Annotated in this window: 50 protein-coding genes, 1 pseudogene and 1 riboswitch (1 of these 52 running past the window's edge); of the genes and pseudogenes, 27 read left to right on the plus strand and 24 right to left on the minus strand. The window is 71.7% G+C overall.

Going from position 1 to position 56,895, the window contains the following annotated elements; translation table 11 throughout:
- Positions 1–170 precede the first annotated feature (170 nt).
- Positions 171–584: a VOC family protein gene (locus tag ACWD1U_RS30090; protein WP_451112233.1), complete on the plus strand. Its 414-nt coding sequence runs from the start codon at positions 171–173 to the stop codon at positions 582–584.
- Between the two features lie 50 nt (positions 585–634).
- On the opposite strand, the gene ACWD1U_RS30095 is transcribed toward ACWD1U_RS30090, so the two are convergent.
- The 3 genes from ACWD1U_RS30095 to ACWD1U_RS30105 form a co-directional block, all read right to left on the minus strand.
- On the minus strand, positions 635–1,885 hold the full coding sequence (locus ACWD1U_RS30095; RefSeq protein WP_451112235.1) for a hypothetical protein: 1,251 nt from the start codon (positions 1,883–1,885) through the stop codon (positions 635–637).
- 455 nt (positions 1,886–2,340) lie between these two features.
- Entirely contained in the window at positions 2,341–3,468 is a 1,128-nt protein-coding gene (locus ACWD1U_RS30100) for an alpha/beta hydrolase (protein ID WP_451112237.1), read from the minus strand.
- Between the two features lie 74 nt (positions 3,469–3,542).
- Positions 3,543–4,274 carry a class II aldolase/adducin family protein gene (locus tag ACWD1U_RS30105; RefSeq protein WP_451112238.1) on the minus strand — a complete coding sequence of 244 codons (732 nt, stop codon included), beginning with the start codon at positions 4,272–4,274 and terminating at the stop codon, positions 3,543–3,545.
- A gap of 195 nt (positions 4,275–4,469) precedes the next feature.
- Between ACWD1U_RS30105 and ACWD1U_RS30110 the strand changes: the two genes are divergently transcribed.
- The 10 genes and pseudogenes from ACWD1U_RS30110 (at position 4,470) to cobC (ending at position 15,628) form a co-directional block, all read left to right on the plus strand.
- Entirely contained in the window at positions 4,470–5,222 is a 753-nt protein-coding gene (locus ACWD1U_RS30110) for a lysozyme (protein ID WP_451112239.1), read from the plus strand.
- Positions 5,223–5,367: 145 nt separating this feature from the next.
- Positions 5,368–6,615: an anion permease gene (locus tag ACWD1U_RS30115; RefSeq protein ID WP_451112240.1), complete on the plus strand. Its 1,248-nt coding sequence runs from the start codon at positions 5,368–5,370 to the stop codon at positions 6,613–6,615.
- Between the two features lie 34 nt (positions 6,616–6,649).
- Positions 6,650–6,871, plus strand: coding sequence for a hypothetical protein (locus ACWD1U_RS30120; protein ID WP_451112241.1), 222 nt, complete (start codon positions 6,650–6,652; stop codon positions 6,869–6,871).
- 178 nt (positions 6,872–7,049) lie between these two features.
- Positions 7,050–7,122, plus strand: a riboswitch (cobalamin riboswitch).
- 120 nt (positions 7,123–7,242) lie between these two features.
- Positions 7,243–8,187, plus strand: a complete 945-nt coding sequence (locus ACWD1U_RS30125; RefSeq protein WP_451112243.1) for a cobalamin biosynthesis protein — start codon at positions 7,243–7,245, stop codon at positions 8,185–8,187.
- On the plus strand, positions 8,184–9,692 hold the full coding sequence (locus tag ACWD1U_RS30130; RefSeq protein WP_451112245.1) for a cobyric acid synthase: 1,509 nt from the start codon (positions 8,184–8,186) through the stop codon (positions 9,690–9,692). The genes ACWD1U_RS30125 and ACWD1U_RS30130 overlap by 4 nt, the downstream gene beginning before the upstream one ends.
- A gap of 370 nt (positions 9,693–10,062) precedes the next feature.
- Entirely contained in the window at positions 10,063–12,072 is a 2,010-nt protein-coding gene (locus ACWD1U_RS30135) for a putative cobaltochelatase (protein WP_451112246.1), read from the plus strand.
- Positions 12,072–12,671: a cob(I)yrinic acid a,c-diamide adenosyltransferase gene (cobO, locus tag ACWD1U_RS30140; protein WP_451112247.1), complete on the plus strand. Its 600-nt coding sequence runs from the start codon at positions 12,072–12,074 to the stop codon at positions 12,669–12,671. Before ACWD1U_RS30135 ends, cobO begins: the two co-directional genes overlap by 1 nt.
- Positions 12,671–14,065, plus strand: a complete 1,395-nt coding sequence (locus ACWD1U_RS30145; protein ID WP_451112249.1) for a cobyrinate a,c-diamide synthase — start codon at positions 12,671–12,673, stop codon at positions 14,063–14,065. The genes cobO and ACWD1U_RS30145 overlap by 1 nt, the downstream gene beginning before the upstream one ends.
- Positions 14,062–14,514, plus strand: a pseudogene (locus tag ACWD1U_RS30150) (cobalamin biosynthesis protein); the annotation flags it as partial. The gene ACWD1U_RS30145 and the pseudogene ACWD1U_RS30150, both read left to right, overlap by 4 nt.
- A 58-nt stretch (positions 14,515–14,572) precedes the next feature.
- On the plus strand, positions 14,573–15,628 hold the full coding sequence (gene cobC / locus ACWD1U_RS30155; protein WP_451112250.1) for an Rv2231c family pyridoxal phosphate-dependent protein CobC: 1,056 nt from the start codon (positions 14,573–14,575) through the stop codon (positions 15,626–15,628).
- Positions 15,629–15,900: 272 nt separating this feature from the next.
- On the opposite strand, the gene ACWD1U_RS30160 is transcribed toward cobC, so the two are convergent.
- Both ACWD1U_RS30160 and ACWD1U_RS30165 read right to left on the minus strand, forming a co-directional pair.
- Entirely contained in the window at positions 15,901–16,812 is a 912-nt protein-coding gene (locus ACWD1U_RS30160) for an SCO1860 family LAETG-anchored protein (protein ID WP_451112252.1), read from the minus strand.
- Positions 16,813–17,128: 316 nt separating this feature from the next.
- On the minus strand, positions 17,129–18,220 hold the full coding sequence (locus tag ACWD1U_RS30165) for an amidohydrolase family protein (RefSeq protein WP_451112254.1): 1,092 nt from the start codon (positions 18,218–18,220) through the stop codon (positions 17,129–17,131).
- Positions 18,221–18,350: 130 nt separating this feature from the next.
- Here ACWD1U_RS30165 and ACWD1U_RS30170 point away from each other — a divergent pair, with 130 nt between their 5' ends.
- The 6 genes from ACWD1U_RS30170 (at position 18,351) to thpD (ending at position 23,679) form a co-directional block, all read left to right on the plus strand.
- A complete protein-coding gene (locus tag ACWD1U_RS30170) occupies positions 18,351–19,451 on the plus strand; it encodes a pyridoxal-phosphate-dependent aminotransferase family protein (RefSeq protein WP_451112256.1) in 1,101 nt (366 codons plus the stop codon).
- 165 nt (positions 19,452–19,616) lie between these two features.
- The gene (locus tag ACWD1U_RS30175; RefSeq protein ID WP_451112258.1) at positions 19,617–20,153 is read left to right on the plus strand and encodes a DinB family protein; all 537 of its coding nucleotides are present in this window, start codon (positions 19,617–19,619) and stop codon (positions 20,151–20,153) included.
- 339 nt (positions 20,154–20,492) lie between these two features.
- A complete protein-coding gene (gene ectA, locus ACWD1U_RS30180) occupies positions 20,493–20,999 on the plus strand; it encodes a diaminobutyrate acetyltransferase (protein WP_451112260.1) in 507 nt (168 codons plus the stop codon).
- Between the two features lie 55 nt (positions 21,000–21,054).
- Positions 21,055–22,326 carry a diaminobutyrate--2-oxoglutarate transaminase gene (gene ectB / locus ACWD1U_RS30185; RefSeq protein WP_451112262.1) on the plus strand — a complete coding sequence of 424 codons (1,272 nt, stop codon included), beginning with the start codon at positions 21,055–21,057 and terminating at the stop codon, positions 22,324–22,326.
- Between the two features lie 38 nt (positions 22,327–22,364).
- The gene (locus tag ACWD1U_RS30190) at positions 22,365–22,763 is read left to right on the plus strand and encodes an ectoine synthase (protein WP_351404898.1); all 399 of its coding nucleotides are present in this window, start codon (positions 22,365–22,367) and stop codon (positions 22,761–22,763) included.
- Between the two features lie 7 nt (positions 22,764–22,770).
- Positions 22,771–23,679: an ectoine hydroxylase gene (gene thpD, locus ACWD1U_RS30195; protein WP_451112264.1), complete on the plus strand. Its 909-nt coding sequence runs from the start codon at positions 22,771–22,773 to the stop codon at positions 23,677–23,679.
- Positions 23,680–23,762: 83 nt separating this feature from the next.
- Here thpD and ACWD1U_RS30200 read toward each other — a convergent pair whose 3' ends face one another.
- The 5 genes from ACWD1U_RS30200 to ACWD1U_RS30220 form a co-directional block, all read right to left on the minus strand.
- On the minus strand, positions 23,763–24,815 hold the full coding sequence (locus tag ACWD1U_RS30200) for an aminotransferase class V-fold PLP-dependent enzyme (RefSeq protein ID WP_451112266.1): 1,053 nt from the start codon (positions 24,813–24,815) through the stop codon (positions 23,763–23,765).
- Positions 24,816–24,911: 96 nt separating this feature from the next.
- Positions 24,912–25,634 carry a DsbA family oxidoreductase gene (locus tag ACWD1U_RS30205; protein WP_451112268.1) on the minus strand — a complete coding sequence of 241 codons (723 nt, stop codon included), beginning with the start codon at positions 25,632–25,634 and terminating at the stop codon, positions 24,912–24,914.
- A gap of 74 nt (positions 25,635–25,708) precedes the next feature.
- On the minus strand, positions 25,709–26,203 hold the full coding sequence (locus ACWD1U_RS30210; protein ID WP_451112270.1) for an N-acetyltransferase family protein: 495 nt from the start codon (positions 26,201–26,203) through the stop codon (positions 25,709–25,711).
- Positions 26,204–26,248: 45 nt separating this feature from the next.
- The gene (locus ACWD1U_RS30215; RefSeq protein ID WP_451112272.1) at positions 26,249–26,857 is read right to left on the minus strand and encodes a DUF1349 domain-containing protein; all 609 of its coding nucleotides are present in this window, start codon (positions 26,855–26,857) and stop codon (positions 26,249–26,251) included.
- A gap of 124 nt (positions 26,858–26,981) precedes the next feature.
- Positions 26,982–28,511 (minus strand): aldehyde dehydrogenase (NADP(+)), encoded by a 1,530-nt coding sequence (locus ACWD1U_RS30220; RefSeq protein ID WP_451112274.1) that lies wholly within the window; start codon positions 28,509–28,511, stop codon positions 26,982–26,984.
- 132 nt (positions 28,512–28,643) lie between these two features.
- Between ACWD1U_RS30220 and ACWD1U_RS30225 the strand changes: the two genes are divergently transcribed.
- From ACWD1U_RS30225 to ACWD1U_RS30250, 6 genes are all read left to right on the plus strand, one after another.
- Positions 28,644–29,417: an IclR family transcriptional regulator gene (locus ACWD1U_RS30225; protein WP_451112276.1), complete on the plus strand. Its 774-nt coding sequence runs from the start codon at positions 28,644–28,646 to the stop codon at positions 29,415–29,417.
- Positions 29,418–29,420: 3 nt separating this feature from the next.
- On the plus strand, positions 29,421–29,891 hold the full coding sequence (locus ACWD1U_RS30230; RefSeq protein ID WP_451112278.1) for a GNAT family N-acetyltransferase: 471 nt from the start codon (positions 29,421–29,423) through the stop codon (positions 29,889–29,891).
- Between the two features lie 79 nt (positions 29,892–29,970).
- A complete protein-coding gene (locus ACWD1U_RS30235) occupies positions 29,971–30,978 on the plus strand; it encodes a hypothetical protein (RefSeq protein ID WP_451112280.1) in 1,008 nt (335 codons plus the stop codon).
- Positions 30,975–32,225 carry a sensor histidine kinase gene (locus ACWD1U_RS30240; RefSeq protein WP_451112282.1) on the plus strand — a complete coding sequence of 417 codons (1,251 nt, stop codon included), beginning with the start codon at positions 30,975–30,977 and terminating at the stop codon, positions 32,223–32,225. Before ACWD1U_RS30235 ends, ACWD1U_RS30240 begins: the two co-directional genes overlap by 4 nt.
- Before the next feature lie 14 nt (positions 32,226–32,239).
- Positions 32,240–32,902, plus strand: a complete 663-nt coding sequence (locus ACWD1U_RS30245; RefSeq protein ID WP_451112284.1) for a response regulator transcription factor — start codon at positions 32,240–32,242, stop codon at positions 32,900–32,902.
- A 53-nt stretch (positions 32,903–32,955) separates the two neighbouring features.
- Complete coding sequence (locus ACWD1U_RS30250; protein WP_451112286.1) at positions 32,956–34,413, plus strand: peptidoglycan D,D-transpeptidase FtsI family protein; 1,458 nt, start codon at positions 32,956–32,958, stop codon at positions 34,411–34,413.
- A 74-nt stretch (positions 34,414–34,487) separates the two neighbouring features.
- Here ACWD1U_RS30250 and ACWD1U_RS30255 read toward each other — a convergent pair whose 3' ends face one another.
- Positions 34,488–35,945 (minus strand): NCS2 family permease, encoded by a 1,458-nt coding sequence (locus ACWD1U_RS30255; RefSeq protein ID WP_451112288.1) that lies wholly within the window; start codon positions 35,943–35,945, stop codon positions 34,488–34,490.
- A 270-nt stretch (positions 35,946–36,215) separates the two neighbouring features.
- On the opposite strand from ACWD1U_RS30255, the gene ACWD1U_RS30260 reads away from it, so the two are divergent.
- The 4 genes from ACWD1U_RS30260 to ACWD1U_RS30275 all read left to right on the plus strand — a co-directional run bounded on the left by ACWD1U_RS30260 (position 36,216) and on the right by ACWD1U_RS30275 (position 41,163).
- Entirely contained in the window at positions 36,216–36,815 is a 600-nt protein-coding gene (locus tag ACWD1U_RS30260) for a SigE family RNA polymerase sigma factor (RefSeq protein ID WP_451112290.1), read from the plus strand.
- Positions 36,812–37,654, plus strand: coding sequence for a hypothetical protein (locus tag ACWD1U_RS30265; RefSeq protein WP_451112292.1), 843 nt, complete (start codon positions 36,812–36,814; stop codon positions 37,652–37,654). The genes ACWD1U_RS30260 and ACWD1U_RS30265 overlap by 4 nt, the downstream gene beginning before the upstream one ends.
- A gap of 84 nt (positions 37,655–37,738) precedes the next feature.
- Entirely contained in the window at positions 37,739–38,572 is an 834-nt protein-coding gene (locus ACWD1U_RS30270) for a pectate lyase (protein WP_451112294.1), read from the plus strand.
- Positions 38,573–38,955: 383 nt separating this feature from the next.
- A complete protein-coding gene (locus ACWD1U_RS30275) occupies positions 38,956–41,163 on the plus strand; it encodes a family 43 glycosylhydrolase (protein ID WP_451112296.1) in 2,208 nt (735 codons plus the stop codon).
- A gap of 3 nt (positions 41,164–41,166) precedes the next feature.
- Here ACWD1U_RS30275 and ACWD1U_RS30280 read toward each other — a convergent pair whose 3' ends face one another.
- The 13 genes from ACWD1U_RS30280 to araD all read right to left on the minus strand — a co-directional run.
- Positions 41,167–42,333 (minus strand): dienelactone hydrolase family protein, encoded by a 1,167-nt coding sequence (locus ACWD1U_RS30280; RefSeq protein ID WP_451112298.1) that lies wholly within the window; start codon positions 42,331–42,333, stop codon positions 41,167–41,169.
- A complete protein-coding gene (locus tag ACWD1U_RS30285) occupies positions 42,334–43,461 on the minus strand; it encodes a pectinesterase family protein (RefSeq protein WP_451112300.1) in 1,128 nt (375 codons plus the stop codon).
- A gap of 103 nt (positions 43,462–43,564) precedes the next feature.
- Positions 43,565–44,890, minus strand: a complete 1,326-nt coding sequence (locus ACWD1U_RS30290; RefSeq protein ID WP_451112302.1) for a pectate lyase family protein — start codon at positions 44,888–44,890, stop codon at positions 43,565–43,567.
- 31 nt (positions 44,891–44,921) lie between these two features.
- Positions 44,922–45,719 carry a rhamnogalacturonan acetylesterase gene (locus ACWD1U_RS30295; protein WP_451112303.1) on the minus strand — a complete coding sequence of 266 codons (798 nt, stop codon included), beginning with the start codon at positions 45,717–45,719 and terminating at the stop codon, positions 44,922–44,924.
- 136 nt (positions 45,720–45,855) lie between these two features.
- Entirely contained in the window at positions 45,856–47,202 is a 1,347-nt protein-coding gene (locus ACWD1U_RS30300; protein ID WP_451112305.1) for an ABC transporter substrate-binding protein, read from the minus strand.
- Between the two features lie 48 nt (positions 47,203–47,250).
- Positions 47,251–49,236, minus strand: a complete 1,986-nt coding sequence (locus ACWD1U_RS30305) for a pectinesterase family protein (RefSeq protein WP_451112307.1) — start codon at positions 49,234–49,236, stop codon at positions 47,251–47,253.
- Between the two features lie 42 nt (positions 49,237–49,278).
- Positions 49,279–50,787, minus strand: coding sequence for a family 43 glycosylhydrolase (locus ACWD1U_RS30310; RefSeq protein WP_451112308.1), 1,509 nt, complete (start codon positions 50,785–50,787; stop codon positions 49,279–49,281).
- Complete coding sequence (locus ACWD1U_RS30315; protein ID WP_451112310.1) at positions 50,784–51,629, minus strand: DUF6807 domain-containing protein; 846 nt, start codon at positions 51,627–51,629, stop codon at positions 50,784–50,786. The genes ACWD1U_RS30310 and ACWD1U_RS30315 overlap by 4 nt, the downstream gene beginning before the upstream one ends.
- The gene (locus ACWD1U_RS30320; RefSeq protein WP_451112311.1) at positions 51,626–52,825 is read right to left on the minus strand and encodes a Gfo/Idh/MocA family protein; all 1,200 of its coding nucleotides are present in this window, start codon (positions 52,823–52,825) and stop codon (positions 51,626–51,628) included. Before ACWD1U_RS30320 ends, ACWD1U_RS30315 begins: the two co-directional genes overlap by 4 nt.
- A complete protein-coding gene (locus ACWD1U_RS30325; protein WP_451112312.1) occupies positions 52,822–54,108 on the minus strand; it encodes a pectate lyase family protein in 1,287 nt (428 codons plus the stop codon). Before ACWD1U_RS30325 ends, ACWD1U_RS30320 begins: the two co-directional genes overlap by 4 nt.
- Positions 54,105–55,001 (minus strand): carbohydrate ABC transporter permease, encoded by an 897-nt coding sequence (locus ACWD1U_RS30330; protein ID WP_451112314.1) that lies wholly within the window; start codon positions 54,999–55,001, stop codon positions 54,105–54,107. The genes ACWD1U_RS30325 and ACWD1U_RS30330 overlap by 4 nt, the downstream gene beginning before the upstream one ends.
- Positions 54,998–55,930: a carbohydrate ABC transporter permease gene (locus ACWD1U_RS30335; RefSeq protein WP_451112315.1), complete on the minus strand. Its 933-nt coding sequence runs from the start codon at positions 55,928–55,930 to the stop codon at positions 54,998–55,000. The genes ACWD1U_RS30330 and ACWD1U_RS30335 overlap by 4 nt, the downstream gene beginning before the upstream one ends.
- 142 nt (positions 55,931–56,072) lie before the next feature.
- Positions 56,073–56,895, minus strand: the 3' end of a protein-coding gene (gene araD / locus ACWD1U_RS30340) for an L-arabinonate dehydratase (protein WP_451112317.1). The gene runs 908 nt beyond the window's last position; the window shows 823 of its 1,731 coding nt (coding positions 909–1,731); its start codon lies off the right edge, out of view; it ends in the stop codon at positions 56,073–56,075.

The raw sequence follows: 56,895 nt of genomic DNA on the forward strand, positions 1-56,895 counted from the left end.
CGTGCAACCACTTTTTCTGCGTTCGCTTGTTCGACGGCTGGCGCCGGACGAAAGGCCGTTGTCAGTGGCCGGTGGAAGACTGAGCAGCAGGCCTGATCCCGCTTCTCCGGCACCGGGACCGGCACGATCTCCCGGCAGGACACGCAGCGAGACACAAGGAAGTGATCGCCATGGCAGGCACGCCCGGTGAGCGTCCCAGTATCTACCCGACGCTGCTGTACGCGGACGCCAAGGCCGCGATCCGCCAGCTCACGGAGGCCTTCGGCTTCACGGAGCTCTCGGTGTTCGAGGGTGAGGACGGCTCGGTGCTGCATGCCGAGCTGACTCAGGGCAACGGCGCGGTGATGCTCGGCACCAAGGGCCGGGGCGGCGTGTTCGACGCGGCCATGAAGGACTCGGGCACCGCCGGGGTGTACGTGGTGGTGGACGACGTGGACGCGCACCACCGCCGCGCCGTGGACCACGGCGCGGAGATCCTGATGCCCCCGACGGACCAGGACTACGGCTCGCGGGACTACATGGCCCGGGACCTCGAGGGCAACGTGTGGAGCTTCGGGACGTACGCGCCCGAGATAGCCGGCTGACGGCCCGCGGGCCGTCAGCCCCCGGCTGCCGGCCCCGGCTGCCGCCGGTCCTAGCTGCCGCCGGTGTGGACCTGGAAGGCGGCCCGGCGTACGGCCTTGGCCAGGGCCGGGTCGGGGTGGGCCGCCGCGAGGGCGACCAGGACCTGCACGGTGCGCGGGTGCCCCACGGCGCGTACCTCGTCCAGGAGCATCGGGACGGTCGGCTGCACGGCGGACTCCAGATGGCGGACGAGCAGCGGGGCCTCACCGTGGTCGGCGACGGCGGCGGCGGTGTCCACCCACAGCCAGGTCGCCTCCTCGCGGGTGAGGACCTCGTGGGCGTCCTCCGGATCGGCCCCGTCGTGCTCGGCCAGCCACAGCAGCGCGTACGGCCTGAGCGTGGGCTCGTCCAGCACGGCGCGGACGTCCGGCTCGGCGGGGGCGCCCACGACGCGCAGCGCCTCGAAGGCGAGGCCGCGCAGCAGGGCGTCCTCGCCCCGGGCGGCGCCGAGGAGCTCGGCGACGGCGCTGCCGACGGTGCGGGCGGCGAGCCAGGCACGGTACTCGGAGCGGGCCGCGTTCGGACGCAGCTGCGCGCAGCCGCGGAGCATGTCCTCGGCCGCCTGCTCGATGTTCCCGGCGGGGCTCTGCGCGGCGACGCAGATCTGCTCCAGCTTGACCCAGACGGCCCAGCTGCCGAGCGGGGTCAGGGTGGCCTGGCCGTCGCCGTAGGTGAGGGCGCCGACGGAGGCGAGGGCACGCAGGGCCCAGTCGAGGAGGGGGGCGAGCGGGGCGTCGGTGGGCTCCGGCTCGGCCCGCGGCTCGGGCCGAGGGCCGTAGGGGATCTCGCAGCGGGCGGTGCGCAGCTCGGTGACGCGCTGCTCCAGGAGGTCGAGGAGCTGCTCCACGGGGACGGGGCCGGCGGACAGCTGGAGGAAGGAGAGCGTCTGCGGCATGGCAGAGACGACCTCGGCGACGGCGGCCGGCTCGTGCCCCTCGGGCTCCGGGTAGGCGAGCGACCAGGCGTCGAAGAGGGCGACCCAGCCGCGCAGCACGGCACTGTCGTCGCGGTCCCAGGCGCGCAGCCGCCAGCCGGGGCGGGCGCTGTCGCCGTGCACCTCGACGAGACCGGCGAGGCGGGCGGTGTCCCAGTCGGCTCTGACCTGAGCCGAGGTCAGGCCCAGCTCGCGGGCCGCCCGTTCGGCGGTCGCGTCGGAGAGGGTGGCCTTGCCGTCGGCGGTGGCGCTATCCCGGCCGGGGCCGAGCGCGGCGTCGGCCCAGCGGGCGACGCGGGCCGCGTCGGCCAGGCCTGAGCGTGCCATTCGGGCCAGCTCCGCCGGGGCCGGGGTGCCCTCCGGGGGGCGCGGTGCGGGTCGGCGCGAGCGCCGCTGGTTCATCGCTGGGGGGGCGGCGGCCAGGGGTCGCGGGCGGACGAGTCGAAGCCTGGAGTCGCGCGGGATACGGGACGTCACGGGTGCAGTCTTCCGGTTGACGGTCCGAAAACCCAAACGGAATGTCACGGCGGGCGACGGAGAGGGCCAAGGCACCGGGTCGCGGGAGCGGTCGATGACCGGGAACCGGCCAGTGGTACGACGCTAAACGGAATCATCGCGACCGGTCGGTCGGAAGCGGAGCGGACGTGGTTGCCACAGGGCGAGGGGGTGCGAACGAGGGGTGCGTGAGCTGTCGGCAGCGTGCCGTCCGCGCGACGGGCCGGACGACGGGCCGGACGACGGGCCGGACGACGGGTCACATGAGAGGGGTCACATGAGAGGGGTCACATGAGAGGGGTCAGGAAGCGCCGGAGCGCCTCCTCGTACGCCTGGGGGTCGGCGTTCCACATGGCTCCGTGCGGGGCGTTGCCGACGGTGTGGAGGGCGACCATGTCGGGGCGGGCGGCGGCGAGCCGGCGGGAGAGCTGCCAGGGGGCCACCGTGTCGCCCGGTCCGTGGAAGACGAGCGCCGGGACGCGCGGCCCGTCGGACGGGCCCGGGTCGGCGACGCGGTCGCCGTACAGGCCGGTGCGGCCCTGGGCGGCGCGGACCGCGAGGGGCAGCAGCGCGCCCGGGGTGCGGCGGGCGGCGGCGAGGGCGCGCAGGGTGGCCTCCCAGCTGAGCACCGGGGAGTCCAGGACGAGACCGGAGACGTGGTCGCGCAGCCCCGAGCGTTCGGCGGCGCGCAGGGCCATGGTGGCGCCGGTGGACCAGCCGTGCAGGACGACTTGGCGGGCTCCCTGGCGCACGGCGTGGCGGATGGCCGCGTCGAGGTCGCGCCACTCGGTCTCGCCGAGGTGGTTCAGGCCGTCGGGTGGGCGGGGTGCGCCGAGGTCGCCGCGGTAGGCGAGGGCGAGTACCGGGAAGCGGCTGCGGTGCAGGAACCCCATGACGTTCATGGCGAGTTCCCGGGTGGTGCCCAGGCCGTGCACGGCGATCACCCAGGTGTCCCGGGCGCCGGGGACGAACCACGCGGGCAGGGAGCCGAGTTCGCCGATGATGTCGATGTCGGCGTGTTCGAGGCCGAGGGCGGTGCCGGGGTCACCGACGTACACGTTCGGGGTGAGCCAGGCCTTGTCGCCGGGTTCGAGGGTGCCGTGCGTGACGCTCTCCAGGCGGCGCACGACGGTGTCGGCGGCGTGCGGGGCGCCGGTCAGGACGGGGCCGACGATCGCGTGGGAGCCGTCGCCGCTCAGGCCGTACCGGCCGGGCCGCAGGGCGGCGAGGTCCCGGGTGAGGCTGATCTGCCCGGCGGCGGTGCCGTGCACGGTGAGCCGGGGCTCGGTGGGCAGGGGCCGGCCGGGCGGCGCCTTCAGCGCGGCGTCGCTGGCGAACCGGCCGGCGGCCACGGCGGCGGCCCCGGCCCCCAGCACGGCGGTGACGGCAGCGGCCGTCGCTCTGACAGTGCGCACGGCACCAGTGTCCTGGCGGATTCCGCGAGCGACCAGTGGGAGGCAGCGGCGGGGTGAGGCGGGCGACGGGACGGTCAGCCCGGCTGGCCGTACCCGCGCAGGCGCTCCTCCACCTCGGCCAGCTGCTGCCGGGACAGCAGGCTGGGGGCCGGACCCGGCACGGATGCGGCGGTGAGCCACAGGCGGCACATCCACTCCAGCTGGGCCGTGCGGTCGTAGGCCTGGGCGAGGGTGGTGCCGTGGGTGACGGTGCCGTGGTTCTGCAGGAGGCAGCCGGAGCGGCCTTCGAGGGCACGGAGCATGCTCTCGGCCAACTCGTCGGTGCCGTACGTGGCGTACGGGGCGACCCGGACGGGTCCGCCGAGCGCGGCGGCCATGTAGTGGATCAGCGGGAGCTCGCTCACGAGCGTCGAGACGGCCGTCGCGTGCACGGCGTGGGTGTGGACGACGGCACGGGCGTCGGTCGACCGGTGGACCGCGAGGTGCATGGGCAGCTCGCTGGTCGGGACGAGCGTGCCGAGGACCTGCCGGCCGTCGAGGTCGACACCGGTCACGTCACCGGGTGACAGGCGGTCGTAGGCAACGCCCGACGGTGTGACCAGGACGGTGTCGCCGACGCGTACCGAGACGTTGCCCGACGTGCCGACGACGAGCCCCTCGGAGACCGTCCGGCGGGCCGTCGCGACGAGTTCCGCCCAGGCGCTCGCCTCCTCAGGGCGCACACCCCTCCGCCGTGACTCCCCCGCACCCTGTCCGCCGTCTCGTGCGCCCTTCGCGCCCCGCGCGTCACCTCGCTGCTCAGCCATGCGGCGATCCTGCCAGGCGGGATCTCAAAGCGCCGCCGGACGGGGGCACTTCAGACAGGGACCCGACCACAGGGGGGCGCGGACCGTCACAAAGGATCGCGTAGATCTTCTTGGCTGAGTTCTTCGGACATTGAATGATCTTCCAGTACGCTCTGGGGGATTTGCCGTGCACGCCGCCATTTCGGGGGGAATCACATGGCCCGTGACCACACGCCGACCCGACGCCGCAGCCGATTACTCGTGGCGTACGCGGCGGCACTCGCCCTGGGCGCGACGGCACTCGCCGAGGTTCCGGCCTCGGCGGCGAGCGGCCCGCGAGGGCACGACGTCTCGTCCCACCAGAAGAACGTCGACTGGCGGAGCGCGCGGGCACAGGGCGCCCGCTTCGTCTACGTCAAGGCGACCGAGTCCACCACCTACCGCAACCCCTACTTCGAACAGCAGTACAACGGCTCACGGCAGGCCGGCCTCGTGCGCGGCGCGTACCACTTCGCGCTGCCGGACCGGTCCTCGGGCCGGGCGCAGGCGGCGCACTTCGTGCGCAACGGCGGCAGCTGGACCGCGGACGGCTGGACACTGCCGCCCGCGCTCGACATCGAGTACAACCCGTACGACAAGCGGCGGAAGTGCTACGGGCTGAGCAAGGCGGGGATGGCCGGCTGGATCAAGTCGTTCAGCGACGAGGTCCGGCGGCTCACCGGCCGCCGTCCGGCGATCTACACGACCCCCCACTGGTGGAACACCTGCACGGGCCGCAGCCGCGCCTTCGCCGCCGATCACCCGTTGTGGATCGCCCGCTACGACGCGTCGAGCGCGGGTACGCTGCCGGCCGGCTGGTCGGCCTGGACCATCTGGCAGCACGACAACGGCAGCGGCCCCCTGCCGGGTGACCAGAACGTCTTCAACGGGTCACTCGATCGACTGAAGCGGTTCGCGCGAGGGGCCTAGGCCCCGGGGGCGCGGGGAGCCTGCCAGCAGGACGGAACGGCAACCCTCGCCCGTGGACACTCCCGCGCCCCTCTCAGTTCATCTTCCGTTCACTCGGGTTACCTACGTTCGTCCAGCCAACGACCTCGAACGATTGCCTGGGTAAATGGAAAGCTTCTCGCTGATCCTCGCGATTGTGGTGGTAACCGCACTCGCGTTCGATTTCACGAACGGTTTCCACGACACCGCGAACGCGATGGCCACGACCATTTCCACCGGCGCCATGAGACCGAAGGTCGCGGTGGCCATGTCGGCGGTCCTGAATCTGGTCGGCGCCTTCCTGTCCGTCGAAGTCGCCAACACGATCTCCAAGGGCCTCGTCGACGAATCCGGCATCCGTCCCGAGGTCATCTTCGCCGCCCTGGTGGGCGCGATCCTCTGGAACCTCCTGACCTGGCTGGTGGGTCTGCCGTCCAGCTCCTCGCACGCCCTGATGGGCGGCCTGATCGGCGCCACGATCGCCTCGGCGGGCGTCGGGGCGGTGCACGGTGACGTGCTGGTGACCAAGGTGCTGATCCCGGCGATCGCCGCTCCGCTGGTCGCCGGCATCGCGGCGATGCTGGCCACGCGGCTGACGTACACCCTCGGCAAGAAGGCCGACGGCAAGGCGTCCCAGAAGGGCTACCGGGCCGGCCAGATCGCCTCCGCGGGCCTGGTCTCCCTGGCACACGGCACCAACGACGCCCAGAAGACGATGGGTGTCATCACCCTCGCCCTGGTCGCCGGCGGGGCAGTCGCCCCCGACTCCGACCCGCCGATGTGGGTCATCATGTCGGCGGGTATCGCGATCGCGCTCGGTACGTACCTCGGCGGCTGGCGCATCATCCGCACCATGGGCAAGGGCCTGACCGACCTCCAGCCGCAGCAGGGCTTCGCCGCCCAGACCAGCGCGGCCACGGTCATCCTGGCCTCCTCGCACCTCGGTTTCTCCCTGTCCACCACCCACTCCGTGTCCGGCGCGGTGATGGGCGCGGGACTCGGCCGCAAGGGCGGTGTCGTCCGCTGGTCGACCGCTACGCGGATGTTCGTCGCGTGGGCTCTGACGCTCCCGGCGGCGGCCCTGGTGGGCGCGCTCGCCGAGTACGTCACCGGCTTCGGCGACTGGGGCACCGCCGTGGTGGCCGTCTTCCTGGTCACCTCCAGCGCGGCGATCTGGAAGATCTCGCGGCGTGAGGTCATCGACCACACCAACGTCAACGACACCGAGGAGGCGGAGCCGGCCGGTGTGGTGACCACGGCGATGGCCGCGGTGACGCCGCCGCCCGCGGGCAGCCCGGCCACCGACGAGCCGGTCCCCGCGTTCCCGGCGCAGGCCACCTCCGAGCGGGCCCCCTCCACGACCACCCCGGTCTGACCCCGGCCACCGGTTACAAGGAAGAGTCTCTGAGATGAAGATCGACTGGGCGGCCCTCGGCTCCGTCTTCGGCGTCAGCCTCGTGGTCACCGTGGCCCTGGTGGGCCTGTTCACCCTCGGCATCACCGGCCTGTCCCGCCGCGAGCGGGCGGTCGCGGCGGGAGGCTCCGCGGGCCTCGCCGTCACCGGCGCGTACGCGTGCTTCGCGGCCTGCGCGGCGGCCGTGGGCTATGGCATCTACCTGATCATGGCCTGACGGCCCGACCGCACGATCGTGTCCGCCGGACGGCACGGGGCTTCGGCCCCGTGCCGTCCGGCGGACGTGTGCGCAACGGGCGATGTGGGGTTCTCCACACTCTCCCCGCGCAGGTCAACGGCAAGTTGACGGCAGTTCGCGGCCGTGGTGGACTGCCCGGGCCAGTACGGCGGCAGGAGAGGAAGCCGGTGCGAGTCCGGCGCGGTCCCGCCACTGTCACCGGGGCAGCCGTCCCCGGGAGCCAGGAACTCTCACCGCCGGTCTCTTCGAACCAGGGCGTGGACACCCTGAGTGAGGACATATCGCCATGCGCGGCTGCCGACCGATGTTCAACACCGCACCCCCGTCTGCCCCCTTGGCCGGCTGAGCCGATGGGTGCTGCCGGTCGCGTCTTCGCGTACGGCGCCGCCGCCGGTCTGATCGGTGACCTGCTGCTCGGCGATCCCCGCCGGGGGCATCCGGTCGCCGCGTTCGGGCGGGCCGCGGGTGCCGTGGAACGGGTGTTGTGGCGGGACCACCGCGGGTGGGGCGCGCTGCACACCGCCGTGTGTGCCGGAGGTGCCGTCGCGCTCGGGGCCGTCGCCGCGCGTGCCGTACGCGGTTCCGCTGCCGCCTCCGTCGCCCTGACCGGTGCCGCCACCTGGGCCGTCGTCGGGGGGACTTCACTGGCCCGGGAGGCCGGGACCATCGGACGCGCGCTGGAGGCGGGCGACGTCGAAGCGGCCCGGGCCCGGCTGCCGCATCTGTGCGGGCGGGACCCGCAGGCCCTCGACGCCGACGGCATCGCCCGGGCCGTGGTCGAGTCCGTCGCCGAGAACACCTCCGACGCGGTCGTGGGGGCCCTCGTGTGGGGAGCGGTCGGCGGGGTGCCGGGGATGCTCGGCTTCCGGGCCGTCAACACCCTGGACGCCATGGTCGGGCACAAGTCGGGCCGGTACCGGCGGTACGGGTGGGCCTCGGCGCGGCTGGACGATCTCGCGGGGTGGCCGGGGGCGCGGCTGACCGCCGTGCTCGCGGCGTCGGCCGGGCCCGATCCGCGCGGGGCCGTGCGGGCCTGGCGGGCGGACGCGGCGAAGCATCCGAGTCCCAACGCCGGTCCTGTGGAGGCCTCGTTCGCGGGGGCGCTCGGGGTGCGGCTGGGCGGGACGCTCTCCTACGGCGGACGGGTGGAACACCGGCCCGTGCTGAACACACGGGGGCGGGCCGTCGGCACGCACGATGTGGAACGGGCCGTGCGGCTGTCGCGGCGCGTCACCTGGCTCGCGCTCGGGGTGTGCGCCGGCGCGCGGCTGCTGAAGAGGGGGAAAAGAGCATGAGCGGTGGGCTTCTCGTCGCCGGGACCACCTCGGACGCAGGCAAGAGCGTCGTGACGGCGGGCATCTGCCGGTGGCTGGTGCGGCAGGGCGTCAAGGTCGCGCCCTTCAAGGCGCAGAACATGTCCCTCAACTCCTTCGTGACGAGGGAGGGGGCGGAGATCGGGCGGGCGCAGGCCATGCAGGCGCAGGCCTGCCGGATCGAGCCGACCGCGCTGATGAATCCCGTGCTGCTCAAACCCGGTGGCGAGCAGAGCAGTCAGGTCGTGCTGCTGGGCAAGCCGGTCGGGGAGCTGAGCGCGCGGGGGTATCACGGCGGGCGGCAGCAGATGCTGCTCGGGACGGTGCTGGACTGCCTGGAGCAGCTGCGGGGCACGTATGACGCGGTGATCTGTGAGGGGGCCGGTTCTCCCGCCGAGATCAATCTGCGGCGGACCGACATCGTCAACATGGGTATCGCCCGCAACGCCGGGCTCCCCGTGCTCGTCGTCGGCGACATCGACCGGGGCGGTGTCTTCGCCTCGTTCTTCGGGACGGTGGCACTGCTGTCCCGCGAGGACCAGGAGTGCGTCGCCGGGTACCTGGTCAACAAGTTCCGCGGGGACGTCTCCCTGCTGGAGCCCGGGCTGGAGATGCTGCACGGCCTCACGGGGCGGCGGACCTACGGCGTGCTGCCGTTCCGGCACGGTCTCGGCATCGACGAGGAGGACGGGCTGCGGGTGTCGATGCGCGGAGCCGTCCGGGAGTCCGTCGTCGCGCCGCCCGTCGGGGAGGACGTGCTGCGGGTCGCGGTCTGCGCCGTGCCGCTCATGTCCAACTTCACCGACGTCGACGCGCTGGCCGCCGAACCGGGCGTCGTGGTGCGGTTCGTGGACCGACCGGAGGAGCTGGCCGACGCCGACCTCGTCATCGTGCCCGGGACGCGGGGCACGGTCCGGGCCCTGGAGTGGCTGCGCGATCGGGGGCTCGCCGAGGCCCTGGTCCGCAGGGCGGGCGAGCAGCGGCCCGTCCTCGGCGTCTGCGGCGGCTTCCAGATCCTCGGCGAGCACATCGAGGACGACGTCGAGAGCCGGCGCGGGCACGTCGACGGGCTCGGGCTCCTGCCCGTGCGGGTGCGGTTCGCCCGCGAGAAGACCCTCACCCGGCCGGCGGGCGAGGCCCTCGGGGAGCCCGTCGAGGGCTACGAGATCCACCACGGGATCGCCGATGTCCAGGGCGGTACGCCCTTCCTCGACGGCTGCAGGGTCGGACAGACCTGGGGCACGCACTGGCACGGCTCACTGGAGTCGGACGGGTTCCGCAGGGCCTTCCTGCGCGAGGTCGCCGCCGCGGCCGGGCGGCGCTTCGTGCCGGCGCCGGACACCTCCTTCGCCGCCCTGCGCGAGGAGCAGCTCGACCGGCTCGGCGACCTGATCGAACAGCACGCGGACACCGACGCGTTGTGGCGGCTCATCGAGACCGGCGCACCGCGGGGCCTGCCCTTCGTCCCGCCGGGAGCGCCCGCATGAGCGCTGGGTTTCCGGCTTTGCCGGAGGGTGGGGGTCTCACCGTCGTGCGGCTGCGCACGTCCGCACCGCGGGCCCCGCGCGGCACCACAGAGCGGCTGCCGGAGACCGCCGCCCGCGGACCACGGACCGAGCCGGGCGCTGAGGGGTCCTCGCACCATGAGCGTCCGATCAGGTCACGTGGTCCGGTGCCGTGCATCGCAAGGCGCCCAAGTGCCCTCGTAGCGGATCTACCCGGGCGTTTCGGCAACGCGGTCAGGCGCGGTGCCCGGCCGCGCGACCCGGGCGGGCACAGTGCGAGGACCCCTCAGACACCTCGTCGGCCGCGCGCCATCCACCTGGAACTCGAAGGCACCTTGGAGGGTGACGACACGTGACCACCCCGTTTCCGTTCACGGCCGTGGTCGGCCAGGACGACCTGCGGCTCGCGCTGCTGCTGAACGCCGTCTCCCCCGCGGTCGGCGGTGTGCTGGTGCGCGGCGAGAAGGGCACCGCCAAGTCGACCGCCGTGCGGGCGCTGTCGGCGCTCGTGCCGCAGGTGGACGTGGTCCCCGGGTGCCGCTTCTCCTGCGACCCCGGCTCCCCCGACCCCGCCTGCCCGGACGGACCGCACGCGCCGGGCGCCGCCGGCCGGTCCCGTCCGGCGCGGATGGTCGAGCTGCCCGTCGGCGCCTCGGAGGACCGGCTGGTGGGCGCGCTGGACATCGAGCGGGCGCTCTCGGAGGGTGTGAAGGCCTTCGAGCCCGGCCTGCTCGCCGACGCGCACCGCGGCATCCTCTACGTCGACGAGGTCAACCTCCTCCACGACCACCTGGTCGACCTGCTGCTGGACGCGGCGGCGATGGGCGCCTCGTACGTGGAGCGCGAGGGCGTCTCCGTGCGGCACGCGGCCCGCTTCCTGCTCGTCGGCACCATGAACCCCGAAGAGGGTGAGCTGCGGCCGCAGTTGCTCGACCGGTTCGGGCTGACCGTGGAGGTCGCGGCCTCACGGGAGCCCGACCAGCGGGTGGAGGTCGTGCGGCGGCGACTGGCCTACGACGACGACCCGACGGCCTTCGCCGCCCGCTGGGCCGAGGAGGAGGCCGGGGTACGGGCGCGGATCGTGGCCGCGCGGGAGCTGCTGCCGTCGGTGCGGCTGGGCGACGCGGCGCTGCGGCAGATCGCGGCGACCTGCGCGGCCTTCGAGGTCGACGGCATGCGCGCCGACATCGTGATGGCCCGGACCGCCACCGCGCTGGCGGCCTGGGCCGAGCGTACGGAGGTGCTCGCCGAGGACGTCCGGCAGGCCGCGCTGCTCGCGCTGCCGCACCGGCGGCGGCGCAACCCCTTCGACGCGCCGGGGCTGGACGAGGACAAGCTGGACGAGACCCTGGAGGAGTTCTCCGGCGACGACGACCCGGATCCGGATCCCGGGCCGGACGGGCCCGACGGGGGCGGTGGGGGCGGCGGCCGGCCGGAGCCCGACGACGCGCCGCAGGGCGGTGACACCGGGGCCTCGCCCGAGTCCGGGGAGGCCGGGCAGCCGCAGCCGTCGGGGGCCGGCGAGCAGTCGGCCGTAGGGGCCTCCGAGCCGTTCCGCACCAAGGTGCTGAGTGTTCCCGGGCTCGGCGAGGGTGCCGCCGGGCGGCGTTCGCGGGCCCGGACCGAGCACGGGCGGACGACCGGGGCCCGGCGGCCGCAGGGCGCGCTCACCAAGCTGCACCTGGCGGCGACCGTGCAGGCCGCGGCGCCGCACCAGCGGGCGCGCGGGCGGTCCGGGCCCGGGCTGGTGGTACGGCGGGACGATCTGCGGCAGGCCACCCGTGAGGGGCGCGAGGGCAATCTCGTGCTGTTCGTCGTGGACGCCTCCGGATCGATGGCGGCCCGGCAGCGGATGAGTGCCGTGAAGGGGGCCGTGCTGTCGCTGCTGCTGGACGCCTACCAGCGGCGGGACAAGGTGGGGCTGGTGACCTTCCGGGGCTCGGTCGCGGACGTCGCGCTGCCGCCGACCTCGTCCGTGGACGCGGCGGCGGCCCGGCTGGAGTCGCTGCCGACCGGCGGGCGTACACCGCTCGCCGCCGGGCTGCTGCGCGCGCACGACGTGCTGCGCGTGGAGCGGCTGCGGGATCCGGCGCGGCGGCCGCTGGTCGTGGTGGTGACGGACGGACGGGCCACCGGCGGCCCGGAGCCGGTCGCCCTGGCCGGGCGGGCCGCGCGGCTGTTCGCGGCCGGCGGTGTCGCGTCGGTCGTCGTGGACTGCGAGTCGGGGCCGGTGCGGCTGGGGCTCGCGGGGCAGCTCGCGGGTGAACTGGGCGGTACCGCCGTGACGCTGGACGAGTTGCGGGCCGACTCGATCGCCGGGTTGGTCAGGGATGTGCAGGGGACTTCGAGGAGGGCCGCGTAATGCCGCAGGGACAGCCGAGTGTCGTGCCCGACGACGGACTGACGACCCGGCAGCGCCGGAACCGGCCGCTCGTCGTGGTGCACACGGGCGTCGGCAAGGGCAAGTCGACCGCCGCTTTCGGGCTCGCGCTGCGGGCCTGGAACCAGGGGTGGCCGATCGGGGTGTTCCAGTTCGTCAAGTCGGCGAAGTGGAAGGTCGGCGAGGAGAACGCGCTGCGGGTGCTCGGGGACAGCGGGCAGGGCGGGTCCGTCGCCTGGCACAAGATGGGCGAGGGCTGGTCGTGGGTGCAGCGCGACGACCAGCTGGACAACGAGGAGAAGGCCCGGGAGGGCTGGGAGCAGGTCAAGCGGGACCTGGCCGCCCAGACGTACCGGCTGTATGTGCTGGACGAGTTCGCCTACCCCCTGCACTGGGGGTGGATCGACACCGATGAGGTCGTCGAGGTGCTGCGCGACCGGCCCGGGACCCAGCATGTCGTGATCACCGGGCGGAACGCGCCCGGCAAGCTCGTCGACTTCGCGGATCTCGTGACCGACATGTCCAAGGTCAAGCATCCGATGGACGCCGGGCAGAAGGGACAGAGGGGCATCGAGTGGTGATGTCCTCCTCGTCCGTCCCCCGGCTGGTCGTCGCCGCGCCTTCGTCGAGGAGCGGCAAGACCACCGTGGCCACGGGGCTGATGGCCGCGTTCGCCGCGCGCGGGCTCGCCGTCTCCCCGCACAAGGTCGGGCCGGACTACATCGATCCCGGCTATCACGCGCTCGCGACCGGGCGGGTGGGGCGGAACCTCGACGCGTACCTGTGCGGGCCGGAGCTGGTCGGGCCGTTGTTCCTGCACGGGGCCCGAGGCTGCGACATCGCCGTGGTCGAGGGCGTGATGGGGCTGTACGACGGGGCCGCCGGGCAGGGGGAGCTCGCCTCCACGGCTCATGTCGCGAAACTGTTGCGGGCGCCGGTGGTGCTGGTCGTGGACGCGTCGTCGCAGTCCCGGTCGGTGGCGGCGCTGGTGCACGGGTTCGTGTCGTGGGACCCCGAGGTGCGGGTCGGGGGCGTGATCCTGAACAAGGTCGCCTCGGACCGGCACGAGGAGTTGCTGCGGGAGGCGCTGGAGCAGGTGGGAGTGCCTGTTCTCGGGGTGTTGCGGCGGGTGGCGCAGGTGGACACGCCGTCTCGGCACCTGGGCCTGGTGCCGGTCGCCGAGCGGCGGGGGGAGGCGGTGGAGGCCGTCGCGGCGATGGCCGCGCAGGTTTCGGCCGGATGTGATCTCGACGCGTTGGCGGAGCTGGCGCGCGGTGCGGGCGCGTTGTCGTGCGCGGCGTGGGACGCGGCCGAGGCTGTTTCCCCGCCCGGCCACCGCCCGGCGCGGCCGGACGGGAGGCCGGGCGGACCCGCGCCGCGGATCGCTGTCGCCGGCGGGTCCGCGTTCACCTTCTCCTACGCCGAGCACGCCGAGCTGCTGACGGCCGCCGGTGCCGAGGTCGTGCCGTTCGATCCACTGCTGGAGGAGGAACTGCCCGAAGGGGTGCGGGGGCTGGTGATCGGGGGCGGGTTCCCCGAGGTGTACGCCTCCGAGCTGTCGGCCAATGAGCCCCTGCGCAAGGCCGTGGCCGTCCTGGCGGACAGCGGGGCGCCGGTCGCCGCGGAGTGCGCGGGGCTTCTGTACCTGTGCCGGGAGCTGGACGGGCTGCCGATGTGCGGGGTGCTGGACGCCGCGGCGCGGATGACGGAACGGCTCACGCTCGGCTACCGGGACGCCGTGGCCGTGGGTGACAGCGTGCTCGCTGCGGCGGGGACGCGGATGCGGGGACACGAGTTCCACCGGACCGTCGTGGAGCCCGCGTCGGGGGCGGAGCCGGCCTGGGGTCTGCGCAGCCCGCAGCGGCGGGTCGAGGGGTTCGTGCGGCGCGGGGTGCACGCCAGCTATCTGCACACGCACTGGGCGGCCGAGCCCGGTGTCGCCCGCCGGTTCGTGGAGAGGTGCCGGGCCTCATGAGCGGCAGGCCGGCCGGCCCCGGCTCCCCGGCGGCGGGGACCGTCGAGGCCGCCGTGGTCGTCGGGGTCGGGGCCTCGAAGGGGGCCGCCGTCGAGGAGGTGCTCGGGCTGGTCGAGGAGGCCCTGCGGGAGGCCGGGCTGTCCGTCGCGTCCGTCGCCGAGCTCGCCACCGTCGAGGCCAAGGCCGGGGAGCCCGGCGTCGTGGGTGCGGCACGGCGGCTCGGGGTGCCTCTGGTGACGTACCGCGCCGAAGAGCTGGCCGGCGTCGGCGTGCCCCATCCGTCCGACGCGTCGCGGGCCGCCGTCGGCACCCCTTCCGTCGCCGAGGCCTCGGCCCTGCTGCGCGGCGGTGAACTCCTCGTCCCCAAACGGAAGTCCGCCAGGGCGACCTGTGCCGTGGCGGTGCTCGACGGCGGGGACGGCCGCCGGTATACCACGGCCTCCTCCCCCGTCGACGCGGTCGACCGGGACCACGACGGCCATCACCCTCAAGGGCACGGGTACTCACATGCGCACTGAGAGCGGGCACGACCTGCGCCACCACGGGGACGCGGAGGTCCGGGACGACGGCGGTTCGCTCGTCGACCTCGCCGTCAACGTCCGTTCGGACACCCCGCCGGCGTGGCTGCGGGAGCACATCGCCGCGTCGCTCACCGGGCTGGCCGCCTACCCGGACGGGCGGGCCGCACGGGCGGCGGTGGCGGCGCGGCACGGACTGCCGACGGAACGGGTGCTGCTGACGGCGGGCGCGGCGGAGGCGTTCGTGCTGTTGGCGCGGGCACTGAAGGTGCGGCGGCCGGTCGTCGTGCATCCCCAGTTCACGGAGCCGGAGGCGGCGCTGCGGGACGTGGGGCACCCGGTCGGCCGGGTGCTGCTGCGCGAGAAGGACGGCTTCCGGCTCGACCCGGCGGCCGTCCCCGAGGACGCGGACCTGGTCGTGATCGGCAATCCGACGAACCCGACCTCGGTGCTGCACCCGGCGGACGCGATCGCCTGCCTTGCCCGGCCCGGGCGGGTGCTGGTGGTGGACGAGGCGTTCATGGACGCGGTGCCGGGCGAGCGCGAGGCCCTGGCGGGCCGCGTCGACGTACCCGGTCTCGTGGTGCTGCGCAGTCTGACCAAGACCTGGGGGCTGGCCGGGCTGCGGATCGGGTACGTGCTGGCGGCGCCGGAGACCGTCGAGGACCTGGAACGGGCGCAGCCGCTGTGGCCGGTGTCCACGCCGGCGCTGGCGGCGGCCGAGGCGTGCGTGGGGTCCCGGGCGGTGGCGGAGGCGGCCCACGCCGCCCACCGCGTCGCGGCGGACCGCGCCCATCTCCTCGCGGGCCTCGCCGAGTTCGCCCCGGCCGGGCTGCGGGTGGCCGGGCCGGCGGAGGGCCCGTTCCTGCTGATCCGCCTGCCGCACGCGGCCGCCGTACGCGGGCGGCTGCGCGAGCTCGGTTACGCCGTGCGCCGCGGGGACACGTTCCCCGGTTTGGACGAGGAGTGGCTGCGGCTGGCGGTGCGGGACCGGAGGACGACGGACGGGTTCCTGCGGGCACTGGGGCGGGCGCTGGAGCGCTGACGGCCCACCTCCGGGCCGCCCCGGCCGGCACCGTCTCGGCCGGGGCGCCGTCCTGCGGGTGGCGGGGCGGCAGGACGCCGGTGACGGCACCCGCGCCGGCAGCCCCGGCCGGCCGAAGGGGCAGGGGGCTGACCGCTGCCCGGATGGTCGCCAGGCCCGGCGCCCGGCAGTATCAGGCCCATGCCGCCGACGAAGGCGATGAAGAAGTCCTCGTGGCCGGAGCCCGGGATCAGCCCCGAGGTGCCCCGCCACCCGTGGCCGGAGCCCCGGGATCAGCCCCGGCGACGGGTCAGGGCCACCGCTCCCCCGCCCGCGGCGAGCAGGGCGATCGCGCCGCCCACGAGGTAGGGGGCCGCAGAGCTGCCGCCCGTGTCGGCCAGGTTCTCCTCGGCGGGTGCTCCGTGGGGCTCGACGCCGGCGGGCACGGCGGACGGTTCGGCCGGGGGTTGCGCGGCAGCCGCGGGCCGGGGTGTCCGGCAGGTCGCCTCGGCCAGGGTGAGCGTGCCGTCGACCTCGGCGACGTTCAGCTTCAACGGGTTGACGGAGACCTTGAGTTCCAGGGCGGTGGCGGCGGCCGATCGGGCCGTCGTCCGGGTGTTGGACAGGTCCAGGCGCACCTCGCCGACGCCCGGCACGTTGACGTCCGTCGGGCCTTCGGCGGTGAGGTTCACGCGCTTGCCGAGCACGGTCACCGTGCCGGGCACGTCGGTCGAGGCGACCGGCTTCTTTCCGACCTCGCAGGTGGCCTTCGACGTGACCTGCTCGATCTCGATCAGCGACAGCAGCGGCAGGCCGGGGACATGCAGGCGGGCGTGGGTCAGGGTGGTGCTCCCCTCGGCCCTCGTGGCGGTCGTCGTGGCTCTCGCCTGTGCCTCCTCCGCGCGCAGCACACTGAAGGGCCGACCGCCGTCCACCGCGTCCAGGGTGGCCGTCAGCGTGGTCTTCTCGGCGCTCTGCGGGGCCTGGACCTCGTTGAGGGAGACGGCGAGCGGGACGTTCACCGACTTGTTCTGCAGGGACACGTCCAACGCGGTGCGCAGCACGGCGGCGCTCGCACGGCCGTGGTCGCCCGTGGCGTGCGCAGGGCTCACGCCGGTCAGTGCCACGGGCCCGACGGCCAGGGCCGCGGCCGTCGCGACGGTTGCCAGACGGCGAGCGGGCGTGCGGGAGGAAGTGCTGTTCACTGTGGGACTCCAGGAGAGACAGGCTCGGTGACCCTGAAAGAATCGCCATCCCACGCGCACGGCTTCAGCGATCTGACGCCGCTTCACTCCAACGTGGCAAGACCCTGGGAATTTTCGAATCCCCTGCACAGACGTTCCCATCGCCACCCTCGGCCCTACGGCCTCGCACGCCCTCGAACCGGCCTGCGCGGACCCCGCCGGGGCCCTCCGCCGCTTCAGCCGGGAACGGGGCGTGCTGCGCCTGGAGGCCGCCGGGCACACCGAACGCCGGACAGCGCAGGAACAGTCGGCTGTCCGAAGAGCGCAGGAGCTGTCGCTACCCGACCACGCGCCCGTTCAGCACCACCCGGCGCGGCGAGGCCAGCACGCGTACGTCGTCCCGCGGGTCCTCGTCGTAGACGACGAGGTCGGCCGGGGCGCCCTCGTCCAGGCCGGGGCGGCCGAGCCAGGCGCGGGCCGTCCAGGTGCCCGCCGCCAGGGCCTCGACGGGCGGGATGCCGGCGGTGACCAGTTCGGCGACCTCGGCCGCCGCCAGGCCGTGGGCGAGGCCGCCGCCGGCGTCGGTGCCGACGAAGACGGGAATCCCGGCGTCGTAGGCGTTCCGGACGGTGTCGTAGCGGCGTTCGTGGAGCCGGCGCATATGGGCCGACCAGCGCGGGAACCTGCTCTCGCCGCCGTCGGCGAGCTGCGGGAAGGTCGCGATGTTGACCAGGGTCGGCACGATGGCCACGCCCCGCTCGGCGAACAGGGGGACGAGGTCCTCGGTCAGGCCCGTCGCGTGCTCGACGCAGTCGATGCCCGCCTCCACGAGGTCCCGCAGGGAGTCCTCCGCGAAGCAGTGCGCGGTGACGCGGGCGCCCAGCCGGTGGGCCTCGGCGATCGCCGCCTCGACGGCCCCGCGGGGCCAGCAGGCCGACAGGTCGCCGAGGTCGCGGTCGATCCAGTCGCCGACCAGCTTGACCCAGCCGTCGCCGCGCCGGGCCTCCTGGGCGACGTACGCGACCAGGTCCTCCGGCTCGATCTCCCAGGCGTAGTTGCGGATGTAGCGACGCGTGCGGGCGATGTGCCGCCCGGCGCGGATGATCTTCGGCAGGTCCTCGCGGTCGTCGATCCAGCGGGTGTCGGAGGGCGATCCCGCGTCGCGGATCAGCAGCGTGCCCGCGTCCCGGTCGGTCAGTGCCTGCTTCTCGGCGACGTCCTCGGGGACCGGGCCGTGCCGGTCTAGTCCGACGTGGCAGTGGGCGTCGACGAGGCCGGGCAGGGCCCAGCCCCGGACGGTGCGGATGTCGCGGACGCCGGCCGGACGGTCGTAGGAGACGCGGCCGTCGATCACCCACAGGTCGTCCCGGATGTCCTCCGGTCCGACGAGCACCCGTCCCTTCACGTGCAGCACCGCGCGATCGCTCATGCACCGCACCTTAGTAAGCCTGCCGCCGTACCTCGAAGGGGGCCGGTGCCCGGGGCCTCGCCGCAAGGGGGGGCGATGGCCGCCGGTTACCCTCGACGCCGTCGAACCTGTGAGTGAAGAGAGCCCTACCGTGACGCATCCGTTTCTGGACCTGGCCCCGCTCGGCGCGGACCGCTTCGCCGCGATCGAGGACCGTGTGGCGCGGCTGCTGAGCACCGAGCAGGACGTCGTGATCATGCAGGGCGAGGCGCTGCTCCCGCTGGAGGGCGCGATCCGTGCCGCGGCCGGTCCGGGCACGGCGGCGCTGAACGTCATCACGGGGCCGTACGGACAGACCTTCGGCGACTGGCTGCGCAACTGCGGTGCCACGGTGGTCGACCTGGCGGTCCCCTTCCACACGGCGGTCACGGCCGAGCAGATCCGGCAGGCTCTCGCCGAGCACCCGGAGATCGACTTCGTGTCCCTGGTGCACGCGGAGGCGGCGACCGGCAACACCAATCCGGTCGCGGAGATCGGCGAGGTGGTGCGGGCGCACGGGGCGCTGTTCTACCTGGACGCGGTGGCGTCGATCGCCGCCGAGCCGGTGCTGCCGGACGCGTGGGGCGTGGACCTGTGCGTGATCGGTGCGCAGAAGGCGATGGGCGGGCCGGCCGGGGTGTCGGCGGTGTCGGTGAGCGAGCGGGCCTGGGCCCGGATGGCGGCGAACCCGAAGGCGCCGCGCCGGTCGTACCTGTCGCTCCTCGACTGGAAGGAGCGGTGGATCGACGGCGGTCGCAAGGCGCTGCTGCACGCGCCGGCGCAACTGGAGATGCTGGCGCTGGAGGCATGTGTGGAGCGGATCGAGGCGGCGGGTCTCGAGACGGTGATGGCCCGGCACGCATCGGCCGCCGCGGCCACGCGGGCCGGGGCGGCCGCCCTCGGGGGCGGTCTTGAGCCGTACGTGTACGAGGCCCGGGACGCGGCGCCGGTCGCCACGACGCTGCGGGCTCCGGCCGGAGTGGTGGCGTCGGAGCTGGTGCGGCGGGCGCTTCAGGCGGATCCGGCGGTGCCGGTCGCCGCCGGAGGGGGTGCGCTGGCCAAGGAGATGATCCGGGTCAATCACTATGGCGCGGACGCGACGCAGGGGGCTGTGCGGGCGAGTCTGGCGGCGTTGGGAGCGGCGCTCTCGGAGGCGGGGCTGTCGGTCGACGTGGAGGGGGCGCTGCGGGCCGCGGAGGGGGCGTGGCGGTAGAGCGTCGGCTGAGGTCCACCCGGGGCCTCCGGACCGCCGATCGGCCTGACCGGACTCGCCGTACGGCACTGCGCGTTCGGGCACCCGCCGGGCGGGCCGGGTGGGTGCCGCCGGCCGGGGTGAGCGGTGCACGCCGATGTCAGAGGCCCGTGCCATGCTCCCCGCATGACCACCAACACCTCCGCCGACTCCCCGGCCCTCCCCGACGGCCGCCCCGTCCCCTGTCTCACCGGCGATGAGCGGGCCATGCTCGAGAGCTGGCTCGACTTCCACCGGGCCACGCTGGAGCTGAAGTGTTCCGGGCTCGACGACGCGCAGGTGCGTACGCCGTCGGCCCCGCCGTCCGCGCTGACACTGCTCGGGCTGCTGCAGCATCTCGCCGAGGTCGAGCGGAACTGGTTCCAGCGCGTGGCCGGCGGTCTCGACGTGCCGCCCGTGTTCGGGGACGAGAGCGGCTACACGCTGGATCCGGCGCGGGGGCTCGACGAGGTGCTCGGAATCTGGCGGCGGGAGATCGCGCGGGGGCGGGAGCTGTGCGGCGGGCTGCCGCTGGACCACGTCGGGCGGGTCGCCGAGGGGCCTGTGCCCGGGATGGAGGTCAGCCTGCGCTGGGTGCTCATCCACATGATCGAGGAGTACGCACGGCACAACGGTCATGCCGATCTCCTACGCGAACGCATCGACGGAGTGACCGGCACCTGAATTCCACGTGCTTTTTGAGTCGCCCCGCATGTAATCTGGCACACAATTCGGAATTCCTTCAAGAATAGCTTCCCGTATTCTTCTGCCCGCTTTCTCCGGTCCTAAACGCGCAGATTTTGCGGACACCCCGCGAGGCAATTCTGGCGGATCTCGTGGGGGTTACATGGCTGTGACGCGTTACACACTGCGACCCCTTTGCCCGGTATTAACCGGGCAAAGTCGGGCATACCTTCCCCTCTTCGCACCCACCCTCACGCTCGCGCAATAACACATGGCTGGCTCATATGTAACCCCCTCCGGCGATGCAATTTTGAATTTCGCTGGGTAAGTTCAATTTGCATGACTGCCGTACAAGCCGACCCGCAAATCGACCGCCCCACGGTGGCTGATGGAACCGCACTGTGGCGGATGGCGAAGGACTCGAGGGTTCTCGACGTGAACTCGTCCTACAGCTATCTGCTGTGGTGCCGCGACTTCGCCGCCACATCGGCCGTGGCCCGTGACGAGCACGGCGAGCCGATGGGGTTCATCACCGGGTACGTGCGGCCGGACAGCCCGCGCACCCTGCTGGTCTGGCAGGTGGCGGTGGACGAGGCCCACCGCGGGCGCGGGCTGGCGGCCGCGCTGCTCGACGGTCTGGTCGCGCGGACCGCGGCCGAGCGCGGGGTGACGACGGTGGAGACCACCATCACTCCGGGCAACACCGCCTCGGAGCGCCTGTTCACGTCCTTCGCCGAGCGTCACGGCGCGGGGCTGGAGCGCGAGGTGCTCTTCGACACGGGCCTGTTCCCCGACGGGCCGCACGACCCCGAGGTCCTGTACCGCATCGGCCCGCTGTCCCACTGACTTCCCACCCCGACACTCCCGCAGACTTCTCCCACGCACCGAGGAGCGATTCGTCGTGACCATCACCCAGCCCGACCTGAGCGTCTTCGAGACCCTGGAGTCCGAGGTACGCAGCTACTGCCGCGGCTGGCCCACCGTCTTCGACCGCGCGGTGGGCAGCCGCATGTACGACGAGGACGGTCATGAGTACCTCGACTTCTTCGCCGGAGCGGGGTCACTGAACTACGGGCACAACAACCCGGTCCTGAAACGCGCGCTGATCGACTACCTGGAGCGGGACGGCGTCGCGCACGGGCTCGACATGTCGACCACCGCCAAGCGCACCTTCCTGGAGGCCTTCCAGAACCTGCTGCTGCGCCCGCGCGACCTGCCGTACAAGGTCATGTTCCCCGGCCCGACCGGCACCAACGCCGTGGAGGCCGCGCTGAAGCTGGCGCGGAAGGTGAAGGGGCGCGAGGCGATCGTGTCGTTCACCAACGCCTTCCACGGCATGTCGCTGGGCTCGCTGGCCGTGACCGGCAACGCGTTCAAGCGGGCCGGCGCCGGCATTCCGCTGGTGCACGGCACGCCGATGCCGTTCGACAACTACTTCGACGGCCAGGTCCCGGACTTCCTGTGGTTCGAGCGGCTCCTGGAGGACCAGGGCTCCGGCCTGAACAAGCCGGCCGCGGTGATCGTCGAGACCGTGCAGGGCGAGGGCGGCATCAACGTGGCCCGGCCCGAGTGGCTGCGCGCCCTGTCCGAGCTGTGCGAGCGGCAGGACATGCTGCTGATCGTCGACGACATCCAGATGGGCTGCGGCCGTACCGGCGCCTTCTTCTCCTTCGAGGAGGCCGGCATCACCCCGGACATCGTCACCGTCTCCAAGTCGATCAGCGGCTACGGCCTGCCCATGTCGCTGTGCCTGTTCAAGCCCGAGCTCGACGTGTGGGAGCCCGGCGAGCACAACGGCACGTTCCGCGGCAACAACCCCGCCTTCGTCACGGCCACCGCGGCCCTGGAGGCGTACTGGGCCGACGGCTCCGCGATGGAGAAGCAGACCCGCAAGCGCGGCGAGCAGGTCGAGCAGGCGCTGATCTCCATCACCGAGGAGAACCTGGCCGACGTCAAGGAGTACCGGGGCCGCGGCCTGGTGTGGGGCATGGAGTTCCACGACAAGGAGCGTGCCGGCAAGGTCGCCAAGCGCGCCTTCGAGCTCGGCCTGCTGATCGAGACGTCCGGCCCGGAGAGCGAGGTCGTGAAGCTGCTCCCCGCCCTGACCATCACCCCCGAGGAACTGGACGAGGGCCTGACGACGCTGGCCCGCGCCGTCCGCGAGACCGCCTGACCAACCAGCACCACCCATCTAGGAGGCATCGCAGCACCGTGATTGTCCGTTCGTTCAAGGAGATCGAAGGTACCGACCGGCACGTGAAGGCCGCGTCCGGTACGTGGGAGAGCAAGCGCATCGTCCTCGCGAAGGAGAAGGTCGGTTTCTCCCTGCACGAGACGATCCTGTACGCGGGTACGGAGACGTCGATGTGGTACGCGAACCACATCGAGGCCGTCGTCTGTGTGGAGGGCGAGGCCGAGCTGACCGACCACGAGACCGGGCAGTCGTACACCATCACGCCCGGGACCATGTACCTCCTGGACGGGCACGAGAAGCACACACTGCGGATCAAGAAGGACTTCCGCTGCCTCTGCGTCTTCAATCCGCCCGTGACCGGACGGGAGGACCACGACGAGAACGGCGTCTACCCGCTGCTCACCGAGGAGGTGTGACGTTTCCATGACCGCCACCATCGACACCACCACCGGTATCCCCGACCTCTACCCCAGTCGCGGTGCCACCGAGGTACTCACCCCGCGCCAGGACCCGGTCGTCTGGGGCGCGCCGGACGCACCCGGTCCGGTCGAGCCGGCCGACCTGCTGTCCTTCGAGCGTGACGGCTTCCTCGCCATCGACGAGCTCATCAGCGAGGACGAGGTCGCCGTCTACCGCAACGAGCTGAACAGGCTCGTGAACGACCCGGACATCCGCGCCGACGAGCGGTCGATCGTCGAGCCGAAGTCCCAGGAGATCCGCTCGGTCTTCGAGGTCCACAAGATCAGCGAGGCGTTCGCCAGGCTGGTGCGCGACGAGCGGGTCGTCGGCCGGGCGCGGCAGATCCTCGGCTCGGACGTCTACGTCCACCAGTCGCGGATCAACGTCAAGCCGGGGTTCGGCGCCAGTGGGTTCTACTGGCATTCGGACTTCGAGACGTGGCACGCCGAGGACGGTCTGCCGCGGATGCGCACGGTGTCGGTCTCGATCGCGCTGACCGAGAACTACGACACCAACGGCGGGCTCATGATCATGCCGGGGTCGCACAAGACGTTCCTCGGGTGCGCGGGGGCCACGCCGAAGGACAACTACAAGAAGTCGCTGCAGATGCAGGACGCGGGCACGCCGTCGGACGAGGCGCTGACCCAACTGGCCTCGCAGCACGGCATCAAGTTGTTCACCGGCAAGGCCGGTTCGGCTACGTGGTTCGACTGCAACTGCATGCACGGCTCCGGCGACAACATCACGCCGTTCCCGCGCAGCAACGTGTTCATCGTGTTCAACAGCGTGGAGAACACGGCGGTGGAGCCCTTCGCGGCGCCCGTACGGCGACCGGAGTTCATCGGGGCTCGGGACTTCACGCCGGTGAGGTGACCGCGGTTTCGGTGAAGTGACCGTGTGACAGAGCTGCCGGGTGGGGCCTCCTCGTGTGGGACGGGAGGCCCCACCCGGTTCTGTCACGCGGCCAGGACTTCGAGAAGCCGGTCCACGTCCGCGTGCGTGTTGTAGAGATGGAACGCGGCCCGCAGGTTCCCCGCCCGGTCGGACACCTCGATACCCGCACGGCTCAGTTCGCCCTGCCGGTGGCCGAGGCCCGGCACGGACACGATCGCCGAGCCCGGCGCGGGCACCGGCGCGTGGCCCAGCTCGGCGAGCCCGAAGCGGAAGCGGTCCGCGAGGGCGACGTCGTGGGCGTGCACGGCGTCGACGCCGATCTCTTCCAGGAGTTCCAGGGAGGCCCGCAGCCCGGCGTAGGTGAACAGGGACGGGCTGATGTCGAACCGGCGTGCGGAGTGGGCGAGTTCCTCGACGGGTCCGTAGCAGCTGTCCCAGGGGACCTCACCGGCGACCCACCCGGCGAGCAGCGGGGTGAGCCCGCCGAAGTCCTGCGGGACGACGAAGAACGCGGCCCCGTGCGGCCCGAGCAGCCACTTGAAGCCGACGGCGGCGAGGAAGTCGTCGGCGTCACCGTCCATCGGAAGCCAGCCGGCGGACTGGGAGGCGTCGACGTAGGTGCGGGCACCGTGCGCCCGGGCCGCTTCGCGCACGGCCGGCAGGTCCGCGAGGCGGCCGTCGGCGGACTGGGCGGTGCTGACGGCGACGAGCGCGGTGCCGGGCCGGACGGACTCGGCGAGCCGCTCCAGGGGAACGGCGCGCACCTTGAGGTCTCCGCGCGCGTGGAACGGGTTCACCAGGGAGGCGAAATCGTCCTCGGCCGTGAGGACTTCGGCGCCTGCGGGCAGCGAGGCGGCGACCAGCCCGCCGTACTCGGCGACCGAGGCCCCGGTCGCGACGCGTTCGGCCGGCACGCCGGCGAGCCGGGCGAAGGACGCGCGGGCGGCCTCGACGTCCTCGTACAGGGGAACCAGAGGCGTGCCCTCGGCGCGCATCCGCACCGCCTGCTGCACGGCGGTGACGGTACGGGCGGGCAGGAGCCCGTTGCTCGCGGTGTTGAGGTAGGTGTGCTTCGGGGTGAACTCGGCACGGACGAGGTTCTCGAAGGTCTCCATGGGACCACTCTGCGTCCCCGTGATCTCCCCGTCCATTGCCGATTCTTGCGTGATGCCGCTAAGGAGCGCTTATGGATGCGCTCCGAGCTGGGCGTTTCACCGCTGGGGAACCGCGCAGCCGTCCGGTCCGCACGCGTCTGCGCCGTCGATGTCTCCGCTGTCGACGATCGTCAGCGGCGTGCGCTCGCCGTACGCCTGGGTCAGGGCCCGGGTGAAGACCTCGGTGGGCTGGGCGCCGGAGACGCCGTACGCGCGGTCGAGCACGAAGAACGGCACCCCGCTCGCCCCGAGCTGCGCGGCCTCCCGCTCATCAGCGCGTACGTCATCGGCGTAGGCACCGGGGTCGGCGAGCACCGCACGCACGGCCTCCGCCTCCAGACCGGCGGCCACGGCGAGCTCCACCAGCCGCTCGTCGTCGTCGAAGACGGAGCGCTCCTCGGCGAAGTTGGCCCGGTACAGCAGGTCGAGCAGCTGCTCCTGACGGCCCTGCTCCTTGGCGAAGTGGAGCAGCCTGTGCATGTCGAAGGTGCTGCCGTGGTCGCGGCCCCGGGTGCGGTAGTCGAGTCCCTCGGCGGCGGCCTGCGCGCCCAGGTTGTCCTCACCGGCCTCGGCCTGCGCCTCGCTCATCCCGTACTTCTCGGTGAGCATCGTGATCACGGGCTGGATGTCGTCCTTGGCGCGGCCCGGGTCGAGCTCGAAGGAGCGGTGCACCACCTCGACGTCGTCGCGGTGCGGGAACTCGCGCAGCGCCTTCTCGAAGCGGGCTTTGCCCACGTAGCACCAGGGGCAGGCGATGTCGCTCCAGATCTCGACGCGCATGTGTCGGCTCTCTCCAGGTCGTGCGGGGACGGAGACTCCCTCCGCCAAGTGTATGAACGTTCAAGCAGCTGCCTTCATTCCCCGGCCGGGGCGAACCGCATCCGCAGGTGGTGGTCCCCGGGCCCGGCCGGTTCCTGCGCCCAGCCCTGCCGCCGGTAGAACCCCTGCGCACGCCGGTTGTCGACGTGCACATCGAGGACGGCCGTCCGCTTGCCGTCGGCCTGCCACTCCTCGACGCAGGCGGTGTGCAGGTCGGTGCCGACGCCGCGGCGCCAGTGGCCGGGGTCGACGTGGAACTGGAACAGCTTCACGGTGTCCGCCGGGGCGCCCTCAGGGACGCGGAACGAAGCCACGCCGATGATGCGCCCCGCCTCGACGACGCACAGCACCCGCCCGTCCGCGCGGGTGAGGGCCCCCTGCCAGGTGGCGAGCCAGTCGGTGCCGTCCTGCGGCAGTCCATCCGGGTAGTACGTCGCCCGGGCCCGCGCGTGCAGCGCGACGACGTGCTCCACCTCGGCAGGCAGGACGGTCCGGATCACACGGGCTGGAGTCACACGGTCCCTGATCATGGAACGGAGGACGCGCCGGGCCGGGAAGCGGTTCCCGGCCCGGCCTCAGCTGCCGTCCCGCAGATCGTTCGGCCAGTGCGGCCTGAACTCGATGTGGTCGTACGTCACCACGCAGCCCTCCCCCATCGGGGACTGGGCCATGAAGCCGACCAGGGCCGCGCCCGTCTCCTTCTCGTCGCCGAGGGTGAAGAGGCGGACGAAGGTCCAGCGTTCGCCGTCGCGGGAGGCGTGGAAGGCGAAGGCGCGGCCGGTGCGGCTGACGCGGAGCCAGACCGAAGTGCCGTCCACGGTGAAGGAGTTGGCGTCGTCGGAGTGGCCCCGGGTGACGACCGTGCAGACCGTGGGGACGGTCGGGGAGTACTCCAGGCAGAGCTTGGCCCAGGCCCGTTCGCCGACGTGGACGTAGAGCACCCCGGCGTCGAAGGCGGCGCCGAAGCCGACCGTGACCTCGGCGATCAGCTGGAAGTCCCCTTCGGGCGCTCCGAGCAGCCGCGGCGCGTCGGAGGCCGGGTCCAGCGCCTCAACGGTGGGCGGCACGAACCGGTCCTGCCGCGCCCCGGCCCACCCGGTCAGCACGCCGTCCTCGTAGGACCACTGCGCCTCGGGCCCGTAAGAGCGCAGAGGGAACGGAAGTTCGGGTATCTCGAGATTCATTCGACGGAGTCTCCCAGGTCCGGCCTCCAGGGGCACGGGACTGTGTCGATGTGCAGCTGGGCCGCGTGGGCGCGACGAGCCGCGGCGAACCGCAGGCCCGCAGCTCACCGCGCCCCTGCGGCGCTCACCGCTCCAGGCGCCCGTTGAACCGCCGCGGCAGCCCCAGCGGGTTCTCGTCCCGCAGCTCGGCCGGAAGCAGCGCCTTGGGAGCGTTCTGGTAGACGACCGGCCTCAGCCACCGCTCGATCGCCGTACCGCCCACCGAGGTGGACGTCGAGGTCGTCGCCGGATACGGGCCACCGTGATGCTGCGCGGGCGCGACCGCCACACCCGTCGGCCACCCGTTCACCAGCACGCGCCCGGCCAGCGGCGTCAGCTCCTGCAGCAGCTCCGCGCCGCGGCCCTGGCCGGCTGCCTCCTCCTCGGACAGCTGCACCGTCGCCGTGAGGTTGCCCGGCAGACGCGACAGCACCGCCTTCACCTCGGCCTCGTCCTCGTAGCGGGCCACCACCGTGACCGGCCCGAAGCACTCCTCCAGGAGCAGGTCGTGCTCGCCCTCCTGGGCCAGCCTGCTCGCCGGGACGGTGAGGAAGCCCGCGCTGACGGTGTGCTCGCCGCCCGCACCGGGGGTGACCGGGGAGTCGACGTCGGGCAGTTCGGCCCGTTCGGCGACGCCGGCGACGAAGTTGTCGCGCATGCGGTGGTCGAGCAGGACCCCGGCGTCGGTGTCGCTGACGGCGTCGGTCAGCGACTTGAGCAGGGCGTCACCGGCGGCGCCGGACGGCGCGAGGACGAGCCCCGGCTTCACACAGAACTGGCCGACGCCCAGGGTCATCGATCCGGCCAGGCCCGTACCGATCGCCTCGGCGCGCTCGGCGGCCGCGGCCTCGGTGACGACGACCGGGTTCAGCGATCCCAGCTCGCCGTGGAACGGGATCGGGACGGGGCGGGCGGCCGCCGCGTCGAACAGGGCACGGCCACCGCGGACGGAGCCGGTGAAGCCGGCCGCCGCGACCAGGGGGTGCTTGATCAGCTCGACGCCCGCCTCGAAGCCGTGCACCAGCCCGAGGACGCCCTCGGGGAGGTCGTGCCGGGCGGCGGCGCGGCGCAGCACCTTGGCGACGTACTCGGACAGGGCCGGGTGGTCCGGGTGGGCCTTGACCACGACCGGGCAGCCGGCCGCGAGGGCGCTGGCGGTGTCGCCGCCGGCGACCGAGAAGGCGAAGGGGAAGTTCGACGCCGAGTAGACGGCGACGACGCCGAGCGACACCTTGTAGCGGCGCAGGTCCGGGACCGGCGGGGTCGCGGTGTCGTCGGGGTGGTTGATGACGACGTCGAGGAAGGCGCCCTCGTCGACGATGTCGGCGAAGGCCCGCAGCTGGTAGCAGGTGCGGGCGAGCTCGCCGGTCAGCCGGACCGGGCCCAGCGCGGTCTCGGCGTCAGCGGTCTCGACGAGGCCGTCCTTGGCCGCCTCCAGCTCGTCCGCCGCGCTGCGCAGGAAGGCCGAGCGGACGGCGCGGTCCGCGAGCGCGCCCCGCGCATCGTGCGCGGCACGGACGGCGGCGTCCACCTCCTGGGCTGTGGCCTCCACCGCAACCTGTTCACGCTGCTTCCCGGTTCGGGGGTCGACACTCCAGACTGGTGCTGCTGCCACCGAGGGTCCCTCCACACATGTATTGCCGCAGTACTGGGTCATCCACCAGGGGCGTTCGATATACTGAACGCTGTCTCTGATGATGAATATGCTGTGGAGACTATTTCCCGTCGAACGAAGGGGTCAAGGGCGATGTCGGCTGGCGAGACGGGCGGCGGGGCGCAGGTCAAGTCCGCGGTAAGAACGGTTGAACTGCTCGAATACTTCGCCGGGCGCCCCGGTATGCACTCCCTCGCGGCGGTCCAGGAAGCCGTCGGCTACCCCAAGTCCAGCCTCTACATGCTGCTCCGCACGCTCGTCGAACTGGGCTGGGTGGAGACCGATGCGACGGGCACGCGCTACGGCATCGGGGTACGGGCCCTGCTGGTCGGCACGTCGTACATCGACGGCGACGAGGTCGTGGCCGCGGCCCGCCCGACCCTGGACCGGCTCTCGGACGACACGACCGAGACGATCCACCTCGCCCGCCTCGACGGCACGAACGTCGTCTACCTCGCCACCCGCCAGTCGCAGCACTACCTGCGGCCCTTCACCCGGGTCGGCCGCCGGCTGCCCGCGCACTCCACCTCCCTCGGCAAGGCGCTGCTGAGCACGTACTCGGACGAGCAGGTCCGCAAGATGCTCCCGGAGACGCTGCCCGCGCTGACCGAGAACACGATCACCGACCGGGAGAAGCTCATCGGGGAGCTGCACCAGGTACGGGAGCAGGGCTTCGCCGTGGACCGCGAGGAGAACACGCTGGGGCTGCGCTGCTTCGGCGTGGCGATCCCGTACCGCACGCCGGCGCGGGACGCGATCAGCTGTTCGGTGCCGGTGGCCCGGCTGACCCCGGCGCACGAGCAGCTGGTGAAGGACGCGCTGTTCGACGCGCGGGACCGGCTGACACTGGCCACCCGTAGGCTCTGAGGCATGAATGTCGAGCTGCGCCAGGTCCACGACAGCGATCTGCCGGTCTTCTACCGGCAGATGAGCGACCCAGAGGCTCTCCATATGGCGGCCTTCACCCCCAAGGACCCGGCCGACCGGGACGCCTTCGACGCCCACTGGGCCAAGATCCGGTCCTCCGACGCCGTGGTCCGCACGGTGCTGGCCGACGGCGACGTGGTCGGCAGCACGGCGGTGTACGGGGTGCCGGGCGAGCGCGAGGTGACGTACTGGGTCGACCGCGCGTACTGGGGCAAGGGCATCGCCACGGCGGCCCTGCGGGCCCTGCTGGCCGAGGTGCCCGAGCGTCCCCTGTACGCGCGGGCCGCTTCGGACAACACGGGCTCGCAGCGGGTGCTGGAGAAGTGCGGGTTCCGTGCGGTGGCCTCGGCCCGGGGGTACGCCCAGGCCCGGGGCGCCGAGATCGACGAGACGGTGCTGATGCTGGAGGCCTGAGCGCGTCTCCCCCGTCCGGCGGAGGCGGATCGTCGCCGTGCAGGAGGTGGCCGGGTCTCCCCCGCGGGAGCCTGATCGCATGACGCAGCCGCTCGCTCCCACCGCCGCTCCCGGCCCCACCGCGCGGCTCAGCCGCCCCCGGCGGATCCTCCGGGCCGTCGCCGTCGTCTCCTGTGTGCCGTACCTCGGGCTCAAGGCCGCCTGGGTGGCCGGAAGTCATGTCGGCATCCCGGAAGGGAGTTCGCTGCTCGACGACCGCCTCACCATGGCCGTGATCAACAGTCTCTCGGTGCTGCTGGACAGCGCGGTGATCGTGCTGGCGCTGGTGCTGACCAGGCCGTGGGGGCGGCGGATGCCCGCCTGGCTGCTCGCGTTCCCCGTCTGGGTCGCCACCGGGCTCCTCGCGCCGATCATGGCCGGGTTCCCCGCACAGCTGCTGGTGAGGGCGTTCAGCGGAAAGGGCGCGGGGTCCTCGGGGCGGGACGCCTTCCTCCACGAGTGGGTGTTCGCCGTCGTCTACTCGGGGTTCATCCTCCAAGGGTCGGCCCTCGGCGGGCTCTTCGTGCTCTATGCGAAGGACCGCTGGGGGCACCTGTGGCGCGGGCGCGTGTGGGAGCTGCCCGTCGGTGCCGTCGGGCCGGCGCACCGGGCTCTCGCCGTCGCCGCGGCCGTGCTCGCCCTGCTGCCGCTGACGCTCCACGTCCTGTGGGCCTGCGGTGTCTCCGCCGGGCTCAGTGCGGCCCGGGCCGCTGACCGCGCCGGTGACTTCTACGTCTTGGAGGCCGTCTACGCGGTGTTCCTGATCGCGGCCGTCGCCGGTGCTCTGCTGTTGGCCTTCCGGCGCGGCCGGGCGCTGCCGGTCTCCGTGCCGCTAGGCCTCGCCTGGGTCGGTTCCGGTGCCGTGGCCTGCTGGGGCGGCTGGCTGTCGCTCGCCTCGCTCGGGGGTGTGGAGGACATCGCCGACCGCCCGACGCCGCTGATGAACCTCGCCTACGCTGGGCAGATGCTCGTCGGCTCCCTCGTCGCCGCCATCGGCGCCTACTACTTCGCGGAGCGTTCGGCCAGGGCCGCGCGGCGAGCGGCGTGAGCCGGGTCGCCCGGTTCCTGTTCGGCCGACGGGCACGCCTGCGCTGGGTCCATCTGATCCTCGGCGGCGCGCTCGCCATGCCCTACGTCCTGGTCGGCACCGTGATCATCGGCCCGGCCGCCGGTTCCACCGACGTCTTCGGTTCCTCATCCCTCCAGCTCGCCTCGTTCGGCGTGGGTCTGCCGATCGCCGCCGTCACGTCGCTGTTCCCGCTGACCCGGCCTCTGGAGTCCGCCGCCGTGCGCTGGCTGTGCGGCGTCGACGCGGACCGGCTCGCCTCCGCCCCCGCCCGGACGCGGGGCGAGAAGGGCCGTACGGCGGCCTGGTTCACGCTGCATCTCGGCCTCGGCGGGATCATCGCCGGGATGACACTGGCCCTGCCGCCGTTCGCCGCCGTGCTGATCCTGCTGCCCGTCTTCGCGGGGCTGCGCGGCAGCCGGCTCGGGCTGCCCGAAGTCTTCGACCACACCTGGGCGCTGGTGCTCGCCCCGGTCGCGGGCGCGGCGTCGCTCGTCGCCCTGGCAGGCTGCGCGGCCGGCTGCGGTGCACTGCTGGCCCGCTGGGCGCCGGAGCTGCTCGGTCCCACGCCCGAGGACCGGCTCGCCGCCGCCGAGGCACGCGCCGCCGACCTCGCCGTCCGCAACCGGCTGGCGCGCGAGCTGCACGACTCCGTCGGCCACGCCCTGAGCGCCGTCACCCTGCAGGCGAGCGCGGCCCGCCGGGTCCTCGACTCCGACCCGGACTTCGTCCGCGAGGCCCTCGCCGCGATCGAGGACACGACGCGGCGCACCGTGGGCGAACTCGACGCCGTGCTGGGCGTGTTGCGCGAGGGCGACGCCCCGGGAACAGCCCCGGCGCCCACACTCGCCGCCGACCTGGACGGCCTGCTGCGACGCATCCGGGCGGGCGGAGCGCGCGTGACCGCCGTGGTCGACACCGACCCCGCGGCCCTGCCGCCCCTGGTCTCCCGGGAGGCCTACCGCATCGTGCAGGAAGGCCTGAGCAACGCCCTCAGGCATGCCGGCGAACGGGTCGCCGCGGAGGTCCGCATCGCGGTCGCGGGCGGTGATCTGGAGATCACCGTGGCGAACCCGGTGACCGGTCCCGCGGACTCCCGGCCCGGCGGCGGCCATGGCCTGCGCGGCATCGCGGACCGGGCCAGGCTGCTGGGCGGGACCATGACGGCCGGGCCGGCAGGCCGGACGTGGCGGCTGTACGTACGCCTGCCGCTCAAAAGCCCCGCATGACCGAAAGGACGCGCATGACCCGCCCGAACCCGATCCGTGTCGTCCTCGCCGACGACGAGCGCATGGTCCGCACCGCACTGCGCGCCATCCTCTCCGCAGAGCCGGACCTGGAGGTGGTGGGCGAGGCGGCCACCGGTGCCGAGGCGGTCTCGGTCGTACGGGAACTGCGGCCGGACGTGGTCCTCATGGATGTCCGCATGCCGGAGATCGACGGTATCCGCGCCACCGAGCAGATCCTCGCCACCCTGGACGAACCGCCCCGGATCGTCGTCGTGACGACCTTCGAGAACGACTCGTACGTGTACGACGCGCTGCGTGCCGGAGCGGCCGGGTTCCTGCTGAAGCGGGCGGACGCCGACGCGCTCGTGCAGGCGGTCCGGCTGGTGGCGCGCAGCGACAGCCTGCTGTTCCCGGCGGCCGTCCGCACCCTCGCCACCGAGCACGCCCGCGCGCACCCCGCACCGCCCGCGTGGGTGGCGAAGCTCACGGCACGGGAGCGGCAGGTGCTGCGGCACATGGCGGAGGGGCTGACCAACGCGGAGATCGCCCGGCGGATGGAGGTCGGGCCGGCCACGGTGAAGTCCCACGTGGCGGCGGTCCTGGCCAAGACCGGCACCAGGGACCGTACGCAGGCGGTGATCGCGGCGTACGAGACGCGCTTTCTGAACGGCGGATGAGAATCCGGACGGACGGGAACGATCCACCCGCTGGGTTCGTCCTCCTGTTCGGCATGAACAAGACGATCAGGCGCGCATCGGTCTTCACGCTGCTGCTGGTATTGGCCCTGCTGGTCAGGGCGACCTGGGTGCAGTTCTACGAGGGCCAGGCGCTCGCAGACGACAAGAGCAACCGGCGGAACGCGATCGAGACGTACTCGCAGCCGCTCGGGAACATCATCGTGGGCGGACGGTCGGTCACCGGCTCGGCACCGACCAAGGGCAGCGACCTCAAGTACAAGCGGACGTACACGGACGGCAGGCTGTACGCGGCGGTGACGGGTTACGCCTCGCAGGCGTACGCGCCGACCCAGCTGGAGGGCATCTACGCCGACCTCCTCAACGGCACGGACAACCGGCTGAAGACCGTGATGGACACCCTCACCAACCAGCGCGCCGACCCGGGCAACGTGGTCACGTCGATCGATCCGAACGTGCAGAAGGCGGCGTACGACGCGCTCGGCGGCAAGAAGGGCGGGGCCGTCGCCATCGACCCGAAGACCGGGAAGATCCTGGCGGTGGTGTCGACGCCGTCGTACGACCCGTCGTCGCTGACGGACGCCAACACCGCGGGCACCGCCTGGAAGAAGCTCACCTCGGACCCGGAGAAGCCGCTGGTCAACCGGGCGCTGCGGCAGCCGCTCCCGCCCGGCTCGACGTTCAAGCTGGTGGTGGCGGCGGCCGCGCTGGAGGACGGACTGTACTCGTCGGTCGACGAGAAGACCGACAGCCCGAACCCGTACCCGCTGCCGGGCACGTCCCGGCTACTGGACAACGAGAACCCGAACGCGCCGTGCGAGAACGCCTCGATCCGGGTGGCGCTGGAGTACTCGTGCAACAACGTCTTCGGGAAGATGGCCGTCGACCTGGGCCAGGACAAGGTGAAGGCGATGGCCGAGAAGTTCGGCTTCAACGACGACAGGCAGGACGTGCCGGTCCGGGCCTACACCAGCGTCTATCCCTCGGGCATGTACCCCTCGGAGACGGCCCTGACGGGCATCGGCCAGTTCGACGTCACCGCGACCCCGCTCCAGATGGCCATGGTGTCGGCGGCCATAGCCAACGGCGGCAAGCTGGTCTCGCCGCACATGGTTTCGCAGATCACCAACGGCGGCGGTGATGTGTTGCAGGATTACGACGACAAGGCGGGCACGAAGGAGATCGTCAGCTCCTCGACCGCAGAGCAGCTGCAGTCGGCGATGCAGACGGTCGTGGAGGAGGGGACGGGCACCAACGCCCAGGTCCCGGGCGCGACCGTCGGCGGCAAGACGGGTACGGCGCAGCACGGCGAGAACAACAGCAAGACGCCGTACGCCTGGTTCACCTCCTACGGCAAGTCCGGCTCCTCGGGCAAGGAGGTCGCCGTGGCGGTCGTGGTGGAGCAGTCCGACGCGGCCCGTTCGGAGGTCAGCGGCAACGGCCTGGCGGCGCCGGTCGCCAAGGCGATGATGGAAGCGGCACTGAAGGACTGAACCTCCGCCGCCGAAAAGCCGTCCTTACGGACGAGACGGGCCGCCCCCTTCCCCCCGGGGGCGGCCCGTCTTCGCTACTTCGCTCCCAGGAGCTGCTCGATCGGGTCGATCGCGAAGTACACGAGGAACAGCGCCGAGGTCCCCCACAGCAGCCAGTGCACCTCCCTGGCCCTGCCGAGCACCGCCTTGATGGCGACGTAGGCGAGGAAACCGGCGCCGATGCCGTTGGTGATGGAGTAGGTGAACGGCATGACGGCGATGGTGAGGAACGCCGGGATGGCGATGTCGTAGCGGTCCCAGTCGATGTGCTTGACCTGGGTCATCATCAGGAAGCCCACGGCGACCAGGGCCGGGGCGGCGGCCTGGAGCGGGACGATGGTGAGCAGCGGGGTCAGGAACAGCGCCAGTCCGAACAGGCCCCCGGTGACGAGGTTGGAGAAGCCGGTGCGCGACCCCTCGCCGACACCGGCCGCGGACTCGATGTAGGAGGTCGCGGAGGAGGCGGAGGCGGCGCCGCCCGCGACGGCCGCGGCACCGTCGATCAGCAGCACCCGGCCGAGGTTCGGGACCCTGCCGTCCTCGTCGAGCAGGCCCGCCTCGGCGCTGATGCCGACGACGGTGCCCATGGTGTCGAAGAAGTCGGACAGGATCAGCGTGAAGATCAGCAGGACGACGGTGACGACGCCGACGCCGGGTGCGCTGAAGGCGCCGAAGAGGTCGAAGGCGCCGACGAGTCCGAAGTCGGGGGCGTCGACGAGCTTGTCGGGCCAGGAGGGGGTGGTCAGGCCCCAGTTCTTGATGTCGGCCAGGGAGTTGATCGCCATGGCCACCGCGGTCATGGCGACGATGCTGATCAGGATGGCGCCCTTGACCTTGCGGGCGAGCAGTCCGATCGTCAGCAGCACACCGAGGCAGAAGACGAGGATCGGCCAGCCGGTGAGGGTACCGGTGCCGCCCAGCTGAACGGGCACGGTGGTGCCCGCGGCGTCCGGGATGCGGCTCACGAACCCGGCGTCGACGAAGCCGATGAAGGCGATGAACAGGCCGATGCCGACGCTGATCGCCTGCTTGAGCGGCTGGGGTATCGCGCGCATGACGGCCTCACGCAGACCGGTCACCACCAGCACGCAGATGAGCAGACCTTCGAGGACGACCAGACCCATCGCGTCGTCCCAGCTCATCAGCGGGGCGATCTGGAAGGCGACCACGGCGTTGAGGCCGAGCCCGGCGGCGAGGGCCAGGGGCAGGTTGCCGCCGATGCCCATGATGATCGTCATGACCGCGGCCACCAGGGCGGTGGCGGTGGTCAGCTGGACGGCGTCCAGCTGGTGTCCGAACTTGTCTTTCGCGCTGCCCAGGATGATGGGATTCAGGACAAGGATGTAGGCCATCGTGAAGAAGGTGGCGAAGCCACCGCGGATCTCACGGCCGAAGGTGGAACCCCGCTCGGAGATCCGGAAGAACCGGTCGACGCTGCTCGCCGGGGATTCCTTGGTGGGCGGCCGGTCGGTGACCTGCTGCGGTTCGGACATGGCGCGTGCTCCTAGGTGCCTGGGTGATCGGTGTGCGCGTGCTGGCCGGATTGTGCCCCCGTTGAACCCTGTTCAGGTTTTCTCCGTGTTACGGAATCAGAGTTCGGCCTGCCCTACGCCGTTCGAAGGTCCGTACGAACCGTCCCGAGATCGCTGCTACGCTTCCGGATCTCGTCCGGGCCTCCCCCGGATGGTCACATGTCATCTACATGACACTCACGGCACCCCCGGCCCGGGAGTGTCCGGAGCCGCTGCGAGGAGAGGTCGCCCGTGGGCACAGTCGTCGACGACGCCGCCTCCGTGGAGTTCCACGCCTTCTTCGAGCGCCACTACGCCGAACTGTCCCGCCTGGCCTACCTGCTGACGGGCGAGTCTGACACCGCCGACGACCTTGCGGCGGACGCCTTGCTGGCGTTGTGGCACCGCTGGGACCGGGTGCGCGCGGCCGACCGTCCGGCGGCGTACGCCCGGGGCGTGGTCGCCAACCTGGCCCGCACCCGCATCCGCAGCGCGGTGCGCGAGCGGAGGCGCATCGCCCTGTTCTGGTCGCAGCGCGAGGAGAACACCGAGAACCCGGACGTCCCGGGCGTGGTCGATGTCCGGGAGGCCCTGCGCCGGCTGCCGTTCCGCAAGCGGGCCTGTGTGGTGCTGCGGCACGCCTTCGACCTCTCGGAGAAGGACACCGCGCTCACCCTCGGGATTTCGGTGGGTACGGTGAAGAGCCAGACCTCGAAGGGAATGGCCGAACTGCAGCGGTTGCTGGGCACACAGGGCCTGCCGCAGCGCATGCACGCGGCGCTGGGCGCCTCCCGCTGCTCACCGGCCGTGGAAGGCGTGCGCACCGGTGAGGGCGGAGGGAGGGACCGATGACCATGCGGCGGGACGTGCACGAGGAGTTGCGCACCCGGCTGCACGAGGCGGCCGGGGGGCACGAGCCCGACCGGGAGCGCATCCTGGCCCGGGTCGAGCGCGGCATGGCCGGTCCGGCCGGTCCCGCTCACCGGGCGACGCGTCCGCCGGTGTTCGGCTGGATGCGGGTGGCCGGTGCGTCGGCCGCGGTGGCCGGCGTGCTGGCGGTGGGTGGTTACGCCGTCGCGTCCGCGGTGAAGGACGAGACGGCCCCGCCCCAGCAGGAGGTGGCGACGTCATCGACCCCCACGCCGTCGCCGGAAGCGACGAGCCGCGCTCCCGCGCCGCCGGTGGAGCCCACGCCGAGCAGCACCCCCGAGCGCCGGGAGCCCGCCCCGCCACCGGGGACGCCGAGCACCTCGGCCCCGAAGCGGCCGCCCGCCGCCACCGAGGACGGACCGCTGTGGTCGGACGGCTCGGTCGACCCGCACAGCGACGACTTCTGGGCGCAGAGCAACGTCACCCTCAAGACCCGCGAGCAACTGACCGCGCTGACGGTGCGGTTGTGGATCGCCCAGACCGGCGGTGTCTCCGACGCGGGAGCCTGGCGCTCCCTGCCCGAGGACGACTTCACCCTCACGGTCGCCGAGCGGGACGGATTCCTCGTCTACACCTGGACACTCAAGCAGGGCCGTACGGTCCCGGTGGGCGAGTGGGTGTTCGCCGGGCAGTTCGACCACGACCGCGGGGGGCGTGACGCGGGCGCGGACCGCTACGCGGCGACGGCCGCCGCCGGTTCCGGGCAGCTGTCCGTGGGCGGCGGTTTCGCCGCCGTGCACGACGGCGGCGGAAAATCGTGAACGATTACTGAAGGCGCGGCAACCCTTTCCTCACCGGTGGCGACCACTACGCGCAAGAGTCACCACCCATTGAGGAATCTGTACATGACTGCACCAGCACAACAGCGCGTCCGCCATCGCCGCCGGGTCACCAAGCGGCGAGCGGTGATCGCCGGGGTGTCGGCGCTCGGCATCACGGGAGCGGCGATCGTCACGACGTCGATGCTGTCGACTGCCGGCGCCGCGTCCTCCTGGCCCTCGGACAAGGGCAAGACGCCCGTGCCGAAGACCATCCCGGTCTCCGGGGTGCGCGACGGCGGCATGAAGATGTTCTACGGCACCGGCGCCCTCGGCAGCGGCAGCCAGGACGAAGGCCAGGGCCCGCTCTTCGAACTGGCCGACGGCGCGGTCCTCAAGAACGTCATCATCGGCACGCCGGCCGCGGACGGCGTGCACTGCAAGGGCAGTTGCACCCTGCAGAACGTGTGGTGGACGGACGTCGGCGAGGACGCGGCCAGCTTCAAGGGCAAGTCCGCGTCGGCGGTGTACAAGGTGATCGGCGGCGGCGCGAAGAACGCCGACGACAAGGTGCTGCAGTTCAACGGCGCAGGCACGCTGAACGTGTCGGGCTTCCAGGTGCACAACGCCGGCAAGCTGGTCCGCTCCTGCGGCAACTGCAAGACGCAGTACAAGCGCACGATCGTGCTCAGCGACATCGACGTGACGGCGCCGATGAACTCGATCGTCGGCGTGAACGCCAACTACGGCGACACCGCCACGCTGTCGAGGATCCGCATCCACGGCGACAGCAAGAAGAAGATCAAGACGTGTGTGCGCTTCGAGGGCAACAACACGGGCAAGGAGCCCAAGGAGCTGACGCCGCCCGGCCCGGACGGCAAGAGCTGCAAGTTCAAGGCCTCGGACATCAGCTACCAGTGAGGCCACGCCCCTTGTGAACTCCGGCCGGCCCCGAAACCCCCTCGGGCCGACCGGATGCCGGACGTCCGGGCCCCCAGACGGACGCCCCGGCACCTCGACCCTCCGGAGCCCCCCTCCGGACGGTCGGCCGGCCGGCCGAGCCCCCCTCGGCCGGCCGGCAGGACGCCCCCACCGGTTCCGCACCCGGCGGGGGCGTCGTCGTGCGGCGTGAGGTGCATACGCCGACGGGCATGGCGGGTGCCGAGGCTGCCGTCCGATCGTGACGTGCCGAAAGTTTCGGAAACGTCGGCCTCACGCACACCCGTTGACGCGCTGCTTCCCCCCGGTGACACTCCCAGGGGCCGCTATCCAACAGAATCCCCCAGACTCCGACAGGAAGTGTCATGCGCCCCCGCACGCTCCTGGTTCCCCTCCTGGCCCTGACCGGCCTCCTCCTGACCCTCCTCGCAGCGCCGCCCAGCACCGCAGACCCCGGAACACCACCCGTGAAGCACTCCAAGTACGCCGGCTATCTCTTCGCCTACTTCACGGGCGAGGGCACCGCGGACGGCGAGCAGATCCGCTACGCCCTGAGCCGGGGCAACGACGCGCTGCACTGGCGTGAACTGAACGCCGGCAAGCCGGTCCTGACGTCGACGATCGGCGAGAAGGGCCTGCGCGACCCGTTCGTGATCCGCTCCCCCAAGGGCGACAAGTTCTATCTGATCGCCACCGACCTGCGGATGTACAAGAACTCCAGCGGCAGCTGGGACCAGGTCCAGCGGCACGGCAGCAAGTCGATCATGGTCTGGGAGTCCACCGACCTGGTCAACTGGACCGACCAGCGCCTGGTGAAGGTCTCCCCGGACAACGCGGGCAACACCTGGGCCCCGGAGGCCTACTGGGACGACGAGCTCGGTGAGTACGTCGTCTTCTGGGCGTCGAAGCTGTACGCCGACGACGACCCGGACCACAAGGGCAACACGTACAACAAGATGATGTACGCGACGACCAAGGACTTCCGCACCTTCAGCGAGCCGAAGATCTGGAACGACCCCGGCTACTCGGTGATCGACTCCACGGTCGTGAAGTACAAGGACGAGTACTACCGCTACACCAAGGACGAGCGGGACCCCAGCTCCTCCAGCCCCTGCTCGAAGTTCATCACCGGTGAGAAGTCGACGTCCCTGACCTCGACGAAGTACGGCTTCGTGGCCGACTGCATCGGCAAGGGCGCGATGGACCGCGGTGAGGGCCCGACGGTGTTCAAGTCGAACACCGAGAAGAAGTGGTACCTGTTCATCGACGAGTACGGCGGCCGCGGCTACATCCCGTTCGAGACCACCGACCTCGCCTCCGGCAAGTGGACCCCCTCCACGGACTACCAGCTCCCGGCGAGCCCCCGGCACGGCACGGTGCTCCCGGTGACGCAGCAGGAGTACGACCGGCTGCTGGCGGCGTACCCGAGCACCCCTACCTCCGTGGTGGACGCGACGGCCAAGCACCAGAAGGGCTACTCGATCGTCACGGAGAGCGCCTCGAAGGTCGTCCTCCCGATGGAGCCGGACGCCGATCTGCGCGGCCTCGCCCCGAAGCTGTGGGTGGGTGAGGGCGCCACGCTGAGCCCGAAGTCCGGCACCCGGCGCGACTTCCGCACGCCGCAGAAATACACCGTGAAGGCGGCCGACGGCACCAAGCGCACCTGGACGGTCGAGGCGGTCCGCACCCGCAGCCCCATGCTGCCCGGTCTGAACGCCGACCCGGACGTGCACTACCTCAACGGCCGCTACTGGATCTACCCGACGACGGACGGCTTCCAGGGCTGGAGCGGCACCAAGTTCAAGGCGTACTCGTCGAAGGACCTGGTCAACTGGAAGGACCACGGCGTCATCCTCGACCTCGGGCCGGACGTGACCTGGGCCGACAAGTACGCCTGGGCGCCCGCGATCGCCGAGCGGAACGGCAGGTACTACTTCTACTTCTGCGCCGAGCAGCAGATCGGCGTGGCGGTGGCCGACTCCCCCGCCGGCCCCTTCAAGGACGCCCTCGGCAAGCCCCTGGTCGCCAAGGGCGGATCGCTCAAGGGCCAGATGATCGACCCGTCGGTCTTCACGGACGACGACGGCCAGGCCTACCTGTACTGGGGCAACGGACGCGGGTACGTCGTTCCGCTGAACGACGACATGGTGTCCTTCGACGCGTCGAAGGTGAAGGACATCACCCCGGACAACTTCCGCGAGGGCTCCTTCGTGATCAAGCGGAAGGGCACGTACTACTTCATGTGGTCGGAGGACGACACCCGCAGCGAGAACTACCACGTGGCGTACGCGACGGGACCGTCCCCGCTCGGCCCGTGGACCAAGCGCGGGACGATCCTCGAGAAGCGGCCCGAGTACGGCATCCTCGGCACCGGTCACCACTCGGTGGTGAACGTCCCCGGCACCGACGACTGGTACGCCGTCTACCACCGTTTCGCCCTCAACGGCCCCGGCAGGCCGGGCGGTGACGGCATGCACCGGGAGACCACCATCGACCGCATGGAGTTCGCGGCCGACGGCAGCATCAAGCCGGTGGTGCCGACGCTGGAAGGCATCAAGCCGGTACGGCGATGAGCCTCACAGGACGTCGTCGAGCCAGCTGAAGACCTCGTCCTGCATCTCGTGGGTGAAGACGTGGCCGAGCTCCGGCCACGTCTTCGTCCGTATCCGCTCCTCGGCGTTCAGCGAACGCCACACGGCACGCAGCTTGTCGTACGCGACCCGTACCCCCTCGGCCGGGAACAGCGTGTCGAGCCCGCCGTCGAGGAACAGCATCGGCCTGGGCGCGGCGATGCTCGCCACGTCGGGGATGTCGAGGTGCCGGGCGAGCCCCGGGTGGAGCATGCAGAACGCCGACTGTCCGCGCAGCGTGTTGTTGCCGGGCACCATCATCTCCTTGAGCCCGGTCATCCAGCAGACGCTCGCGGCGGCCGCGACGTGGTCGCTGAGGGCGGCGGTCTGCCAGGCGCGGTAGGCGCCCATGGAGAAGCCGACGGCCGCGACCCGCCGGGCGTCCACCCGGTCGAGCCCCGCCAGGAACGCGGCGGCCCGCTGGTCCTCCCGGGCCATGAGCCCGGCCAGTGAGGACCCGAGGTTGTAGAAGTTGGACGCCAGAGCCTGTTGCTGCTCGTAGGCGAGGGGCCCGCGGTCGCCCCAGCCGAGCGCGTCCAGGCACAGCACCACATAGCCCCGCCGGGCCAGTTCGTCGCCGACGAACCGGCCGCTGAAGTACTTGCCTGCCCAGGCCTGGGCGGAGGCGAGACGTGTGTCGTCGTACCAGGGCCGGACGAGTTTCTCCTTGCCGATGTCGAACGTGGCGCCGTGGTCGTGCAGGAGCAGCACGGCGGGGAAGGGCCCGCGGCCGTGCGGGCTGAGCAGGGAGCCGCGCACGCGCTCGTAGCGGGTGAGGGAGACGATCACCGACTCCCTGGTGTAGCCGTCCGCTCGGGAGCGGTCGCCGAACTCCGGCGCGTACGGCACCCGGTCCTGCCGCTCGACGAGCAGATGCTCCTCGACGGTGTTCCGGGCGGCCCGCCGCCAGGCGGGGAAGTCACGGACAGGGGACCTTCCCCAGGCGAGCGGAAAGGTCAGCCGGTCCTTCAGCGCCGGGTGGAAGTCGGGCAGGGGACCGTCCACGACAGCCGCCTCCGCCCCGCTCACCGCTCCCCCGGCCAGCAGCGCCGTACCGGCCCCGACCACGAACGTCCGCCGCCCGAGCCGGTGGGAACGGTGCGCCTCGCGCACTCAGCACACCTCCTTCCACGGCTCCCAGCCGCCGAGGTGGGCGGCACGGGTCGCGGACCGGGCCTGCCGGTCGGTGAGTTGAGGACGGTTCTCCGGGACGACGACGGCCGCCCCCGGCCCCGTGTTCCGGTACTCGGCGAAGCGCTGGTCCTGCCAGGGGTGGGCGTCCCGCATGTTGGCGTAGGGCGCGACCGCGTCGATGCCCGGGCCCAGCCAGGTGTTGCGCACCGTGAGCATCGGGCGGACGGTGGTGCTGGAGGTGGGCACCCAGGGGCGGGCCAGCTTGTAGTAGCCGTCCGGGGCCTCGCTGCTGACGTGGCTGCGCGTCACGAGGTAGCCGTGCGGGTTGGCGCGCTCCGTGGAGGGGGCGAAGACGAAGCCGTACGGGGCGCCGGACGCGTCGGTGCGGTTCAGGGTGCGGAAGTGGCAGTGCTCGAAGACGGCCGTGGCCCGGCCGAAGACGAAGTCGACGTCACCCTCGACGTAGCAGTGCGAGAAGAACTGGCGGGCGAAGAGGCTCGCGGAGTTGGAGTCGGCGTACAGGGTGTCCTGGCAGCCGAGGAAGCGGCAGTGGTGGAAGGCCGAGCGGTCGCCCTGCACCTTGATGGCGACGGCCTGGGTGCCGGTGATGTCGGGGTGGTCGGCGCGCAGGAAGTCGTTGGCGAAGGTGATCCGGTGGGCGGTGAAGCCGTCGGCCCGGACGGTGGTGGTGGCGGAGCCGGTGGTGCCGTAAGTGCCGCCGCCCGGCTTGGGCGTCCCGGCCGCGTTGTCGTACACGATCACGACGTCACGGGGGTCCTCGGAGGCGCCGATCCAGGTCGCCTCGCTGCGGGTGGCGTCGACGGCGACCGTCTCCCGGTAGGTGCCCGGCGCGATGACCAGCGTCCAGCCGCTGCCGCCGGCGGCGGCGACGGCTTCCCGGACGGAGGTGTGGTCGCCGCGGCCGCGCGGATCGACGTACAGCGTCTTCGGGGTGAGGCGGGCGGCCGGTGAACCGTACCGGCCGAACGGGCGTTGCCGTCCGAGCGCCTGTGCGGGTGCCGACGTGAGGGCGAGTGCGGCGCCCGCTCCGGCGCTCGCGACGAGGAATCCCCTGCGGGAGAGAGAACGGTGGAAGTGCGAGGACATGCGGCTGCCCCTTCGCGGTGCGGCTCGTGCGGGGTGATGGTTCGAGGGCGGCCGGGCGGGCGCATCTCGTGGCGTACGCCCGCCCGGCCGGTTCTCGGGGGCGTCAGCAGATGCGGCCGGCGCCCGCGCGGTGGTCGACGATGCCGGGGACGGCCTTCGCCGGGTCGACCTTGGTCCGCAGGGTCGGCGTCCAGCCGGCGCCCGACCGAAGGGTCTCGCCGGGGATCTCCGCGTTGTGCACGGCGATCAGGTCGGTCAGCTTGCCGTTGACGTAGTTGTTCGTGGCGGTGACCGGCGAATCCATCCACTTCTTCAGGATCTTCGCCGGGCTGACCCCGCTCGGCAGCGTGAAGGCGTTGTGCTCGGCGACGAGCTGGGACTCCTTGCCGATGCCGAAGCTGTAGACGTAGTCCTGGCCGGCCACGTAGTGGTTGTTGTACGTGTCGACCTGCCCGAAGCGGACGCGCGGCGCGCGCTCGACCAGGTTCCGGAACACGTTGTGGTGGAGCGTCACCTTGAGCTTGCCCCGGTCGCCGACGGCCGTCGACTCGCTGTCGCTGTTGCCGATCATGAGCGTCTTGTCGTGGTCGGCGAAGACGTTCCAGGAGGCGGTGACGTAGTTGGATCCCCGGACGATGTCCAGCTGACCGTCGTGCTGCTGGTACAGGGTGCCGAAGTACGTCGGTGCCTTGCTGTCGGGGTGGCTGCCGTCGGTGAAGGTGTTGTGGTCCATCCAGACATGGGTGGAGCCGTAGACGACGGCGGTGTCGTACTCGGAGTTCCAGGCGCCCGTGGAGGTGTCGGTCGGGTCCCACTGCGGGAAGCAGTCGAGGGGGCTCTCGAAGGTGAGGTTGCGGACGATGACGTTGTCGACGCCCTTGATCTGCAGGCTGGCGCCCTTGAAGCCCGCGTTCTTCCCGACCCCGATGATGGTGGTGTTGGCGGGGACGAAGGCCTTGATGGCCTGGTCCTGGTTGTCGGAGGAGACGCGCCGCAGCCCCTCCGGACTGTCGGCGGGCTCACCGCTCAGGTCCTTGTCCAGCCCCCACGTCTCGGGCGCGTACTTCTTCAGGTAGGCGTCGAAGTCGTACCCGGGCGCGGCGAAGGCGTCGCACCCCTCGGAGACGGCGTCGATGGTCCCCTTCACCTTGATGATCTTCGGTGCGCTGCCGCCCGCGGCGAGGGCGGCCTTGAACTGGGCCCAGTCGGTCACGGTGTACACGTGCTCGGCGTCGGCGGCGGCACCGCCGGTGGTCCCGGTGCCGTACGACCCCCAGCCGTCCTTCGCCCCGAGCGTCTGCCGGGCGGGATCGCGGGAGTCGGCCTGGGCTGCGGCGGTGCCGGTGAGGGACAGCACCAGTGCGGTGCAGCCGGCCAGGACGGCGACCCTCTTCGTTACGGCATGCCCATGCCATCTACGTGGGTGCATGGTGCGGATCTCCTTTTCCGGGGAGGGGGTGTTACGCGGTGGCCTTCGGCCAGGTGATCCAGGACTCGGGAATCGTCTCGTCCAGCCGGCGCACCTCACTCGGCGCGAGCACCCGCGTACGCAGCAACTCCCGTGCGACGAGCCGCGCCACGGCGATGGCACCGGGCGGGTTGAAGTGCGTGTTGTCCTGCTCGGTCGCGGTCCAGTTGAAGTACTTCTTCGTCTCCTCGCCCCCCAGCCTCTGCCACAGCGCGATCGACAGCGCCTGGATGTCGAGCAGCGTCACCTGCTCCTCCTTGGCGAGCGCCCGCATCGCCGCCGGGTAGTCGCCGTGCGTCGGCTGAGCCTTGCCGGCCGCGTCGAACTTGCGTCGCTCGACGGACGTGGCGAGCACGGGCCGCGCCCCGCGCGCCCGGGCCCCGTCGATGTACATCCGCAGGTGGTCCTGGTACGTCGTCCAGGGCTCGGTGTACCGGGTGGGGTCGCTCACCTTCGCGTCGTTGTGACCGAACTGGATGAGCAGGAAGTCGCCCGGCTGGATCTGCCGGAGGATGGCACCCAGCCGTCCTTCGTCGACGAAGCTCTTCGAACTGCGGCCGTTGACCGCGTGATTGGCGACCGGCCGGTCCTTGTGAAGGAAGAAGGGGAGTGCCATTCCCCACCCGGTCTCGGGCGCCGCGTCAGCGTACTTCTGGGCGGCGGTGGAATCACCGGCGATGTAGAGGGTCCGGGCGCGACGGCCGGCGGCCTGTGCGGCACCGGTCATGGCGAAGGTGAGGGGGACGGCGGCGACAGCGGCCGCGGTGACTTGTCTACGGCTCAGAGACACGACAGACCTTTCTTTCAGCGGGCCCTCACGGGCGCGGGGGTGTTTCCGTACACGGCTCCGCCGCGTGTGCGCGACCAGCCCGGGGCGGCCCACGGCCTGCACACCACAGGCCGCCCCGGGGCGAGACCAGGCGGCCTCAGCCCTTCTGCTGGTCCCACTCCGCCTGGGCCTCGTTCAGCTGATCGGCCATCTTGTCCAGGAACTCCTTGGCGCTCATGTCGCCGAGCAGGACCTTCTGGAAGCTGGGCTCGTTGTCGGCCTTGGAGATGCTGTTCCAGTCGGGCAGGTAGTACGGCAGCTGGACGATGGTGGTGGAGCCGTCGTTGAGGGCCTCGGCGGCGAGCTTGGTCGGCTCGGCCTTGGAGATCCAGGCGTCCTTGGCGGCGTCCGTGTTGGACGGGATGGCGCCGGCCGACTCGTTCCACTTGGAGTTGGACTCGTGCGAGGCGGCGAACTCGATGAACTTCCAGGCGGCCTCCTTGTTCTTGGAGCTCTTGAACAGGCCGAGACCGTCGACCGGGTTGGAGACCTGGACGCGCTTGCCGCCCGGGCCGGTGGGCTGCGGGATGCCGCGGAACTTGTCGGTGCCGAGCGCCTTCACATGGTCCTGGTAGGAGCCCAGGTTGTGGTTGAGCATCCCGATCGTGCCGGAGTCCCACTGCGCGACCATCTTGGTGAAGTCGTTGTTGAGGTCGGCGGCCGGCGTGTACTTCTTGTACAGACCGGCGTACTTCTGCAGCGCCTCGACGTTCTTCGGGTCGTTGACCGTGGTCTTCTTGCCGCTGGAGTCCCAGAAGGACGTGATGCCGGACTGCCCGTACATCGCGTCCAGCGCCTGGGCGATGGAGCCCGCGCCGCCGCGGATGGTGTAGCCGAACTCGTTCTTCTTGGCGTTGGTGAGCTTCTCGGCGGCCTTGTAGAAGTTCTCCCACGTGGTGGGCGCGTCCAGGCCGGCCTTCTTGAACAGGTCGGTGCGGTAGTAGAGGGTGCCGTTGTTCGCGGAGGTCGGGACCGAGTACAGCGCGTCGCCGCCACCGGCGGACTTCAGCGACTCGACCATGGCTTCGTTGAGCTTGCCCTTGAGCGTGGACTTGCCGAGTCGGCCGTCCAGGGGATCCAACGCGTTCTGGGCGGCGAACCCGGCGGCCATCGCCGCGCCGACACCGCCGACGTCCGGCAGACCGCCGCCCTGGATGGCGGTGTCGACCTTGGACTGGTACTCGGTGGCGGAGATCCCGACGTACTCGACCTTGATGGACGGGTTCGCCTTCTCGAAGTCGGCGATGATCTGCTTCCAGATGTCCGTGCGGACACCGCCGTTGTTGTCCCAGAAGACGATCTTGCCCTTGCCGCTGCCCTCGGCCCCCTTGTCCCCGCCGGCGCCGCTTCCGTCGTCACCGCAGGCGGTGGCGGTCAGGGCGAGGACGGAGCCCAGGGCGACGGCCGTGGCCACGCGCCTGCTTCTGCGGATGCTGCTCTTCATTGGTCGGCTCTCTCTTCTGGATCAAACGGAGATATGAAGTTGTGGGGGTCAGTGGTGTGCGTGGGGCGCCCAGTTGTCCTTGCCCTTGAGGTAGTCGGCGATGGTGTGCGTCCTCGCGTCCTCGTCGCTCATCTGCGGCCGGTCCTGGGTGACAGCGGCCCCCGGCCCGTAGTTCCGGTACTCCGTGAAGCGCGCGTCCTTCCACGAGAAGCCACTCATGTCGGTCCACGGCGAGGCCTTGATCGCGGCGGGCAGCCGGGTGTCGCGGATCAGCACCTGGGCCACCGCGTTCGGCTCGCCGCCCGGGTGCCAGGGCCGGCCGAGGTGGAAGCTTCCGGCCGGCGCGTCGCTCACGATCTCCGAGCGGGTGATCAGGAACCCGTACGGGTTGTCCTTCCACGTCGAAGCGGCCGTGATGTAGCCGTTGTTGGTCGTGGACCCCCGGCTGAGCGCCTTGATCACGGACCGCTCGATCACGGTCGTCGCCCGCCCGTAGATGAAGTCGACGTCACCCTCGATGTACGAGTCGCGGACGTACACCCGGCTGATCACGTTCAGCTTGGGACTGTCGGTCATCAGGGTGTCCTGGTTTCCCAGGAAGGCGGTGTCCTCGAAGACGATCCGGTCGCCGGTCGTCTTCATGGCGAGGGCCTGCTCACCCTTCAGCTCGACCGCGGTTTCGTCGAAGTCGTTGCTGAAGGTGAGGTTGCGGGCGGTGACGTCGTTCGCGGCGATCCGCACGGTGGCGCTGCCCGTCGAACCGCCGTACTCGGCGGGCGTGTCGTGGACGATGACGGTGTCGGAGCGGTCATGTCCAGTCCCCCGGAGCAGGATCTTCGGCTTGGTCGCCGGGATGAACACCTTCTCCCGGTAGGTGCCCGGCGCGACCGCGATCGTCACCGGCACGTCGTTGCCGTCGGGCACGGCGTCCACGGCGGCCTGCACGGTCGGGTAGGCGCCCGGGACGTCGAGGGTCACGCCGATCCGCCGCTGCGGACCGGAGAACTTCTTCACCAGGGCGGGGACGGCGGCGGCGGGATCCAGCCGGTAGTCGTAGAAGTCCCGCGGGTCGAAGGCGGCACCCCACTCGTCGGTCCGCCCGCTCGTCTTCCTCAGGATCGAACCCCGCTCCACCAACTCCGCGGTGGTGTCGGCCTGGTAGGGATGCTGGACCCTGTCGTAGTAGCTGTTCTCGATGACCATCTTGGTGCGGCCCCGGGACCAGTTCCCGTACGTCCACACGGGGTCGCCGTCGTCCACCTGTGCCGAGAGGTAGTTGTTGTACAGGTGCGCGTAGGCGCAGTTGTCCGCCGAGGGATTGCGCTGCTTGGTGCCGGTGAACCAGTTGTGGTCGATGGTGATCTGCGTCCGGACGTTGTCCGTCCAGCCGATCCCGAACGCCTTGTTGTGGTCGCTGAACTGGTTGTAGGAGACGGTGACGTACTGGCTGTCCTTGCGGATGTCGAGCAGGCCGTCGCCCATGTGGGTGAAGCGGTTGTGGTCGATCCAGACGTGGTGGACGGCGTCCATCTGGATGGCGTCGAAGTCGGTGGTCTTGCCGTCCCAGTCGCCCTCGACGTAGGAGTCGCGGATCGTCAGGTTGCGGATGATGACGTTGTGCGTGCCGGGGTTGAGGTGCAGTTCGCCGTGGACGATCTCACCGGTGTCGCCGACGCCGATGATCGTCTTGTTCGAGGCGACGACGATGTCCGAGCCGAAGGGCTGGACGGCGACCGTCCCCGCCACCCGGATGACGTACGGCTCCTCGGCGGCCGCGTACTTCGCCAGCGAGGCCTGGTCGGTGACCGTGACGACCTTGCCGCCGGCGCCGCCCGTGGTGCCTCCGGCCAGCGAGGCGAAGCCGTGGGCCTGGTCGGTCCAGCGGTGGGCCGCCGGTGTGGACATCTCGGCGGGGGCGGGTTCGGCGGCCCTCGCCTCCCCGGTCGCGCCCAGTCCCAGGGCGGCGACCAGGCCGGCGACGGCGGCCAGGGCGACGCCCGGTCTGGGCAAGCGCTTGCTACGGAGGTGCGTCATTGCGGCTCCCAACAGGCGAGACAGGACTACGGATGCGGTGGGTTACAAGTCGGTGATCCGGAACTGCGTGAACGTGGCGGCGCCCGCGTGTCCCGACCCGACGGGCGCGAGGGCGAAGAGGCCGAGCAGGGCACCGACCCAGCGCCAGGGGGTGGCGGCGAAGACGGGACCCGACGGGCACGGGCCGTCGCCGAGGTCGTAGGAGAAGCGGCATCGGGCTCCGGCGCCGATCTCGATGCGGAGCGTGACCCGCCCCTCGGGTGCGAGGCGCGGGTGGGCCGCGTCGCGCTCCCGTTCGGCGACCCCCTCGGCGAACCGGTGCACGAGGTGGACCGTGCCGTCGGCCCCCCGCTGGAGACCGATCCAGCTGAACGCGTCCCCGAGGACCGCGAGCCCGGCCCGCGCCCCCGGCTCCTCACTGTGCAGGCGAAGCCCCACCTCGACGGCGCACGGGACGCCGGGCAGCCGCTGCGTGAGGAGGTTCGGGAGTTTGCGCAGGTCGTGCGCGTCCGCCGAACGGACGCAGGACAAGCGCAGCCCGTCGCCGGAGTGCTGGGGGGCCCAGCCGTCATGGGGGTTGGCCGTCCACTGCCACTGCCGCCCGAACCGTCCGCCGGGGAAGTCGTCGTCGGTGGCGGGCGCGGCGGGCGGCTGCGGCGGGAGATTCGGCCTCCGGTGTTCGGTCACGGGGGCGCCGTCGTCCCCGAGCACCGGCCAGCCGTCCGTGCCCCAGCGCATCGGCTGGAGGTGGACGACCCGGCCGTAGGGGCCGCGCTGCTGGAAGTGCAGGAACCAGTCCTCGCCGGCCGGGGTGCGCACCCAGCCGCCCTGGTGGGGGCCGTTGACGTCGGTGTCCTTCTGCTCCAGGACGATCCGCTCCTCGTACGGCCCGAAGAAGCCGCGCGAGCGGAAGGCGCCCTGCCAGCCGGTCTCCACTCCCCCGGCCGGGGCGAAGATCCAGAACCAGCCGTCGTGCCGGTAGAGCTTGGGCCCTTCGAGGGTGAACCAGCCGGGTATGCGGTCGCCGTCGACGATCACCTTGCCCTCGTCGAGGAGTTCGGTGCCGTCGGGACGCATCCGGTGACCGGTGAGGCGGTTCTTGACGCCGGAGCGGGACTTGGCCCACGCGTGCACCAGGTGGGCCTCGCCCGTCTCCTCGTCCCACAGCGGGCAGGGGTCGATCAGGCCCTTTCCTTCCTTGAGGAGGTGCGGTCGGCTCCAAGGGCCCCTGATCTCAGGGGCGTTGATCTGGAAGATGCCCTGGTCGGGGTCGCCCCAGAAGATCCAGAAGCGTTCGTCGTGGTGGCGCAGGGACGGGGCCCAGACCCCGCAGTCGTGCCGCGGGGAGGTGAACTCGTTCGCCGGTTCCAGGCGTTCGAGGGCATGGCCGACCAGGGTCCAGTTGACCAGGTCGCGGGAGTGCAGCAGCGGCAGGCCGGGGGCGCGGCCGAAGCTGGAGGCGGTGAGGTAGAAGTCCTCGCCCACGCGGACGACATCCGGGTCGGACCAGTCGGCGTTCAGGACGGGGTTCGTGTACGTCTCGGCGGTCACGGGCTCACCGCCTTGCGGACGAGGGCCGCGGCGGCGTCCCGGTCGAGGCGGCCGTCGGCGACGACGGTGACGACCCGGCGGACGACGGTCTCGCCCGGCGGCATCGGCAGCCGCTCGTCGTACGCCAGCGAGGAACCGACCCCGGGGTACTCCCCGGTGCGCACGAACCACGGGTCCCGGCGGGTCTGTTCGGTGGCGCCGGCGAAGACCAGGGTCCAGGTGCTGCCGGCGAGGGCGAGCCAGTCCGCCGGGCGGCCGTGGATCCGCTCCTCTCCCTCGGTGCCGGCCGTGAAGACCTCCGGCGCGGCGGACTCCTTGCGTGCCCGCCAGAAGAAGCCCCCGTACGCCGCTCCCGGGCGGCCGTTGGTCGCGGGGCTGCCGATCGACAGCGGCGTCCTGGTGACGTTGGTGAGGGAGAAGGTGAGGTCCAGCGCCCAGGCCTGGTCGGTGAGTTCGGTGGCGGCGACCGTACGGCGCTCGCGCAGCAGCTCGCCGCCCGCGGCGACCCAGCGCAGCTCCTCGACGAAGCCGTCCGGGTCGCGCAGCTGGAACGCGATGTGCCGCTGGGAGCCGTGGTTGTCCAGCTCGGTCGGGCCCTGGTCGCGGACGTAGGTGCGCCCGCCCCAGAAGTTGAACCCCTCGACGTCGGGAACGGCGACACCGACGCCGAGGTGGTGTGCGTGGTCGGCCGGGCTGAGCTCGGTGACGGCCGTGCCGGCCAGGGTGGTGACGGGGTGCAGGTAGGGGCGCGGGGAGAGCCGGGCGGGCAGCCCGGGCCGGGTGACGTACCGGCCGACCGGCCGGCCCGCGACGCGCAGGACCGCGGTGTCGTTGCTGGTCATCGGGTGCTCACCTCATTCGACAGGTGCTCCGCCGCCGGCGCCCAGGGGGCGCCGAGCTCGGAGTAGAGGGAGAGGGTGTCGGCGGCGGCCGCTACCAGCCCGTCGATGCCGGGCACCACCCGGCGGTTCTCGCCGGGGATCCGGCGCCAGGCGGTGCCGGGCAGCGGCGCCGGGTCGGGGGCCTTGCGAATGGCCTCCACGACCTTCATGAAGGCGCCGGTCTCGTCCGGCGGGACCAGCAGGTCCGCGCCCGTGGTGAGGTGCGCGACGAGGTTCTCCAGCAGATCGGTGCGGCCGTGCTCGAACTCCTCCGGGCCGTGCCCCGCCCGCTGGAGCAGCACCCGGTCCTGCTTGTACCAGAAGGTGATCCGGCCGCTGCTGCCGTGCACCAGGACGTACGGCTCGTCCGCCTGCTCGGCGCACAGGGTCGCGGCGACGGTGACCGGGTGGCCCTGCGCGGTGGTGACGCGGACGCAGGAGGTGTCGTCGGACTCGATGGCGTTGGCGCGCAGCAGCTCGGTCTCGATGGCCAGGACGTCCTCGGCGCGGGTGCTGCCGCCGAGGGCGAGGGCGGTGGCGACGGCGTGGGCGAGGGGGTTGGTCAGCGCCCCGTCGATCACGTCGACGCCGTTCATCCGCCGCTTGCCCGCCCAGGGTGCCCGCCGGAAGTAGTCCTCGTCGCGCACCCAGGCACCGGCCCCGCCGAGACCGACCAGCCGGCCGATCGCACCCTGCGCGATCAGTTCGCGGACGGCGGGCAGGGCGTGCGAGCCCAGCGACTGGAAGCCGATCTGGCAGGCGACGCCGGCCGCGGCGACCCCGTCGGCCATCCGGCGGAACTCGGCGTAGGAGGGGGCCGGGGGCTTCTCCAGCAGGAGGTGCACGCCCCGCTCGGCGGCCGTGAGGGCGAGGTCGGTGTGGGTGGGGATCGGTGTGCAGATCACGGCGATCCGGGCGCCGGTGGAGTCCAGCAGGGCGCCGAAGTCGGCGGACTGCTCGGGAGCGCCCAGGTCGCCGAGTTCTTCCTCGGTCAGCGGCGTCAGCTCGCAGACGCCGGCCAGCCGGACGAGGCCCTGCTTCTGCAGGCGGCGGATGTTCTCGACGTGCCAGCGGCCGTGACCGCGGGCGCCGGCGAGGACGACGGGCCAAGGGGTGCTCAGTGATTCGCTCATGGAGTCGATCATGCGACCGGTCATGGGATCCTCCCCGCGCCCGCGCCGCGGGCCACCGCCCGGTCGGCCGCCCGGGCGCTGTCGATCCGCCCGTGCAGGGCGGGCGTCCAGCCCACGTCGGCCGTCAGGTCGCGCTCGCTGCCCGAGTTGTAGGCGTTGTGGATCGCGAGCAGGTCGACCGGGAAGCCGTTGAAGAGCGTGCCGCTCTGGTGCAGGGCGGTGCCGTTCCAGCTCTTGACCAGGTCGGCGACCTCCACGTGGCCGGGGGCGTGGAAGGCGTTGTTCTCGGCGTAGATCTTCGACTCGGTGGAGACGCCGAGGGAGTAGCGGTAGTCGTCGTCGGTGATCTCGTAGCGGTTGTTGTAGAGGTGCACCTGGCCGAAGCGGACGCGTGGGGCGCGCTGGACGACCGACTCGAACTCGTTGTGGTGGAGCGTGACCCGGAGCTTTCCGCGGTCGCCGGTGGCGGTGTCGCTGCTGCCGATGAGCATCGCCTTGTCGTGGTCGGCGAAGCGGCTCCAGGAGACGGTCACCAGGTCGGAGCCGCCCGTGACGTCCAGCAGTCCGTCGTGGCGCAGGTAGTTGCGGGCGAAGTAGGTGGGTTCCTTCGCGTCCGGGTGGCCCTTGTCGCTCAACGTCACATGGTCGACCCACACATGGGTGGCACCGGCCAGCCAGATCGAGTCGTACGCCGTCTTCCAGTCGCCGAGACCGCCGGTGTTGGGCTGCCAGACGGGGAAGCAGTCGTAGGCGTCGCGGATGTCGAGGTTGCGGATGATCACGTTGTGCGCGTTCCGCACCTGCAGGCTCGCGCCCTTGAGTATGGCCGAGTCGCCGAGGCCGACGATCGTGGTGTTGGAGCCGACGGGCAGGACGATCCGCTCGGCCTGCCGGGCGGCGGAGGCCCGGCGGGCCTCCTCCTGCGGGCCGCTGGGCTTGGCGGAGCCCCAGGTGCGGGGGTCGTAGGCGGCGAGGTACTTCTTCAGGCTGTAGCCGCCGGTGGCGTAGTCGGAGCAGTCCAGTCGGTCGCCGTCGTCGTCGGTGTTGGCGTCGATGGTCCCGGCGATCCTGATGATCTTCGGGGTGTCGCTGCCGCCGTCGAGGGCGCGGACCAGCCCGGCCCGGTCGGTGACGGTGTGGACGTGGCCGGCGTCTGCCGCCGCGCCTCCGGTGGTGCCTTCGCCCGCGGAGGCCCAGCCGTCGTTCGCCGGCAGGGTGTCGCGGCCGATGTCCCGGGCCTCGGCATGCGCGGGCACGCAGAGCACCGCCAGCAGCCCCGCCGTGACGACCAGTCGCCCGATTCTCATCCCTTCACCGCCCCCGCGCTGAACCCGGTGATCAGCCACTTCTGGATGAACGCGAACACGATCACGACCGGCACGGCCGCGATGATGCCGCCCGCGGCGAGCGCGCCCAGGTCGACGCTGTCCGCGCTCATCAGGGAGTTGAGGCCGACGGGGATGGTCTGCTTGCTCTGGTTGTTGAGGAACATCAGGGCGAACAGGAAGTGGTTCCAGGAGTGCACGAAGGCGAACGAGCCGACGGCGATCAGGCCGGGCCGCAGCAGCGGCAGCACCACGATCCGGAAGGCCGTCAGACGGTTGCAGCCGTCCACCCAGGCCGCCTCCTCCAGGGAGTACGGCACGTTCTTGATGAAGTTGCTGATCAGGATCATCGACAGCGGCAGCTGGAAGACCGTCTCGGCGAGGATGACGCTGCCGAGCGAGTTGATCATCTGCAGCTCGGCGAAGATCTCGAAGAGCGGGACCAGCAGCAGCGCACCCGGCACGAACTGGGAGCACAGCAGGGCCAGCATGAACACCCGCTTGACCTTGAAGTCGAACCGGGCGAGGGCGTAGCCGCCGGCCAGTGCGACGAGGGTCGTCATGACCAGGGTGGCGACACCGACGAGGACACTGTTGGTGAAGTAGGTGCCGAAGCTGCGCTCCGTCCACACCTTCTCGAAGTGCTCGAAGGTCATCGGCCAGGGCACGAGCGAGGTGGAGCCGGCCGGGCGCAGCGAGAAGAGCAGGATCCAGTAGAAGGGGATGAGGGTGAAGAGCAGGTAGATGCCCAGGGGCAGATAGATCTGCCAGCGGGGCGCCTCGTCCCAGGAGCGGTTCTTCTTCGTGGGCCGCGGCGGTTCGGGGGTGGCGCGCACGGGAGCGGGCGTCGCCTTGGTGGCTTCCTTGACGCTCACTTGTTACCTCCGAACTTGCTCAGCCGCAGGTAGACCATCGAGCAGAAGAGAAGGATCACGAACGCCACCGTGGTCAGGGCCGACGCGTAGCCGAAGTTGTGGGCGTCGACGGATGTGTTGGCGATGTACAGCGGCAGCGTGGTCGTCTCACCCGCGGGGCCTCCGCCGGTCAGGGTGTAGAGCAGGTCGACGTTGTTGAACTCCCACACCGCGCGCAGCAGCGTGGACAGGATGATGGCGTCCTTCAGGTGCGGCAGGGTGATGTGCCAGAACTGCTTCAGGCGGCTGGCCCCGTCGACCTCGGCGGCCTCGTAGAGGTCCTTCGAGACGGACTGGAGGTCGGCGAGGATGAGGATCGCGAAGAAGGGCACGCCGCGCCAGAGGTCGGCGACGATCGCCGCCGGGAACACGGTGGAGGTGTCCGACAACCAGCTGGACCCGTAGGAGCCGATGCCCATGTCGGCGAGGTAACGGGTGATGCCCGTCTGGGAGTTGTAGAGCAGCACCCAGATCGCGGAGGTCAGCACGCCGGAGACTGCCCACGGGGAGAAGACCAGGGCGCGTCCCAGGCCCCGGCCCACGAAGGTCTGGTTGACGATGAGCGCCAGCGCGAGACCGAACAGCAGCTGGAGGCCGACCTCGACGAAGACCCACTTGGCGCTGAAGACCAGGGTGTCCCAGAAGACCGGGTCCTCGGTGAAGGCGTGGACGAAGTTGTCGAAGCCCGCGAAGCCGTTCCGCCACGGCTTGGTGGGGTTGTAGTTCTGCAGGCTGTAGTAGAAGACGCTGATGACCGGATAGGCGATGAAGCCCAGCATGAGCAGGGCGGCCGGCGCGATCAGCAGGTAGGGGAGCCTGCGCGGGGTGGCGGAGGCCCGGCGCCGCCGGGGTGGCGCGGGCGGTTTCGCCACGGCTGCGGCTTGGGCCATGACTGTTCTCCGTTCTCAGTACGTCGTGGTACATCGTGCGTCGGTACGCGGGAAGCGCTTACTTCCCGGGCAGGGTCGTGCCGGGTCGTGCGGAGGTGCTGGGTCGTGCGGAGGTGCGGGGGTGGTGCCGTGGTGCCCGGGTTCAGCCCGCGTACGGGTCGGCGACCCGGCCCGGCCGGGCGAGGAACTCGAAGTCGCAGCCGGTGTCGGCCTGCGTGATCTGCTCGTTGTAGAGCGCGCCGTAGCCGCGCTCGTACCGGGTGGGCGGCGGTGTCCACTCCGCCCGGCGCCGCTCCAGTTCCTCGTCGGCCACGTGGAGGTGGAGGGTGCGTGCCTCGACGTCGAGGGTGATGGAGTCGCCGGTGCGGACGAGGGCGAGAGGTCCGCCCACGTACGACTCGGGGGCGACGTGCAGCACGCAGGCGCCGTAACTCGTGCCGCTCATCCGGGCGTCGGAGATGCGGACCATGTCGCGGACGCCCTGCTTGAGCAGGTAGTCGGGCAGGGGCAGCATCCCGTACTCGGGCATGCCCGGGCCGCCTTTGGGGCCGGCGTTGCGCAGCACGAGCACGTGGTCGGGGGTGATGCCGAGCGCCGGGTCGTTGATGGTGCGCTGCATGGCCCGGTAGTCGTCGAAGACGACCGCGGGACCGGTGTGCTTGAGCAGGTGCGGCTCGGCGGAGATGTGCTTGATGACGGCCCCGTCCGGGCAGAGGTTGCCGCGCAGCACGGCCACTCCGCCCTCCTGCGCGACCGGGTTGTCCCGCGTCCGGATGACGTCGTCGTTGTGCACCTGCGCGCCCGCGACCTGCTCCCGCAGCGTGTCGTACGAGACGGTCGGACGGTCCAGGTGGAGCAGGTCCGGGATCCGGGAGAGGAACCCGGGCAGGCCGCCCGCGAAGTGGAAGTCCTCCATCAGGTACGTCTGTCCGCCGGGCCGTACGTTGGCCAGGACGGGGACCGTG

The sequence above is a fragment of the Streptomyces sp. NPDC002788 genome (genome assembly GCF_053592115.1).

Excerpts from the sequence above, each read along its gene's own strand:
- ACWD1U_RS30090 (WP_451112233.1), top strand. The coding sequence starts at position 171 with ATGGCAGGCACGCCCGGTGAGCGTCCCAGTATCTACCCGACGCTGCTG.
- ACWD1U_RS30095 (WP_451112235.1), bottom strand. The coding sequence starts at position 1,885 with ATGGCACGCTCAGGCCTGGCCGACGCGGCCCGCGTCGCCCGCTGGGCC.
- ACWD1U_RS30105 (WP_451112238.1), bottom strand. The coding sequence starts at position 4,274 with ATGGCTGAGCAGCGAGGTGACGCGCGGGGCGCGAAGGGCGCACGAGAC.
- ACWD1U_RS30110 (WP_451112239.1), top strand. The coding sequence starts at position 4,470 with ATGGCCCGTGACCACACGCCGACCCGACGCCGCAGCCGATTACTCGTG.
- ACWD1U_RS30115 (WP_451112240.1), top strand. The coding sequence starts at position 5,368 with ATGGAAAGCTTCTCGCTGATCCTCGCGATTGTGGTGGTAACCGCACTC.
- ACWD1U_RS30120 (WP_451112241.1), top strand. The coding sequence starts at position 6,650 with ATGAAGATCGACTGGGCGGCCCTCGGCTCCGTCTTCGGCGTCAGCCTC.
- ACWD1U_RS30125 (WP_451112243.1), top strand. The coding sequence starts at position 7,243 with ATGGGTGCTGCCGGTCGCGTCTTCGCGTACGGCGCCGCCGCCGGTCTG.
- ACWD1U_RS30130 (WP_451112245.1), top strand. The coding sequence starts at position 8,184 with ATGAGCGGTGGGCTTCTCGTCGCCGGGACCACCTCGGACGCAGGCAAG.
- cobO (WP_451112247.1), top strand. The coding sequence starts at position 12,072 with ATGCCGCAGGGACAGCCGAGTGTCGTGCCCGACGACGGACTGACGACC.
- ACWD1U_RS30145 (WP_451112249.1), top strand. The coding sequence starts at position 12,671 with ATGTCCTCCTCGTCCGTCCCCCGGCTGGTCGTCGCCGCGCCTTCGTCG.
- cobC (WP_451112250.1), top strand. The coding sequence starts at position 14,573 with ATGCGCACTGAGAGCGGGCACGACCTGCGCCACCACGGGGACGCGGAG.
- ACWD1U_RS30165 (WP_451112254.1), bottom strand. The coding sequence starts at position 18,220 with ATGAGCGATCGCGCGGTGCTGCACGTGAAGGGACGGGTGCTCGTCGGA.
- ACWD1U_RS30175 (WP_451112258.1), top strand. The coding sequence starts at position 19,617 with ATGACCACCAACACCTCCGCCGACTCCCCGGCCCTCCCCGACGGCCGC.
- ectA (WP_451112260.1), top strand. The coding sequence starts at position 20,493 with ATGACTGCCGTACAAGCCGACCCGCAAATCGACCGCCCCACGGTGGCT.
- thpD (WP_451112264.1), top strand. The coding sequence starts at position 22,771 with ATGACCGCCACCATCGACACCACCACCGGTATCCCCGACCTCTACCCC.
- ACWD1U_RS30200 (WP_451112266.1), bottom strand. The coding sequence starts at position 24,815 with ATGGAGACCTTCGAGAACCTCGTCCGTGCCGAGTTCACCCCGAAGCAC.
- ACWD1U_RS30205 (WP_451112268.1), bottom strand. The coding sequence starts at position 25,634 with ATGCGCGTCGAGATCTGGAGCGACATCGCCTGCCCCTGGTGCTACGTG.
- ACWD1U_RS30210 (WP_451112270.1), bottom strand. The coding sequence starts at position 26,203 with ATGATCAGGGACCGTGTGACTCCAGCCCGTGTGATCCGGACCGTCCTG.
- ACWD1U_RS30215 (WP_451112272.1), bottom strand. The coding sequence starts at position 26,857 with ATGAATCTCGAGATACCCGAACTTCCGTTCCCTCTGCGCTCTTACGGG.
- ACWD1U_RS30225 (WP_451112276.1), top strand. The coding sequence starts at position 28,644 with ATGTCGGCTGGCGAGACGGGCGGCGGGGCGCAGGTCAAGTCCGCGGTA.
- ACWD1U_RS30230 (WP_451112278.1), top strand. The coding sequence starts at position 29,421 with ATGAATGTCGAGCTGCGCCAGGTCCACGACAGCGATCTGCCGGTCTTC.
- ACWD1U_RS30235 (WP_451112280.1), top strand. The coding sequence starts at position 29,971 with ATGACGCAGCCGCTCGCTCCCACCGCCGCTCCCGGCCCCACCGCGCGG.
- ACWD1U_RS30245 (WP_451112284.1), top strand. The coding sequence starts at position 32,240 with ATGACCCGCCCGAACCCGATCCGTGTCGTCCTCGCCGACGACGAGCGC.
- ACWD1U_RS30250 (WP_451112286.1), top strand. The coding sequence starts at position 32,956 with ATGAACAAGACGATCAGGCGCGCATCGGTCTTCACGCTGCTGCTGGTA.
- ACWD1U_RS30255 (WP_451112288.1), bottom strand. The coding sequence starts at position 35,945 with ATGTCCGAACCGCAGCAGGTCACCGACCGGCCGCCCACCAAGGAATCC.
- ACWD1U_RS30265 (WP_451112292.1), top strand. The coding sequence starts at position 36,812 with ATGACCATGCGGCGGGACGTGCACGAGGAGTTGCGCACCCGGCTGCAC.
- ACWD1U_RS30270 (WP_451112294.1), top strand. The coding sequence starts at position 37,739 with ATGACTGCACCAGCACAACAGCGCGTCCGCCATCGCCGCCGGGTCACC.
- ACWD1U_RS30275 (WP_451112296.1), top strand. The coding sequence starts at position 38,956 with ATGCGCCCCCGCACGCTCCTGGTTCCCCTCCTGGCCCTGACCGGCCTC.
- ACWD1U_RS30285 (WP_451112300.1), bottom strand. The coding sequence starts at position 43,461 with ATGTCCTCGCACTTCCACCGTTCTCTCTCCCGCAGGGGATTCCTCGTC.
- ACWD1U_RS30290 (WP_451112302.1), bottom strand. The coding sequence starts at position 44,890 with ATGCACCCACGTAGATGGCATGGGCATGCCGTAACGAAGAGGGTCGCC.
- ACWD1U_RS30300 (WP_451112305.1), bottom strand. The coding sequence starts at position 47,202 with ATGAAGAGCAGCATCCGCAGAAGCAGGCGCGTGGCCACGGCCGTCGCC.
- ACWD1U_RS30305 (WP_451112307.1), bottom strand. The coding sequence starts at position 49,236 with ATGACGCACCTCCGTAGCAAGCGCTTGCCCAGACCGGGCGTCGCCCTG.
- ACWD1U_RS30315 (WP_451112310.1), bottom strand. The coding sequence starts at position 51,629 with ATGACCAGCAACGACACCGCGGTCCTGCGCGTCGCGGGCCGGCCGGTC.
- ACWD1U_RS30320 (WP_451112311.1), bottom strand. The coding sequence starts at position 52,825 with ATGACCGGTCGCATGATCGACTCCATGAGCGAATCACTGAGCACCCCT.
- ACWD1U_RS30325 (WP_451112312.1), bottom strand. The coding sequence starts at position 54,108 with ATGAGAATCGGGCGACTGGTCGTCACGGCGGGGCTGCTGGCGGTGCTC.
- ACWD1U_RS30335 (WP_451112315.1), bottom strand. The coding sequence starts at position 55,930 with ATGGCCCAAGCCGCAGCCGTGGCGAAACCGCCCGCGCCACCCCGGCGG.